This is a genomic window from Methylophaga muralis (assembly GCF_001720165.1).
Taxonomy (GTDB): domain Bacteria; phylum Pseudomonadota; class Gammaproteobacteria; order Nitrosococcales; family Methylophagaceae; genus Methylophaga; species Methylophaga muralis.
Window position 1 is genome coordinate 1 of the sequence record NZ_MCRI01000007.1, and the last position, 56,684, is coordinate 56,684.

61 protein-coding genes and 1 pseudogene (1 of these 62 running past the window's edge) are annotated in these 56,684 nt (G+C 44.8%); 27 read left to right on the forward strand and 35 right to left on the reverse strand.

All coding sequences use genetic code 11. From position 1 onward, the window contains the following. Positions 1-116: 116 nt before the first annotated feature. The 5 genes from A9E74_RS04700 to trhA form a co-directional block, all read right to left on the reverse strand. Positions 117-548, reverse strand: a complete 432-nt coding sequence (locus A9E74_RS04700; protein WP_069295500.1) for a hypothetical protein — start codon at positions 546-548, stop codon at positions 117-119. Between the two features lies 1 nt (position 549). Beyond that, a complete protein-coding gene (locus tag A9E74_RS14490) occupies positions 550-1,032 on the reverse strand; it encodes a hypothetical protein (RefSeq protein WP_218104287.1) in 483 nt (160 codons plus the stop codon). 59 nt (positions 1,033-1,091) lie between these two features. Next, a complete protein-coding gene (locus tag A9E74_RS14495) occupies positions 1,092-1,451 on the reverse strand; it encodes a diacylglycerol kinase family protein (protein WP_218104288.1) in 360 nt (119 codons plus the stop codon). 219 nt (positions 1,452-1,670) lie between these two features. After that, positions 1,671-2,030 (reverse strand): DoxX family protein, encoded by a 360-nt coding sequence (locus tag A9E74_RS04710; protein WP_069295501.1) that lies wholly within the window; start codon positions 2,028-2,030, stop codon positions 1,671-1,673. A gap of 66 nt (positions 2,031-2,096) precedes the next feature. After that, positions 2,097-2,753, reverse strand: a complete 657-nt coding sequence (trhA, locus tag A9E74_RS04715; RefSeq protein WP_069295502.1) for a PAQR family membrane homeostasis protein TrhA — start codon at positions 2,751-2,753, stop codon at positions 2,097-2,099. A gap of 311 nt (positions 2,754-3,064) precedes the next feature. Here trhA and A9E74_RS04720 point away from each other — a divergent pair, with 311 nt between their 5' ends. Beyond that, positions 3,065-3,967, forward strand: a complete 903-nt coding sequence (locus A9E74_RS04720) for a PRC-barrel domain-containing protein (RefSeq protein WP_069295503.1) — start codon at positions 3,065-3,067, stop codon at positions 3,965-3,967. A gap of 214 nt (positions 3,968-4,181) precedes the next feature. On the opposite strand, the gene A9E74_RS04725 is transcribed toward A9E74_RS04720, so the two are convergent. The 5 genes from A9E74_RS04725 to A9E74_RS04745 form a co-directional block, all read right to left on the reverse strand. Then, the gene (locus tag A9E74_RS04725; RefSeq protein WP_069295504.1) at positions 4,182-4,643 is read right to left on the reverse strand and encodes a GNAT family N-acetyltransferase; all 462 of its coding nucleotides are present in this window, start codon (positions 4,641-4,643) and stop codon (positions 4,182-4,184) included. Position 4,644: 1 nt separating this feature from the next. Continuing rightward, complete coding sequence (locus A9E74_RS04730; protein ID WP_069295505.1) at positions 4,645-5,331, reverse strand: DUF6064 family protein; 687 nt, start codon at positions 5,329-5,331, stop codon at positions 4,645-4,647. Beyond that, entirely contained in the window at positions 5,328-6,260 is a 933-nt protein-coding gene (locus A9E74_RS04735; protein WP_069295506.1) for an aldo/keto reductase, read from the reverse strand. The genes A9E74_RS04730 and A9E74_RS04735 overlap by 4 nt, the downstream gene beginning before the upstream one ends. 114 nt (positions 6,261-6,374) lie before the next feature. After that, positions 6,375-6,857 (reverse strand): hypothetical protein, encoded by a 483-nt coding sequence (locus A9E74_RS04740; protein ID WP_069295507.1) that lies wholly within the window; start codon positions 6,855-6,857, stop codon positions 6,375-6,377. A gap of 175 nt (positions 6,858-7,032) precedes the next feature. Then, positions 7,033-8,088: a succinylglutamate desuccinylase/aspartoacylase family protein gene (locus tag A9E74_RS04745; RefSeq protein WP_069295508.1), complete on the reverse strand. Its 1,056-nt coding sequence runs from the start codon at positions 8,086-8,088 to the stop codon at positions 7,033-7,035. A gap of 273 nt (positions 8,089-8,361) precedes the next feature. Between A9E74_RS04745 and A9E74_RS04750 the strand changes: the two genes are divergently transcribed. The 3 genes from A9E74_RS04750 to A9E74_RS04760 are packed head-to-tail and all read left to right on the forward strand — an operon-like array spanning position 8,362 to position 10,699. Next, entirely contained in the window at positions 8,362-8,667 is a 306-nt protein-coding gene (locus tag A9E74_RS04750; RefSeq protein ID WP_069295509.1) for an iron uptake protein, read from the forward strand. Between the two features lie 3 nt (positions 8,668-8,670). Then, entirely contained in the window at positions 8,671-10,371 is a 1,701-nt protein-coding gene (locus tag A9E74_RS04755; protein ID WP_069295510.1) for a PepSY-associated TM helix domain-containing protein, read from the forward strand. Continuing rightward, positions 10,364-10,699, forward strand: a complete 336-nt coding sequence (locus A9E74_RS04760) for a DUF3325 domain-containing protein (RefSeq protein ID WP_245652051.1) — start codon at positions 10,364-10,366, stop codon at positions 10,697-10,699. Before A9E74_RS04755 ends, A9E74_RS04760 begins: the two co-directional genes overlap by 8 nt. 9 nt (positions 10,700-10,708) lie before the next feature. Here the strand turns inward: A9E74_RS04760 and A9E74_RS04765 are convergent, their stop codons facing one another. From A9E74_RS04765 to htpG, 6 genes are all read right to left on the reverse strand, one after another. Further along, positions 10,709-11,113, reverse strand: a complete 405-nt coding sequence (locus tag A9E74_RS04765; RefSeq protein WP_069295511.1) for a phosphate-starvation-inducible PsiE family protein — start codon at positions 11,111-11,113, stop codon at positions 10,709-10,711. A gap of 113 nt (positions 11,114-11,226) precedes the next feature. Further along, on the reverse strand, positions 11,227-11,820 hold the full coding sequence (locus A9E74_RS04770) for a hypothetical protein (RefSeq protein ID WP_069295583.1): 594 nt from the start codon (positions 11,818-11,820) through the stop codon (positions 11,227-11,229). A 4-nt stretch (positions 11,821-11,824) separates the two neighbouring features. Then, complete coding sequence (locus A9E74_RS04775) at positions 11,825-13,096, reverse strand: NAD(P)/FAD-dependent oxidoreductase (protein ID WP_069295512.1); 1,272 nt, start codon at positions 13,094-13,096, stop codon at positions 11,825-11,827. 12 nt (positions 13,097-13,108) lie between these two features. After that, positions 13,109-14,005: an Hsp33 family molecular chaperone HslO gene (gene hslO / locus A9E74_RS04780; RefSeq protein ID WP_069295513.1), complete on the reverse strand. Its 897-nt coding sequence runs from the start codon at positions 14,003-14,005 to the stop codon at positions 13,109-13,111. Between the two features lie 126 nt (positions 14,006-14,131). Continuing rightward, a complete protein-coding gene (locus A9E74_RS04785; protein WP_069295514.1) occupies positions 14,132-15,163 on the reverse strand; it encodes a DUF2157 domain-containing protein in 1,032 nt (343 codons plus the stop codon). A gap of 288 nt (positions 15,164-15,451) precedes the next feature. Next, the gene (gene htpG, locus A9E74_RS04790; RefSeq protein WP_069295515.1) at positions 15,452-17,359 is read right to left on the reverse strand and encodes a molecular chaperone HtpG; all 1,908 of its coding nucleotides are present in this window, start codon (positions 17,357-17,359) and stop codon (positions 15,452-15,454) included. A 209-nt stretch (positions 17,360-17,568) separates the two neighbouring features. On the opposite strand from htpG, the gene A9E74_RS04795 reads away from it, so the two are divergent. The 8 genes and pseudogenes from A9E74_RS04795 to A9E74_RS04830 all read left to right on the forward strand — a co-directional run bounded on the left by A9E74_RS04795 (position 17,569) and on the right by A9E74_RS04830 (position 25,236). Then, positions 17,569-18,111, forward strand: coding sequence for an ATP-dependent zinc protease family protein (locus tag A9E74_RS04795; RefSeq protein ID WP_069295516.1), 543 nt, complete (start codon positions 17,569-17,571; stop codon positions 18,109-18,111). A gap of 156 nt (positions 18,112-18,267) precedes the next feature. Then, positions 18,268-19,017: an endonuclease/exonuclease/phosphatase family protein gene (locus A9E74_RS04800; RefSeq protein ID WP_069295517.1), complete on the forward strand. Its 750-nt coding sequence runs from the start codon at positions 18,268-18,270 to the stop codon at positions 19,015-19,017. Between the two features lie 69 nt (positions 19,018-19,086). Continuing rightward, positions 19,087-19,566, forward strand: a complete 480-nt coding sequence (locus A9E74_RS04805; RefSeq protein WP_069295518.1) for a lipocalin-like domain-containing protein — start codon at positions 19,087-19,089, stop codon at positions 19,564-19,566. Between the two features lie 72 nt (positions 19,567-19,638). Then, positions 19,639-20,555 (forward strand): annotated as a pseudogene (locus A9E74_RS15050) (sodium-dependent bicarbonate transport family permease). 92 nt (positions 20,556-20,647) lie between these two features. Further along, positions 20,648-21,988, forward strand: coding sequence for an amidohydrolase family protein (locus A9E74_RS04815; protein ID WP_069295519.1), 1,341 nt, complete (start codon positions 20,648-20,650; stop codon positions 21,986-21,988). A gap of 256 nt (positions 21,989-22,244) precedes the next feature. Then, positions 22,245-23,555 (forward strand): MFS transporter, encoded by a 1,311-nt coding sequence (locus tag A9E74_RS04820; RefSeq protein WP_069295520.1) that lies wholly within the window; start codon positions 22,245-22,247, stop codon positions 23,553-23,555. Between the two features lie 126 nt (positions 23,556-23,681). Further along, positions 23,682-24,596: a cation diffusion facilitator family transporter gene (locus tag A9E74_RS04825; RefSeq protein WP_069295521.1), complete on the forward strand. Its 915-nt coding sequence runs from the start codon at positions 23,682-23,684 to the stop codon at positions 24,594-24,596. Between the two features lie 91 nt (positions 24,597-24,687). After that, complete coding sequence (locus A9E74_RS04830; protein ID WP_218104289.1) at positions 24,688-25,236, forward strand: cold shock domain-containing protein; 549 nt, start codon at positions 24,688-24,690, stop codon at positions 25,234-25,236. On the opposite strand, the gene fucP is transcribed toward A9E74_RS04830, so the two are convergent. The 3 genes from fucP to A9E74_RS04845 form a co-directional block, all read right to left on the reverse strand. Further along, on the reverse strand, positions 25,233-26,510 hold the full coding sequence (fucP, locus tag A9E74_RS04835) for an L-fucose:H+ symporter permease (RefSeq protein WP_069295523.1): 1,278 nt from the start codon (positions 26,508-26,510) through the stop codon (positions 25,233-25,235). The genes A9E74_RS04830 and fucP overlap by 4 nt on opposite strands. A gap of 82 nt (positions 26,511-26,592) precedes the next feature. Continuing rightward, on the reverse strand, positions 26,593-27,054 hold the full coding sequence (locus tag A9E74_RS04840; protein WP_245652052.1) for a thioesterase domain-containing protein: 462 nt from the start codon (positions 27,052-27,054) through the stop codon (positions 26,593-26,595). Next, complete coding sequence (locus A9E74_RS04845) at positions 27,054-27,764, reverse strand: type 1 glutamine amidotransferase (protein ID WP_245652053.1); 711 nt, start codon at positions 27,762-27,764, stop codon at positions 27,054-27,056. Before A9E74_RS04845 ends, A9E74_RS04840 begins: the two co-directional genes overlap by 1 nt. A gap of 222 nt (positions 27,765-27,986) precedes the next feature. On the opposite strand from A9E74_RS04845, the gene A9E74_RS04850 reads away from it, so the two are divergent. Together A9E74_RS04850 and A9E74_RS13995 are read left to right on the forward strand one after the other, a co-directional pair. Beyond that, positions 27,987-28,523: an SgcJ/EcaC family oxidoreductase gene (locus A9E74_RS04850; RefSeq protein ID WP_069295525.1), complete on the forward strand. Its 537-nt coding sequence runs from the start codon at positions 27,987-27,989 to the stop codon at positions 28,521-28,523. A gap of 94 nt (positions 28,524-28,617) precedes the next feature. After that, positions 28,618-28,767 (forward strand): DUF3096 domain-containing protein, encoded by a 150-nt coding sequence (locus A9E74_RS13995; RefSeq protein WP_084002930.1) that lies wholly within the window; start codon positions 28,618-28,620, stop codon positions 28,765-28,767. Between the two features lie 105 nt (positions 28,768-28,872). On the opposite strand, the gene A9E74_RS04855 is transcribed toward A9E74_RS13995, so the two are convergent. Next, positions 28,873-29,196, reverse strand: a complete 324-nt coding sequence (locus A9E74_RS04855; RefSeq protein ID WP_069295526.1) for a hypothetical protein — start codon at positions 29,194-29,196, stop codon at positions 28,873-28,875. A gap of 79 nt (positions 29,197-29,275) precedes the next feature. Beyond that, entirely contained in the window at positions 29,276-29,668 is a 393-nt protein-coding gene (locus tag A9E74_RS04860; protein ID WP_069295527.1) for a gamma-glutamylcyclotransferase family protein, read from the reverse strand. 67 nt (positions 29,669-29,735) lie between these two features. On the opposite strand from A9E74_RS04860, the gene gluQRS reads away from it, so the two are divergent. From gluQRS to mnhG, 8 genes are all read left to right on the forward strand, one after another. Beyond that, positions 29,736-30,686: a tRNA glutamyl-Q(34) synthetase GluQRS gene (gene gluQRS, locus A9E74_RS04865; RefSeq protein WP_069295528.1), complete on the forward strand. Its 951-nt coding sequence runs from the start codon at positions 29,736-29,738 to the stop codon at positions 30,684-30,686. A gap of 290 nt (positions 30,687-30,976) precedes the next feature. Next, on the forward strand, positions 30,977-33,274 hold the full coding sequence (locus A9E74_RS04870) for a putative monovalent cation/H+ antiporter subunit A (protein WP_069295529.1): 2,298 nt from the start codon (positions 30,977-30,979) through the stop codon (positions 33,272-33,274). Then, positions 33,274-33,720 (forward strand): Na+/H+ antiporter subunit B, encoded by a 447-nt coding sequence (locus tag A9E74_RS04875; protein WP_245652054.1) that lies wholly within the window; start codon positions 33,274-33,276, stop codon positions 33,718-33,720. Before A9E74_RS04870 ends, A9E74_RS04875 begins: the two co-directional genes overlap by 1 nt. A gap of 34 nt (positions 33,721-33,754) precedes the next feature. Then, positions 33,755-34,102: a Na+/H+ antiporter subunit C gene (locus A9E74_RS04880; protein WP_069295530.1), complete on the forward strand. Its 348-nt coding sequence runs from the start codon at positions 33,755-33,757 to the stop codon at positions 34,100-34,102. Then, positions 34,099-35,607 (forward strand): Na+/H+ antiporter subunit D, encoded by a 1,509-nt coding sequence (locus A9E74_RS04885; RefSeq protein ID WP_069295531.1) that lies wholly within the window; start codon positions 34,099-34,101, stop codon positions 35,605-35,607. Before A9E74_RS04880 ends, A9E74_RS04885 begins: the two co-directional genes overlap by 4 nt. Continuing rightward, positions 35,604-36,077 (forward strand): Na+/H+ antiporter subunit E, encoded by a 474-nt coding sequence (locus A9E74_RS04890; protein ID WP_069295532.1) that lies wholly within the window; start codon positions 35,604-35,606, stop codon positions 36,075-36,077. Before A9E74_RS04885 ends, A9E74_RS04890 begins: the two co-directional genes overlap by 4 nt. A 10-nt stretch (positions 36,078-36,087) precedes the next feature. Next, on the forward strand, positions 36,088-36,360 hold the full coding sequence (locus A9E74_RS04895) for an MrpF/PhaF family protein (protein ID WP_136552730.1): 273 nt from the start codon (positions 36,088-36,090) through the stop codon (positions 36,358-36,360). Next, positions 36,353-36,760, forward strand: coding sequence for a monovalent cation/H(+) antiporter subunit G (mnhG, locus tag A9E74_RS04900; RefSeq protein WP_069295534.1), 408 nt, complete (start codon positions 36,353-36,355; stop codon positions 36,758-36,760). Before A9E74_RS04895 ends, mnhG begins: the two co-directional genes overlap by 8 nt. Here the strand turns inward: mnhG and A9E74_RS04905 are convergent. The 7 genes from A9E74_RS04905 to A9E74_RS04935 all read right to left on the reverse strand — a co-directional run bounded on the left by A9E74_RS04905 (position 36,751) and on the right by A9E74_RS04935 (position 43,664). Further along, positions 36,751-37,296 carry a hypothetical protein gene (locus tag A9E74_RS04905; RefSeq protein ID WP_245652055.1) on the reverse strand — a complete coding sequence of 182 codons (546 nt, stop codon included), beginning with the start codon at positions 37,294-37,296 and terminating at the stop codon, positions 36,751-36,753. The two genes, mnhG and A9E74_RS04905, sit on opposite strands and share 10 nt — an antisense overlap. Continuing rightward, complete coding sequence (locus tag A9E74_RS04910) at positions 37,293-37,658, reverse strand: lysozyme inhibitor LprI family protein (RefSeq protein ID WP_084002938.1); 366 nt, start codon at positions 37,656-37,658, stop codon at positions 37,293-37,295. Before A9E74_RS04910 ends, A9E74_RS04905 begins: the two co-directional genes overlap by 4 nt. A gap of 144 nt (positions 37,659-37,802) precedes the next feature. Further along, positions 37,803-39,371, reverse strand: coding sequence for a GGDEF domain-containing protein (locus A9E74_RS04915; protein WP_069295536.1), 1,569 nt, complete (start codon positions 39,369-39,371; stop codon positions 37,803-37,805). A 199-nt stretch (positions 39,372-39,570) separates the two neighbouring features. Next, on the reverse strand, positions 39,571-40,044 hold the full coding sequence (locus A9E74_RS14910; RefSeq protein ID WP_069295537.1) for an HAD-IC family P-type ATPase: 474 nt from the start codon (positions 40,042-40,044) through the stop codon (positions 39,571-39,573). Beyond that, a complete protein-coding gene (locus tag A9E74_RS14915) occupies positions 40,028-40,663 on the reverse strand; it encodes an HAD-IC family P-type ATPase (protein ID WP_069295538.1) in 636 nt (211 codons plus the stop codon). The genes A9E74_RS14910 and A9E74_RS14915 overlap by 17 nt, the downstream gene beginning before the upstream one ends. Beyond that, complete coding sequence (locus A9E74_RS14920) at positions 40,645-41,787, reverse strand: heavy metal translocating P-type ATPase (protein ID WP_069295539.1); 1,143 nt, start codon at positions 41,785-41,787, stop codon at positions 40,645-40,647. The genes A9E74_RS14915 and A9E74_RS14920 overlap by 19 nt, the downstream gene beginning before the upstream one ends. Before the next feature lie 71 nt (positions 41,788-41,858). Next, positions 41,859-43,664 carry an SLC13 family permease gene (locus tag A9E74_RS04935; protein WP_069295540.1) on the reverse strand — a complete coding sequence of 602 codons (1,806 nt, stop codon included), beginning with the start codon at positions 43,662-43,664 and terminating at the stop codon, positions 41,859-41,861. Positions 43,665-43,815: 151 nt separating this feature from the next. Here A9E74_RS04935 and A9E74_RS04940 point away from each other — a divergent pair, with 151 nt between their 5' ends. Then, positions 43,816-45,345, forward strand: a complete 1,530-nt coding sequence (locus A9E74_RS04940) for a bifunctional GNAT family N-acetyltransferase/carbon-nitrogen hydrolase family protein (protein WP_069295541.1) — start codon at positions 43,816-43,818, stop codon at positions 45,343-45,345. Positions 45,346-45,368: 23 nt separating this feature from the next. Here A9E74_RS04940 and ccoG read toward each other — a convergent pair whose 3' ends face one another. The 7 genes from ccoG to A9E74_RS04980 form a co-directional block, all read right to left on the reverse strand. Further along, a complete protein-coding gene (ccoG, locus tag A9E74_RS04945) occupies positions 45,369-46,793 on the reverse strand; it encodes a cytochrome c oxidase accessory protein CcoG (protein ID WP_069295542.1) in 1,425 nt (474 codons plus the stop codon). Between the two features lie 19 nt (positions 46,794-46,812). Continuing rightward, positions 46,813-48,204, reverse strand: a complete 1,392-nt coding sequence (locus tag A9E74_RS04950) for an aminotransferase-like domain-containing protein (protein WP_069295543.1) — start codon at positions 48,202-48,204, stop codon at positions 46,813-46,815. 246 nt (positions 48,205-48,450) lie between these two features. Continuing rightward, positions 48,451-51,045: an EAL domain-containing protein gene (locus A9E74_RS04955; protein WP_084002932.1), complete on the reverse strand. Its 2,595-nt coding sequence runs from the start codon at positions 51,043-51,045 to the stop codon at positions 48,451-48,453. Between the two features lie 71 nt (positions 51,046-51,116). Continuing rightward, positions 51,117-51,428, reverse strand: coding sequence for a 2'-5' RNA ligase family protein (locus A9E74_RS04960; RefSeq protein WP_069295544.1), 312 nt, complete (start codon positions 51,426-51,428; stop codon positions 51,117-51,119). Positions 51,429-51,644: 216 nt separating this feature from the next. Beyond that, positions 51,645-53,078, reverse strand: coding sequence for a diguanylate cyclase (locus tag A9E74_RS04970; protein ID WP_245652056.1), 1,434 nt, complete (start codon positions 53,076-53,078; stop codon positions 51,645-51,647). A 34-nt stretch (positions 53,079-53,112) separates the two neighbouring features. After that, on the reverse strand, positions 53,113-53,883 hold the full coding sequence (yaaA, locus tag A9E74_RS04975) for a peroxide stress protein YaaA (RefSeq protein ID WP_069295546.1): 771 nt from the start codon (positions 53,881-53,883) through the stop codon (positions 53,113-53,115). 33 nt (positions 53,884-53,916) lie between these two features. Beyond that, positions 53,917-54,282 (reverse strand): DUF4389 domain-containing protein, encoded by a 366-nt coding sequence (locus A9E74_RS04980; RefSeq protein WP_069295547.1) that lies wholly within the window; start codon positions 54,280-54,282, stop codon positions 53,917-53,919. Between the two features lie 160 nt (positions 54,283-54,442). Here A9E74_RS04980 and A9E74_RS04985 point away from each other — a divergent pair, with 160 nt between their 5' ends. The 4 genes in view from A9E74_RS04985 to A9E74_RS04995 are tightly spaced (at most 33 nt apart) and all read left to right on the forward strand, a layout consistent with a single transcriptional unit that may run on beyond the window. Further along, positions 54,443-54,970, forward strand: coding sequence for a TRAP transporter small permease subunit (locus A9E74_RS04985; protein ID WP_069295548.1), 528 nt, complete (start codon positions 54,443-54,445; stop codon positions 54,968-54,970). Then, entirely contained in the window at positions 54,970-56,274 is a 1,305-nt protein-coding gene (locus A9E74_RS04990) for a TRAP transporter large permease (protein ID WP_069295549.1), read from the forward strand. Before A9E74_RS04985 ends, A9E74_RS04990 begins: the two co-directional genes overlap by 1 nt. 33 nt (positions 56,275-56,307) lie before the next feature. Beyond that, entirely contained in the window at positions 56,308-56,625 is a 318-nt protein-coding gene (locus A9E74_RS14225; protein ID WP_141696763.1) for a collagen-binding domain-containing protein, read from the forward strand. Next, on the forward strand, positions 56,589-56,684 hold the start of the coding sequence (locus A9E74_RS04995) for a choice-of-anchor A family protein (protein ID WP_069295550.1). The gene runs 816 nt beyond the window's last position; 96 of the gene's 912 nt are visible here — the first part of the coding sequence; the start codon lies at positions 56,589-56,591; its stop codon lies off the right edge, out of view. The genes A9E74_RS14225 and A9E74_RS04995 overlap by 37 nt, the downstream gene beginning before the upstream one ends.

Sequence of the window (56,684 nt, forward strand, 5' to 3'; positions counted from 1 at the left end):
CATTACGCTGTGTAACTTGTCTTTCAATTTTTTACCTTCCATAACTTCTTTAATTATATAAACATATCAACGGTTTAGGTGGTTAGACGATAATTAGGTCTGAATTCTGTCACCTGTTAATCGGATATGCGTTTTTTTGTATGAGCGAGGTGGTCATAAAGAGAATCAAGGAGTTTTCTAAATTCTGTCGATTGATCACCTAATGCCGTTTTGTTGATAACGTCAGCCAAAACTTCATCTTTTTTTAAACATTTTTCTAAAATAGCATGTGTTGAATCAACAGAAAGCCACTTGGTCATCTTGCCGCCCAGTTCATCGATCCATTCTTTATCGGAATCTGGGGCCTCTGGAAGTTCGCCCAATTCTTTAACAACCTTGCGAAACGGTTCGATATAGGCCTCCCGTTCATTAGCAATTTCAAACAGTTGGTGATTAACGTTTTCTTGCGTTAATAACTCACCCATTGCCCGGTAAAAGTCGGCTGTTTCGATGATTAATTTTAAAATATCCAGAGCTTCAGCTTGCTCATCAGTGCGTATTATCGACATATCAAACTGTTCCTGAGGTTGATGTTGGCATGTCACCAACAATGGCTTCGATAGCATTAGGGATGACTTCAAATTCGGCGGGCGTTGTGGTTTTAAATTCACCATCAGCTTCTAATTGTTTTGGTTTAGACGTCTGAATACTGAATTTGTCAGATGATTTACGAACAATGCGGTCAGTCTTATCCAAAGCGCCTTTACGTAAACTCGGTCCGAGCAACAAAAGTTGCCACCATGGTTGCGGCTTGATAAAAAACAAATTTAGCTCACCCTCAAGCAACGTGGATCGCTGATCAACGATATTCCCACCACCATAAAACCGACCATTACCTATCGCCAGATGAATCACCTTGGTGGAGACGTGCCAGTCATCTGTTTTTATGTGTACTTTAAAGCTTTTATTCTGTTTTATCGCTCTTAAAAATGCGCCAAGATACGCAAACACACCAAAGAACTTTTTGCTATCCGAAGACAGTTCACGTGTCACATCAACACCCAAACCTACGTGCGCCACATTAATAAAAAAGTGTTTATTATTGACCTTACCTAACTGAGTTGTTCACGCCGACCATCAACGATGACCTGTGCAGCCTCTAACAGATTGGCTGGAACACCAATCGAGCGTGCAAGATCATTAGCCGTTCCCATAGGGAAAATTGCTAATGTGCGCTGACAGGTATGTAAGGCCTCCAAAGCTGAACTGATGGTTCCGTCACCACCACCGATAATCACGATTCCGTCTTTTCGTTCGTAATCTTCAATCAACGAAACCAAATGCGCTTCGCTTTCAGAATCACAAACGGATATCTCCATGCCTGAAGCTTCCAGCAATCGCACCGCATCTTCAAATGCCTCTGCTTGCCCATTTCGGCTGTTCGGATTAATGATTAACAATGCGTGCTGCAAGTATTTATTCCCTTGTGAAGATAGCTTTACTCAAGAACATTATGGGACGCTTTCAGAAAACTATAAGTACTTAATGCAAGCAAGTCGTTAACACTAATCAAGATACCTCGTGTAGTTCAGGTAGTCGTAAAATCAAGTTGGCTGGTCAATGACTCTCATATGCCGTGTTAGCAATTAAATGGCGGGACTGTGACATCCATATCACACGTAAAACTGAACTTACTTGATTAAAAATGCCAGTGAGACCATATTCCGCCATTGCCAGGCAACCCAGCCTGCAAACAGCATGAGGACTAATGCCACTCCCATCATGCCCCATTCGGCATGCAAAACATGCGTCACGATCGGCCCAATCATAAACAAGCTCAACCCCGCGGCTGCAATTGCTCGTAATGGTTTGATCAGCAATACCACAGCCCCTGATACTTCAATAAAACCGACCAGATACATAAACCACAGCGGATACCCCCAACGTTCAAAAGCCTGAAGCTCAAAATCTAAACTCGCCAACTTTGCAGCACCAGACATGAAAAAAATGATCGTTAGAATCGCACTACCGTATTTAGAAAATGCATTCATGATAAAACTCCTCGAACAGGTTATAGCTCAAAGACGAATGCAATCGCTAAGTGTTACAAAAAGTGATTAAGCGGCATACCAAAACACAGCAAAGAAATGACAAGTCGTGCCACCAAGCACAAATAAATGCCAGATAAAGTGACCATATTGCAGCTTGTGATCAGTGGCGAAAAACGCCACACCAACGGTATAAGACAAGCCACCGGCGACTAACCATAACAATCCCGCCGTGGGTAAATTTTCCATTAATGGTTTGATAGCAATTACGATCACCCATCCCATCAATAAATAAAGCACTGTTGAGAGTACAAGATGATGCTGTTTTTGAAATATTTTTAGTGAAATACCAAAAACTGCCAGCCCCCAAACGATGCCAAACAGCGTCCAGCCCCAGACACCTTTCAAAACCCCAAAGGTAAATGGCGTATAAGTCCCTGCGATTAACAGATAGATTGCAGAGTGTTCAATACGCCGAAAAACCCGCTTTGCTTTGCCCGCAGGTAATGCGTGATACAGCGTTGAGCCCAGATAAAGAATGATCATCGACGCACAAAATATGCTAACCCCGATCAAAAAGGCCGTCTCGCCATAACGTACTGCTTGTGCAATTAAAAAAGGCGTTCCAATCAATGCACCGATAAGTCCTAATCCATGACTAATGGCATTGGCAGTTTCTTCCCCGCCCGTTTGTTCTCGTTTATACGTGTTAAGAGTGTGTTGCATACGCCCTCCTCACGATATTTAACCTGACAATTTTTTTCATTATGTGCTTTTAACATTACATGATTATTTTTCGCTGATTAGTCACAACAAAACCGCTTTTTTCAAAACGCTGTGTTTATACAAAATCGATCCATGCTAACTATGCAATCTCAGAAGAGTTTAAAACTTGTCCTAACAATTCTTAGTACGACAACGCACAGACACTGTTCTGGATGAGGCGAATACTGAACTTTCGCTATGGTAACTCTGATGCTAATCCGCCGGATTGGGATGAAGATATAAAAACCCATAGTGCGATTAGGAGTACTTTTATGAATTCTATTTTTCGCAAAACATTAATAGCCAGCGCCCTTACCGCCATGTTCAGCACCATGGCCATTGCAGCCGATGATTATTCGAAAACAATCGATGGCTCAGAATCTAATACTCAGGGTGAAATGCAGCAGAATAAATCAACAAATAAGCAGCTAACAACGCCAAATCACGAAGATGAGTTTAATCAAACCATTGATGCTGATGTACCTAAAGCAGGTAATAAAGTGGATCAAGAGATGCAAAACTCTACTGACCGCCCAAATGCCGGTGAGGCAGATTTCAACGAAACGATTGATGCCGATGCACCTGGAACAGGCAATAAAGCCGATCCAAAGATGCAAAAATCAACCGATAAACCAAATGCCGGTGGTCAATCAAATACCGAGTCAGACCGTCCGTTAACCAAACATCAAAGTAACGTGACTGAGGAAGAAGAAGAGGAAGAAGAACTCGGCAATACTCAAATGGATAAAAGCAGTGATGCTGAGATGAAAGGCCAAATGGATAGAAACAATGATGTTCAGATGAATACGCAACCTCATGGCCCAACCGGTGCAGGTACTCCAGCAAACAGAGGCGGACTATATGATATGTCAGCCGATGATCTGAATGGCATGGACGTCATCACCAGTGACGGAGAAAGTGTCGGTGATGTTCAAAAAATTGTGATCAGCCCAAATAACCAAGACATTCATGCCGTGGTTTCTGTAGGCGGCTTACTTGGTATAGGTGCCAAAACCATCCTGATACCGCTTGACAGTATCACGCTTAAAGACGACGACCTACATGTCAGAGCAACTCAAGCAGAGCTTGAAGCAATGACAGATTATGGTTCAGAGGATTTTGTTGAACTAGAAGGTGATGCCGCGGTAAGCACAGCATTACGCGCTAAAAACTAATCGGTAATCAGGTTGGCTTTTTTTGTCCTCTAGCCAATTGATAATCATAATTCGCCCGGTGGGATATTTGTCTCATCGGGTGTTTTTTTGAATAACTAATAAGAGCTGAATCAAGTTTACTGCCAACTTGATTAATGAGTGTGAACAAATTTTTTAAACATATTTCCTAGCCTGCGTCTGACCTATATGCCGACTTTACTTCTGCATATCAAGCTCAGGCACTCATGTTTTCATGCTTAATCATATCTATATGAGAAATGCCATCTTCATCATACGGTTCCCCGAAAGAATAAAAGCCCAGTGACTCATAGAACTTTTGCAGATAAACCTGTGCTGAGATTTTGATGTCATTCTCTGGGTATTTTTGCTCTGTGAATTTAATGGCCTCTTCCATCAGGGCACGGCCGATATTTTGTCCCCGGAATTTTTTGAGGGTCATGACTCTGCCAATCGAAGGTTGGTTGTTTTTAATTCCCGGCTCAACGACTCTGGCATAGGCTGCCAGTTCACCATTAACCAAGGCAGATAGATGCCAGGCGTGAGGATCCAAATCATCTGTTTCCTGGTAAGGGCAGTTTTGTTCGACAACAAAAACGGATTCGCGGGCTTTGATGATTTCGTAAAGTTCGAGCGCTGTTAAAGACTCCAATCGAGACCATTTAAACTCAAGCTTCATTTTATTTTTGTTCCTGCTTGAACGAAGGATATTCAACACTCTTCCAAATTGAGCCTATGAGTACTATTGCCAATACGGCGAACAGAACACTGGCCGCAGTTGCGCCCAGCACCCACAGGGTTAAGCCCGAGATCAGCAGCCAGAGTGCTGGAATAATAGCCATAAGCCACAAACCCCAGCCTCTGAACATTATCAAACTCAGCCCCAGTGTGGTCATGGCAGTGGGATCGGCATGGATGCCAAAGACTTCAGCTTGGAGCCAGGATCCTCCGGTGATAGGTGCGATAAACGGCAAACCAATTAACCCGACAAGTGCGATGGCAATACCAATAACAGCAGGTGGTCTTTTGCGTGGCGAGTTGTCCAGGCCAACCCCAGTCATTGATATCAATAGCAACAGTATTGCTTGAGCGAGAAAGAAGTAACCAATATAGCCACCCGCCCAGTTCAGTTCGGCATAACGTTGGATAAAAAATGAAAAGCCTACAAAAGCCCAGACAGGGGCGATCAAAAGACAGGTAATGCGACTACGGTTTTTTAGTGCCAGCCAGAGAGCAATAACTCCCAACGCCAACGTCAGCAAATGCAGTGGCCAGAAGGTTTCACTCATGCGTTCGATTAGGCGGAAATAGATATCAGCAGTAAAGGGAATAAAATCCTGCAGTGCGTAGCTGGTCCAGCTGTTCATAAAGACTCGAAATATTTTGCCATCTTATGTCGGGCACTTTCCGAAGGCATGGGATTCATTCCAGCTCGCATATTTTCACGCAGATGCTCAACTTGAGAGGTAGCAGGAATAGCGCAGGTAATGGCTGGGTGACTTACGACAAACTTCAACAAAAACTCAGCCCAGGTTGTACAGCCACATTCTGCCTCTGCCCACTCTGGTAGTGCTGTATCACGACGTTTCAGGCCTTGGATCAGACTACCGCCATCAAAAGGCCGGTTAACGATCACTGCAATGCCCTTTTCTTCTGCAAGTGGTAGCAGCCGGTTTTCTACCTGACGCTGAGCAATATTGTAGGTCAGCTGAACGAAGTCGATATCCTCAGAATTCATTATCTGCTCGAACTCTTGGTGACGACGGCCATGCGAAGTGGTAATGCCAATATGTTTGATTTTGCCCTCGGCTTTCATCTCTTGTAATGCCGCTAGATGCTCGCGCCAGTCTGTCAGGTTGTGTATTTGAACTAAATCAAACTGCTCGACCTTCCATCGAGATTGTAGATCGGCCACCTGTTCACGTGCTGAACCACCAGCAGGACTCCAGACTTTTTCTGCCGAAAACAGGCTGTCGGGAATACCCAGCTTTTGCAAAGCATAGCCCATAACATCCGGCGCAGAACCATACATTGGCGAGGAATCAATCATGCCACCGCCAAGTTCGAAAAATGTCCTTACCACTTCGGTTCGGGCATCAAGCAGCTTTGGATCGGTGCCGACATTGAAGGTACGCCATGTCCCCAAGCCTATGACAGGCAACTTTTTATCACCTGAATACGTTTTCTGAAGCAGTTCGTTGCTTGCCGCAAAGATCGGCAAGGATGGCAGCAAAGTAGCCGCCAGGCCAGCACCGATCAGCTTTAGACTCTGTCGGCGAGTGAAGCGATTGTTCATGGTCAGCGCTCCTTGGGATTGTTTTAAAACAGCACCGTAGCAACAGGTATATGCAGGTGCTTAAAATTTAATCAAACCATACCAGCACAGACACTGCGCTGACAATTAAGGAAGCTAATAGGTTACAGATTCTATGGGTAGTTCGATGTGTGGTGCTGTCTCAGGCTCGGTCGCAAAAACTATTGATTCCAGTATTAAACTCAGTGACGCCTGCATTGGAACGCCCGACGCTAAAAAGATCGAACACGTCTGCTCAGTTGTAAGAGGATTAAAACCGATTCGTAGTTGACGTGCATCATCAATAGGCAGTACTTGCTCCTCATGCAACAAGGTGCGAGCACGAAATAAAAGGTTCAAATCGTTACTAAGGATCAGTAAATGAATTTTTGATTGGAGCGGTCTCTGTCTAGTCAATTCCGCCCTATCTACTCTAGTAGGTATTTTTTGCCAAATGGAGCTTTCAATAAGCCATGGCCAAATCACTAAGGCTTTCTCTTGAAGAATACTTTGTTGAAGAGTAATAACTAAAGAGGCATCAACTTCCAGCTTTTTGTTCAGATGATGTTGTAAGACCAGCAGATCAGAATCGATGCTCATAATGTTTCACCCTGTTAGTAAAAGACCATGTGAAATGAACTAAGCCATTATTTTGCCGAGTTTTAGGCGAGCGATTTAATGGATCATTGATATTCACAGACTTTACTCCTGCTCATCTCGCTGCGGCAAGCGTTGGGGATTTGCTTGTCGAGCGAGAAGGCAATTGAGAGTTTATTTAGATGTCTTGTTCTAGCCCAATCGTTACCGGTGTTTCACCTGTTTTAATTGGTGGGGTGTAGTTAATCATCATTACGATACCGCTAACTGGTGAGGTTAACTCGGCAACAATATTGCCAAAATAATCTCTGACATCACCGACGATGGTGCCCTCTTCAATGACACTGCCAATTTCAACTCGGGGGGTGAACAAACCATCGGCCGGGCTGGCAACGTATTTGAGTTTGTCGTAGATAACCGGGTTGGGGTGTGGGGTGGGTTCTCCGGGCAGCATTTCCAGAAAATACAGGGCATTTCGCGACAGCGTTAGCGTGTCTTCAACTGATTCTTCATCACGTTGGCCAAGGTGACCAATTTCAGTGGTTAGGCCCGGTTTGCCACGGGTCATGGCGGTATTCGGATAGGAAATGGAATTAGCCGGATCGCGTGGGCGTTCGCCATACATCACAATATGTTGCATGCCAATGGCTTTGGCAAATTCAAAGGTCAGATCATCCAGCTCTTTATTATCAACAAACGGTGAATAAACGTGTGGCAATAATTCCTGATTCCAGCTACCGGAGTGCATATCTATCAGAAAGTCCATGCGGCTGATAAATTCACGGGTGAAAAACTCGGCCAGTTGCTCGGTTGGTGTGCCATTTTTATCACCGGGGAACTCGCGATTGAGATTTTTATTATCTAACGGGTGTAACGCAACCCGGCGTGCATGAAAGCCGGGCAAGTTGGCCAGATGCACCAGAATCAAGGTTCCCTTTAACTGTTTGGTATCAACTTCATCACGTAAACGTTGCAACGCCAACACTGCTGGAAACTCATCCCCATGAACTCCGGCGGTCAGTAATAAAACAGGGCCTGGTTGGGTCCCATGAATGACGGTAACAGGCACTTCAAGATCATTTTCTTTGGCCATATAGGAGTTGGATTGCCCTGCTTCAGTGAGCACATTAGCTAATTCAAATGGTGCTTGAGCAAATGCAGTGCTGCTTGTTAAAAACCAGACCACCAACATCCATTGTTTTATAAAGAAATAGCTTCTCTTGTTATTTTTCATGTTTATTCAAATTTCCTAAAGTTTGAAAGTCTTTGGCTTTACAGCACAACTTAGATTTATAGCATTGTTGTCAATAGGCCCAATGGTCTTTGTCCAGCTGACATTTGTGAAATGGTGACTGGCAGTTTGTAAGTCATTTTCTATTTTGAATTAAATCACTACTCACTATACAATGTGAATCTTAATTATTATCATTTAGCATCAAACTATATTTGCACCCCGCTTTGCTCAATCCAGGTGGTGCATTTTTGTTTTATAGACAGGTCCGATTTCATGCCGAATTTTTCATCTCCCGCCTGGCCGATTGCCAGCCGAATTTTTGCCAGTCTGGTCGGTGGCTATCTGTTCACCTGGGGCTTGATTGCCATCACCATTGCCGCGTTGATTCCATTGGGTATTGAATTTCATGATGTTGAAATGGGCATGCTGATGCTGGGGCTGCTGATCTATTTAAGTTTGTTTTTGTGGGGCATGGCCACCGATAAATTAATTTGGCTGTGGCTGATTCTGTTTGGGGGTGGGGTGACAATGACCGTGCTGGCCAGTGTTTTACAACAGTCATTTTTACAAGGAATTTAAACCATGTTCAGTAGCTTTCGACAGTCTATGGCCTGGCTGCATACCTGGTTTGGCCTGACTCTGGGTTTTATTCTGATGGTGGTGTTCTTTTTTGGCAGCCTGTCAGTATTTGATCGTGAAATTGATCGCTGGTCGATTCCGGAAAGCCGCTTTGAACCACAGGTAATGCCATCATTTGATGAGATGTTGTTACCGATTCTACGTTCGGTTGAACCGGAGGTGCAGGACTACAATACCAATATGCCGCTGCTGCATGATTTGAGTCAGGGGCCAATGACACCTCGCACCGAATTACCAGCTGATGAATTCTGGGCTTACACCACACATCGTGATCCGGTTTTAATAATGGGGGTCGGCTTTCTGGTGCCGCAGCCACTCGACCCTGAAGGTCATAATCATATTCATGGCAATATCACCATTGATCCACGCACTGGTAAAGCGTTCCCCGACGATCAACTGAAGATCGGTAGCCGATTTTTTTACCCGATGCATTACAGCCTGAACTGGAACTGGAATCGAATCGGGATTTATATCGTCGGCATTGCAGCATTTATTATGATGGCGGCTCTGGTCAGTGGGGTGATTATTCATCGCAAGCGTTTCCGTGAGTTCTTCACTTTCCGCCCCAACAAACAAACCCAACGCAGTGTACTGGATTTGCACAATCTCACCGGTATGGTTGCATTGCCGTTTCATTTCTTTTTTACCTTTACTGGCTTACTGATTTTTGCCAGTTTTTACTTTTTCCCGGTAACCCACACTCAGCTTGAACCGTTACATGATTATCATGAAATGGTTGAGGCAAGTGAAACAGGTCTGCCGCACAAGCGTGCTGGTGTTCCAACTGAAATCGCGTCTGTTGATGCGATGGTGGCTAAGGCCAAACAGCGCTGGGCTGAGAAAGATATGGCTGGCGAAGTTGGCTTTTTGAAAATCACTCATGTTGATGATGCCAACAGCTTTGTCAGTATTTATCGGGCTGGCAGTGATCGGGTGGCGTTGGTGGGTGAAGGTATGCATTTCAATGCCAGCACTGGCGAGTTAATTCGTGAAGAACCGCCCCGCTCTGCAGTATCTGAAATCAATGAGTTTCTGACCGGTCTGCATTTGCAGCACTTTGAGCATTGGTTGTTGCGTTGGTTGTATGTGTTCGGTGGTTTGGTTGGAGCTATCTGTATTGCTACTGGCTTTATCTTCTTTGTAGAAAAACGTAAACGTCAGCACACATTACAAGGCAGCTCAGGCAGTCAGGTGGTCGATGCACTTGCCGTAACTACCGTGACAGGTATGTTGGTGGCCACCGTGAGCATGTTGGTCGCAAACCGTTTATTACCTGCCGAAATGGTTGGTAAAGGTTATTGGGAACAGGTGGTGTTCTGGGGAAGCTGGAGTGTGATGTTATTGCATGCTTTTTGGCGCAGTTCTGCAGTTCGCCATATGCACATTTCACCAGCATGGCGTGAACAAAGCATTTTATTTGCTGTGCTTGCTATCGCTGCCGTGATTCTCAACTGGATTACGACTGGCGATCATTTACTAAAAACAGTATTTCACTATTGGCCAGTGGCTGGTGTGGATTTGAGCTTGCTGGTGAGCAGTGCTATCGCGATTTATGCTGCTGTATACCTGAAAAAGCGTGAGAATGTGGCCGTGAATAAAGCCATTGAATTTTCAGCCCAGAAACTGGAGGCTAGCCGTGGTTGAAGTCGTTTGTTGGATAGCCGCCATTTTCACCACCATGATGGGCATGGCGAGTCTTTCTCTTAGTCTGCCAAATCACTGGCGTCAGGTGACTGGTATCGAAACCAGTCAGCCCACGCCATCCCAGCAAAATGCTTTGCGTATCTTCGGTTATCTCAGTCTGTTTGTATCGTTAGTGCTTTGTCTGGCAGCTGATCATCCAACCATGGCCGTTTTAGTATGGGTAATGCTCTTGGCATTAGCGGCCAAAGGCGTCGCCATGATTCTGACATGGCGTGAGCATTGGCTGAAGCCGTTGTTGTTGATGTTCAGCCGAACCGGGCTCAATTAAGCCATCGGCTTAATCAACGTTTTCACGATTTTTCTCAAACAGATTGGTTTTACAGTAATGAATGACAATTATTGATAAACCAAGCAAGAGAATCGCTACGGTAATGCCCAGAATCCGCCAGGTATCAATGTTTTTCATGTCCAAGATTAGATACCGTGCCAGCGCAACAATCGCGATATACAAGGGAAATTTGATGGGTAACTCACCTGACTGGTAATAAACTGCCACCATGGTGAGCACTTCAAGATAGATAAACAGCAATAATAAATCCGTCAGCAGTACGGTGCCATTTTCAAACATGAAATTGATTTCGATAACCACGGCAACCAGCGTGGCGATGGCAACAACGATCAACCCTGTATCCTGAGCAATTGCCAGACTGTGATTAACTAAATCTTTAAGCTTCTTTGCCATGAACTAACCCCAATAGATTTTGCAAAGTGGATAGTATCAGTTTTGAGAAAATGCACTTGTCTGGAATTCCAAATATTTACGTTTAATGCTGGACTAAGAGACAAGCTGTTTGGCTAGTGTCGAACCTGCCAATTTGATAATAATTGCCAACCATGGATTTCACTACCCAACTCGGTGAGCCATTGGCCAATTATCTGATTAGAGTTATGCCGGACACTATAGGCCATTGGATGATGCACAAATTCGAGATCATAATCTTGTCGATAAATCTTTGAGTCTTGATTTTGAAGGTAAATGGTTTCGAGTTTGTACTGTAGAGCATCAACTGCAGAAGCTTCAGCTTCAAGTGGCACGGCCTTTATCACCGAAATCCTCACTTGTTTGTAAACATTTTCCAGTGTCGCCGGACCCGAAAGTTGTTTACGGCCTAGTGCGGCTTTGGTGGGAGCAAACACGGCACGCAACCCAGACCAAAAACTGGTTTTTCCTTCAGCATAGTATCGCCAGTCGCCATAAGAATAACGTGCCATATTGCCATGTTTATCTTCAATGACCAGACTGGAATGCTGACCGTGGTCGAGTACAAATACAGCTCGTGGCGTTTCGGGAGTGGTTGGTGGTGTAATCCGGCCAGAACAGCCGCTTAATATCAGTGAAATACAAACCACCAATATCAGCCAACCCGTTCTGATAGAAGTTATTTTCATAACATTATTTAATTTTGCTGATTCCAAAACAACGCAGCAGACAACGTTCGTAAAAAGATTCGGGCAGGCCGCGTTTCATACGGAACAGAAAGTATTTTTCAAACGCGATTTTTGCCATTTGCACCCAGCGGCCTTTTTTCATCCAGGCCAAATTACGGGGTGGAATTTGCGGCAACGCGACAAACGCGGCACCGGTGTGACCCATATCGGCCAGACAAACGGCATTTAAACTGGCTCGGGTTTCAATTGGTCGATCTTCAATGGCAGCCTGAATATTGGCAACGGCTGCTTTGGCCATGCTTTCAATCATATAGCCGGTTTTTGGCACGCCAACCGGTAAAGCTGTCGCTTCAACTGGCGGTATGGCGACACAAACACCGACACCATAAATATTTGGGTAAGCAAGATTACGCTGGAATTCATCGACTTTCAAAAAGCCTCGTGGATTAACCAGTTCATCATCCAGATTGGCTACACAATCAACGCCTTTGAATGCTGGAATCATCATGCTGTAATCAAAAGCCAGTTGATGCGTCTTGACGGTCTCGGCATTATCATCCACCTGCTCGACCAGCATTTTGCCTTTGCTGATGGATTTGACCCGGGCATTAGTGATCCACTTGATATCATTTTTGCGAAACTCGGATTCAAACAGCCCTTTTGAATCGCCTACCCCACCTAAGCCCATATGGCCTATATAAGGTTCAGGCGTGACAAATGTCATCGGTACCCGATCCCGCACCTTAGCCTTGCGTAACGCCCGATTCATAATAAAGGCAAATTCATAGGCCGGACCAAAACAGGAAGCACCCTGCACGGCACCAACGACAATCGGCCCGGGATTTTTCAATAAATCACGCCATGCCTGATAGCTATCTTCGGCATGACCTACTGTGCAGATAGAATGGGTGTGAGCTTGTGGACCAAAACCTTCGATTTCATCAAAAGCCAATTTGGCCCCAGTGGCGATAATCAGATAGTCGTAATTGAGAATCGTGTTATCGCCCAATAAAACCTGATTTGTAGCGGGTTTGATTTTGCTGGCACCGGAATCGTAGAAATCAATATTTTTACTGGATAAAACAGAGGCCAATTCAAAGCTGATATCAGCACGTTTTCGCCAGCCCACGGCTACCCACGGATTACTGGGCACAAAGTGAAAGATTGGGGTATTAGAAACCACGCTGATATGGTGCGTTTTGTCGAGAGCTGCCCGGCATTCATATGCAGCGGGTAAACCGCCGGTACTCGCACCGATAATGACAATATGCGCCATGATTATTCCTGGTTAATGCAATGTGTCTGAATCATTCTGAATATTCAGCGGATCACTAAACAAACCTGCCACATCCACCGGATCAAACTGATAATGTGTATTACAGAACTCACAGGCCAACTCAACCATTCCGCGTTCGGCAATAATCTCTTCAGCTTCCTGTCGCCCAAGTAGCTTGATGGTGTCAGCCACTCGTTGACGTGAACAGGTACAGGCAAATTCCAATACGGTTGTGCTCAAAAGTCTCACCATTTCTTCATGAAATAAACGATATAACAACGAGACTGCATCCAGGTTCAGCAGTTCATCATTAGTAACCGTTTCGGCAAGAAAATTGATTCGATTCCAGTTTTCATCATGCTGTTCGGGATCTTGTTCGGGCAATTGTTGCAGCATTAAACCGCCGGCGGTGTGTTCATCCGTGGCTAACCAGATACGGGTTTTTAATTGCTCAGACTGAGCGAAATACATTTCCAGCATTTCAGCAATGGTTTCGCCTTGCACGCTGACGATGCCTTGATAAGGCTGTTTAGCTTCAACATTTTCAATAGTTATTGCCAGATTACCCTCGCCTAGCAATTCTTGCATAGTGGCATCATCGGCAATTTCGCCATTCCAGTTTGCCAGACCTCTTAAGGTGTGGTCACTGGTGCATTCAACCATTAATAAAGAAACCGGCCCGTTGGAACGACATTGCAATACCAAACGGCCAGACATTTTCACCGTCTCGGCCAATAACGCTGCTGCAGAGAGCATTTGTCCCAATAGAGATGCGACCGCGGGGGGATATTCGCGTTGAACCTTAACGGTCTGCCAGGTTTGTTTCAGCTGTACCCATTCACCGCGAATGGCTGCATTATCGAAAATAAAACGTTGTAAATGATCTGCCTGAATGGCGTCTTCTTGCATGATGATTCCTCATACTGCTTTTAAGCAGGAGATAATGTGGCAATTGAAATGCCAGACGATAAGCGGCATTTTAACGTATCTGTAATCAAGTGGGGTTTAAGCTTGTGAAGTTCAAGCCATAAACTTTCAGCTGCTTTTAGCAGCTAAAAATTCCCGCAGGGCTGCGGGCAAATGCGCTTGAATATTTTCACTGATTTGCTGCTCATGTTTTTGCCACAACACACCCAGATAAATCAGTCCGAGACCGATAGCCGTCAGTGCAATCGGAAACAACAGACTGTCCTTGAACACCACATTGGCCAGATGCCCAAGATAAAACGCCGAGCCCAGTGCACCAAATATCACAAATACCCGGCGGGCAATGACTACGCCGACACCAATCATTAATAAATTGATTGTGAAATAAATGAACTTCGACAGTTCACTATCCGAGTATTGGGAAGTCATGCCGCCCCAGAAGGCGATCACACCAAACAAATACAACCAGAACGCATAATCGCCCGATTTGTAGCCCCGCATATCTACCCAGAACGCAAACAGTGTAATCGCCAGACCAAAATACATCGACACCAATGCACGCAGTTCATAGTTGGCATAGCCACCCACAATCATTGCGGCGATATCCATCGACAAATACCACAACGTCACTGCAATCGGCATCAATAAAAATGGATAACGGTAGCGATAAAAAATCATTGCCCCCACAGCCAGAGTGCCCAGCTCCATAAACAGCCAATGCCACTGAATATAACGATGATAATCGCGATAAACACTATCATCAGGCCACCAGCCCATTGCCTGCTGCAAACCATAAATTGCCAAGGGTGTCAGTGCTACCACAAAGGTCGTACAAATCCCGGCAGGAATGGCCAAACCTTTTGTTTCAAAATGATTCGCCAGCTTTAGTCCAACACCGGCATAAGCCAGACTGATAAAAAAGATCCCCCAACCCCCAAAGCTTTCCCAACCCAAGGTCATAAACAAGGTCATAGCACCAATGGCAATCAAGCCACCCATGTAATAAAGCACATGGGTAAAGTCAAAACTGGGGCCGGTTGTCGGTTGAGATTTGAAGAAATCGAATAACTTATCCGCCTGTTCCTGCGTGATAAGATCTTGCTTCACTGCCAAATCAAGCTGTTTTTTTGTGATGTTCATCTGCGCTGTCCCTCGCGAAGGTTATTGTATTTATATCGAGGAGTTAGATTGTGATTTGCTGGAGTTTATTTATCAAGTGAAAGGGAATTCGAAGTAAACCAATGTGACGCTATATATGGCTCAGGAAGAGTTGAAATTGGATTGTTGGGTTTCATGCTTCAACCCAACCTACCATGGGCAAATGTGCTCTGGATCCAAGATTTTGGGGTTACGATTAACTGGTCAAGATAATAAAGAGAATAAAATTGTCCATGACTCCGGCAAATGGAGTCATGGACTGGTTTTTAATTAAGCGCGTTGCAATAGCATTGCGTTAAGTTTTTTCACGAAGCTAGCAGGATCTTCCAGTTGTCCACCTTCGGCCAGTAAAGCTTGGTCAAACAAGATGGAGGTCCAGTCACCGAATTGTTCATCGTTCTGTTCGTCTTTCAGTTTGGCGACCATTGGATGTTCCGGATTGAGTTCCAGAATCGGTTTGCTGGCTGAAACCTGTTGGCCTGCAGCTTTAAGCATACGTTCCAGATTACCGCTCATATCGTAATTGTCCGCCACCAGACAGGCTGGGGAATCGGTCAGTCGATGTGTAATGCGTACATCTTTTACTTTGTCGTCCAGCGTTTTCTTGATGCGCTCAATCAGATCTTCGAAGTTTTTCTCAACTTCTTCGTGCGCTTTTTTCTCTGCTTCGTCTTCCAGCTCACCCAGATCCAAATCGCCTTTGGCAACGGATTGCAGGTGTTTGCCATCAAAGTCCGTCAGGGAGTTGACCAGCCATTCATCGACGCGGTCGGTGAGCAACAGAACTTCAATGCCTTTCTTACGGAACACTTCCAGATGCGGGCTGTTTTTCGCAGCCGCAAAGCTCTCGGCAGTGATGTAATAGATTTTGTCCTGCTTGTCTTTCATCCGGCTGACATAGTCTTCCAATGAAACGGTTTGATCTGCATTCCCGGTTTCGGTGCTGGCAAAACGCAATAGTTTGGCCAACGCTTCTTTGTTGGCAAAATCTTCACCCGGACCTTCTTTGATGACCTGACCAAATTCTTTCCAGAATTCAGCATATTGTTCAGGCTCGTTATTGGCCATTTTGTTCAGTTCAGAGATGATTTTCTTTACTGAAGCAGCACGGATGGTATCAATGACTTTACTGCTTTGCAGAATTTCACGCGATACGTTTAATGGCAGATCGTTGGTATCAATCACCCCGCGAATAAAGCGCAGGTAACGTGGCATCAGCTGTTCGCTGTCTTCCATGATGAATACACGTTTCACATACAGCTTAATGCCATGCATGCGATCGCGATCCCACAGATCAAACGGTGCTTTAGAAGGGATATACAGCAGTGAAGTGTATTCGGTATTACCTTCGACTTTGTTGTGGCTCCAGGTCAATGGATCCTGGAAGTCATGAGCGATTTGTTTGTAGAACTCTTTGTATTGTTCTTCAGTAATGTCGTTTTTAGACAGTGTCCATAATGCAGTGGCTTTGTTGACTGTCTCGTCTTCGATGATGCTTTCATCAATTTTGCCTTCTTCGTCAGGCACTGGCTCTTTTTGCATGATGATTGGCATATTGATGTGATCCGAGTATTTACGGATGACATTACGCAGACGCCAGCTATTTAAAAATTCATCTTCACCTTCACGCAGATGCAGGGTGACTTCAGTACCGCGAGTAGCTTTTTCAATGGTTTCAATATTGAACTCGCCTTCACCAGCCGATTCCCATAACACGCCATGTTCTTTGGTGGTGCCGGCACGACGGGTTTTCAACGTGACTTTATCAGCCACGATAAATGCGGAATAGAATCCCACACCGAACTGACCGATAAGTTGTGAATCTTTGGCTTGATCGCCAGTTAACTGACCGAAAAATGCTTTGGTACCGCTGCGGGCAATCGTACCGATATTGTCGATAACTTCCTGACGGGTCATGCCAATACCGTTATCACTAATGGTGATGGTACGGGCATCTTTATCAAAGGTGACACGGATATTCAGATCACCATCTTCTTCGTATAACGCATCATCGGACAACGCTTCAAAACGCAATTTGTCAGCGGCATCGGCCGCGTTAGAAATCAGCTCACGCAGAAAAATTTCTTTGTTGCTGTACAGCGAATGAATCATCAAATTAAGAAGTTGTTTAACTTCTGTCTGGAAACCCATGGTTTCTTTATGTGCATCAACGCCCATTTCTGTATTGCCTCCATCTGGCTGTTTTAACGATAGCTCACAGATGGGGTCATGCTGATAAATATCAATAGTGTTGTGCCATAAAAAAACTATAAATCTTTAAAATCAATTGTTTGTAATAATTTCAGGTTAGATTCATCTTTGTCGTGTTAGCCTGTTCCCGGCCATGATGCCCACCCAATTCCAAAAAAATGAAAAGGATAGACAGCATGCGTAAATTAACTTTGAGCCTTTTATTGGCGTTTAGCCTGACCGCTCATGCCGAACAAAACAAACTAGATCTTGAAGAGCAATCTGTGCTCGGTCATCAGGAAATCGTTACGTTATTTCCCGGTGAAATCAAAACCAATGCACGTATTGATACTGGTGCAGCGACAAATTCCATGTATGCCATCGACACTAAAGTGTTTGAGGAAAATGGTGAAAAACAGATCCGTTTTAAATTCGTTGATCACGAAGACAATGAACATGAAATCACTCGTCCATTGATTGATACAGTCACCGTAACTCAAGCCAGTGGTGAACAAACTCGCTATGTGGTCGAAATGGGTTTGTGTGTTGGTGATTACTATGAAGAAACGCGTTTTACACTGGCTGATCGCAGCAATATGACCTTCCCAATTTTGGTAGGCCGTAACTTTTTAGAAAATTCATTACTAGTCAGTTCAGCTGAAAAAATGATCGCTTCACCAGAATGTGAAGTAAAACTGGCTAAGAAAGATCCGGAAGAACTTCCCGTTGTACAACACTGATCAGCTGTAACTTTAGTATAAGAGCCACATTAGAAAGCGCCTGCTCGTCTTTGAGCAGGCGTTTTTTTTGATTTAACGGGATAGTTTTAACCTCAATAATATTTCCTTCACAAAAGAGATGTTATGGTATGGCTTTAGCTAATTTTCAGAGATGGAATGTCAAAACAATCACTTAGAATTCTGACTTACAACCTGCATAAAGGCTTTAATACCGGCAATCGGCAGTTCATCCTGCATGAAATGCGTGAAGCATTACGCGAAGCCGATGCCGATATTATGTTGTTGCAGGAAATTCAAGGTGAACATACTGGTCATGAGCTGAAGCAGCAGCTTTGGCCTGGTCCGCATTGTGATTTTATTGCTGAAGATATCTGGCCACATTTTGCCTATGCCAAAAATGCGGTGTACAGCGTCGGCCATCACGGCAACGCCATTCTCAGCAAATATGCTTTGCAAAGCTGGGAAAATATTAATGTTTCACCCTACACCTGGGCCAGCCGCAGTTTGTTACACGGCGTCATCCATATCCCCGATACCCAACAAGAACTGCATATTGTCTGTCTGCATCTTGGCCTTACAGGAACCGAACGCAAACGTCAGTTACAAACGTTATGTGAGCGTATCGATGAGCATGTGCCGCACGGTGTACCACTTATAGTTGCCGGCGATTTTAATGACTGGAACGGCCAGGCAGAAAAACATTTCACTCAACGATTAGATTTGAAAGAAGCCTTTCGGACCTTGCATAAAACCCATGCACGAACCTGGCCTTCGTGGATGCCGATTTTCAAGATGGATCGCATTTACTACCGTGGGCTTGAGCCTACATCCTGTGAATGTCCGCCCCACTCTTCTTGGAAAATGCTTTCTGATCACGCGCCATTGATTGCTGCCTTTGAGTTTTAGAACCCGTTTATTTAACGAAACCTGCTGAAATATTTCAGCGCTCCGCTAACTTCAATAAAGGAAATGATTATGTTGAAAACATTATCCACCGTAATGCTTGCGACGTTTATGTCTACCAGCTTTGCTAACGACGAAAGCCAAATGCATGGTGCATGGAAACTGGTGTCTTATGAAGTCGAAGTGCAGGAAACGGGAGAAATGTTTCATCCTATGGGTAAGAAGCCCACTGGCTATGTGGTGTTTACCCCTGAACAACGGGTTTGGTTTGTGTTAACCGGTGAAGGTCGTAAACCAGCGAAAACCGTTGAAGATAAAGCAGCTTTGTTAGATACCATTATTTCGTACACTGGCGGATATCGAATTGAAGACAACATGTGGATTACCAGCGTGGAAGTCGCCTGGAACCCAGAATGGGTCGATACAGAACAAGCGCGTGAATTCAAAATTGATGGTGAACGTCTGCAAGTTTTCACCCCATGGCGAGTGATGCCAAATTGGCCGGAAAAAGACATGACCCGCAGTATCGTGACTTTTGAACGCTCAGAGTAGGAAATAAACTCAAATTGAATTAAAGTGCGCGGCATATAAGTTAAAGGAGTAAATATGCCTGACATCGTGGTCATGTTTTTTCTACTGGGTTTAGTGGGTGGACTGGTTAAGTCTGATCTGGCTATTCCTAAAGCAGCTTACGATGTTTTAAGTCTGTTATTGATGCTGACTATCGGCCTCAAAGGCGGCATGGCATTACATGGCAACATGGGTTGGAGTCTGCTACCTGAGCTAATGTCAGTGGCATTATTAGGCTTTTTAATCCCGCTAATTCTATTTCCGCTGTTGTGGAAAGTGGTTCGATTGAATTTGGCTGACAGTGCCAGTTTTGCTGCCCACTATGGTTCAGTCAGCGCCGGGACTTTTGCTGTGGCACTGGCCTACGCCGAAAGCAATCAAATGCTGGTTGGCGGTCAGGTAACTCTTTACTTGGTACTACTGGAATTACCCGCAATTGTTATCGGCTTGATGTTATATCGGCATTTTAGTGGAGTAAAAAATGCCGCATCAGGTGGCATGATGAGTATCTTGCACGAGTCATTAACTAACAGAGGCGTGATTCTGCTGGTTGGCGGGGTGTTAATTGGTTGGATGTACGGCCCAAGACAAGGCGCGGGGGTCACCGATTTATACACCGGAGCTTTATGGGTGTACTGGCTTTGTTTCTGCTTGAAATGGGTATTGTTGCTGCCGAAGCATTAAGTAAATTATCTCGCGATAAAATTCCAGTGGTGATATTTGCCATTGTTGCGCCGACCGTCTTGGCGTTAGCCGGATTATTTACCGGTAAATTGCTGGGGCTACCGGACGGTTCGGTATTAATCCTGGCAAGTTTAACCGCCAGTGCTTCTTATATCGCAGCACCGGTTGCAGTGCGATCAGCTATTCCACAAGCCGATATTGGCTTAGCCATGTTGGCGGCTTTGGGGCTGACTTTCCCATTTAATGTCATTGTCGGTATTCCGCTGTATCACAGCCTGATTGGTTAATCAGTGGCTTTTTATTTCTAACCAATAGGATGGAACCCTGATAGACGAACTCAGTCGCACTAATAACCTAGCCATGAAACATGGAGTTATTAATGTCTGTATTTCGTCAACTATCACTTTTTGGTTTACTCAGTTTATTGCTTATTTCTACTGTACGAGCTGAATCCAACTCCACAATCGTCATTGACTCTGCAAGGTTGTTTGATGGCGAACATGTGATTGAACAAGCGAGAATGGTGATTGAAAACGACACGATAATCGCCGTCGGCTCACAACAGGAAATCGCCCTCCCAGCTCAAGCTCGTCATCTCAGCTATGCAAATCGTTTCATCATGCCCGGCCTTATTGCCGCTCACTCACATGTTGGAACCGTGTCCGGTTTACAACATGGCGGTGACTTCTACAGTCGCGAAACTGTGATGCGTGATCTAGCCCAGTTCCAACGATATGGTGTGGTTGCCGTTAATGCATTAGGGCTTAATCGTCCGTTATTCCATGAGTTACGAAATGAAATGCGTGGCAGCCATCATCGAGGTGCTGATTTATATGGTGCTGGTGCCGGTGTAGGAGCTATTGATGGCGCGCCACCGAAAGGTCGAATGGGCTTAACGGAAGATCAGGCAGAACGTCCAGCCACTCCCGCAGCAGCACGTTTAGCTGTCAAACAAATGAATGATGCTGGAATCGATATGGTGAAAGTCTGGGTCGATGGAATGGGTGGCGATGTTCCCACTATGCCAGCCGAGATCTATCAGGCAGCTTTTGAAGAAGCCCATGCTCTGGGACTTCCATCGGCCGCTCATATTCATTATCTGGATGATGCCAAAGGTGTAGTTGCTGCAGGTGTGAATGTCGTTGCTCACGGGGTACGTGATACCGATGTAGATCAAGAATTTATCGATTTAATGTTGGCGGGAGATGTCTGGTATGTGCCCACTATCAATATTAATGAAGCTGAATATATATATGCTCAACATCCCGAATGGCTGCATGATCCATTTTTTACTGCCAGCCTGAGTCCAGAACTGCAGCAGCAATTGAGTGACGATTCCTGGCGCGAAGCAGCCCTGGCGAAAAGTGAAAAAAACCGTCAGTCGGTTAACTACAACATTAAAAACCTGACAAAACTGCACAATGCCGGAGTCAAAATTGCTTTGGGCACGGATTCCGGAGCAACGGCCTTGAGGATTCCCGGATTTGCTGAGCACCGTGAACTGGAATTGATGGTACAGGCAGGCATGTCAACAACCTCTGTTTTACAGGCCGCAACAGCTAATGCAGCAGCTATGATGCAATTACCTAATCGGGGACGCTTGGCCGCCGGTTATCAAGCTGACTTTATGGTTCTGTCCGCCGATCCGACCTTTAATATTCTTGCCAGCAGACAAATTGTTGAAGTCTGGCGTTACGGAATTCAACAAGAAAAATTCTGAAGCTGATAACTTCGGTTCAACTATTGCATAGTTTTGCTGAAGGTTGATATCACGCTACTGCAATTTATTAGGCTTGATCGCTCAGATTACGATGCAGCGCCAGTCTCTTAGGGTTGGCGTATTTCTGAACAACGCGTAATCTGGTTTCATAATGCTTTATTGTGGTGCGGCTAAACCATTGCAGGTCGTCATTTAGACTCATTCCGGAGTTATTAAACAGATAAAACTAATTGTTTGAGCATTGAAGGAGCAAGGGATGCATTCGTTAGCACTGCTAAAACCTATTCAATCAATATTATTTAGCGTGGCGCTATTGCTGCTTGGCAATGGATTGATTAGTACCCTGCTCACTTTACGTGGCACCAGTGAAGGATTTTCCAGTGCCGTAATGGGCATGATCATGTCGGCCTATTTTGTCGGATTTATCTGTGGCACCTGGGTAAGCGGTCGTTTAATCCGCCGGATGGGTCATATCCGCACTTTTGCTTTCTGCGCTTCGGTCTGCGCCACCACCACACTCTTGCACGTACTCTTTATCGATCAATGGGCCTGGATGGGCTTTCGTTTCTTTTATGGTTTGGCTTACATCACCTTAATGACAGTGATTGAAAGCTGGCTTAATAGTCAGGCTGCCAGCCATGAGCGTGGAAAGATCTTTGCGTTTTACATGGTGGTTAACTTAGGTGCGCTTGCCATTGCACAACAAATGCTCAATCTTGATTCACCGGAAGGCTTTTTGTTATTCGCTTTGGTATCCATTCTAGTCAGTTGGGCGATTCTGCCTTTGACATTGACCCGTCGTAACCAACCGAATATTGCGACAGAAAGACCTAAAAGCAGTCTAAAAAGCTTATTGAAAATTGCTCCATTAGCTGTTGCCGGAGCAGCCTTGTCCGGGTTGGCAATGGGCGCTTTCTGGTCCATGACACCGATTTATGCCACACAACTCGGTTATGACATCAGCGGCATCGCGATGATCATGAGCTTAACCATTATCGGTGGTGCTGTTTTGCAGATCCCCATTGGTCGTTATTCCGATAAACATGATCGCCCCAAAGTTATGACCTGGGTGGTCATGCTGGCTGCTGCTATATCGATAATAATGATCATCGTGCCCACCCAAAAACTACTGCTCAGTTTGTTTTTTATCTGGGGTGGCCTGGCGTTTTCCATTTATCCATTATCCGTTGCCCAATTAATCGATCAGCTGCATCCGGATGAAATCGTTTCGGGTTCCTCCGATATGCTGGTACTGCATGGTGCGGGCTGTGCGTTTGCTCCAGTGCTATCCGGTTCATTAATGACCGTACTGGGGCCGCATGGATTACCAATTTATATTGGTTTGGTATTGTTATTACTTGGTGGCTACACCATTTACCGTCGGCGTCGTGTGGTCGATCTGGTGAGTGGTCAAAATGCTCATTTTGAACCAATGGTGCAAACCAGTGCTCAAGCGTTGAATATGATGTTTGATCAACAACAACGTGATCTGTTTGATGATCCAAGTTTTTACGGGGAAGAAGAACAGAACCGTATTATCAATGCTTTGCGTCAAAGTGGTTCTTAAACTAGGTTTTTTTGTAGACATCGTCTTTAATAAACGTGATCCTTGCCAGGCAAAAAAGCGCTGCCAGCATGTACTCGATGTTTTAACTGGCAAATGCTTTTGATATCACTTGATCACGGAAACAAAATGGAAAATCGCCAGCCTCATCACCACGAAGTTGCAAACTATAATCGCGCTTTTGCTATCGGTATCAGCTTAAATGTGGTGTTTGTCATTATTGAAGCCAGCTATGGCATTTTAGCTGGTTCGATGGCGCTATTAGCGGATGCCGGACATAACTTAAGTGATGTGGTGAGTTTGATACTCGCATGGGGTGCCAGCATTCTGGCGAAAAAAGCCGCCACAGCGAAACGCACTTATGGTTTTCGCAAAGCCACTGTGATGGCGGCCCTAATAAGCTCCATCATGTTGTTTATTGCTTTAGGCGCTATCGCCTGGGAATCGATCAATAGAATGTTAAATCCCCAGCCGGTTGAAGGCATGACCGTAATTGTTGTTGCCAGCATCGGTGTAGTAATCAACACCATCACTGCGCTGTTGTTTTTTAAGGGTCAAAAACAGGATTTAAATATTCGCGGTGCCTTTCTACATATGGCTGCCGATGCGGCTGTATCGCTAGGGGTTGTAATTGCCGGATTGTTTATTCTGTTCAAAGGTTGGTTATGGATTGACCCACTCGTCAGCCTGTTGATTGTGGCGATTATTTTGGTGGGTACCTGGCGCTTATTTCGTGAATCGTTCAATTATGCAATGGACGCTGTACCGGAAAATATTGATCTGCAAAAAATTCAGCAGTATTTACTGGATTTGGAACAGGTCGACTCACTGCATGATTTACATGTCTGGCCATTAAGCACCAGTGAAACGGCATTAACCGCGCATTTAGTGGTGAAAAATAATCCATTGGACAACGCATTTTTAGCCCAACTGCAACATGATCTGCATGATCATTTTGATATTGAGCATGTAACAATTCAGCTGGAATCCATTGAGCAAGCCAGTTTATGTTTGCTCGGTAGCAACAATGAGTGTCATCGTTAAGCCATTTAATCAAAGATGATTTACCCTTCCTCACTCACAGCAACTCTGTTATGGTGCCTCACTTATCACTGACTGGCGCTAAGTAATCAAGATGCATGGAAAGTTAATTAAGTGGAAAGATGACAGAGGTTTTGGCTTTATCCTCTGCGAGCATAATCAACAGGAAGTCTTTGTACATATTTCCGCCTTTCCAAGCGGCAGCCCGCGCCCCAAAGTCGGTGAAATGCTTGGTTTTGAAATAGAAACTACGGCAGACGGTAAAACCCGAGCCATAAATATTAGCCGTGCGGCATCGTTAAAACCCAAAGCTTCGCCAGTCAAGCTTAGTAAAACACCCGGTAAAACCACCAAATCAATCAGCTTAATAATTGCAGTGATATTGGTGGTTTTAATTGCAGTAAGTGTTTCTCAAAAATTCACTTCTGCTCCAACTTCAGCTGCAACTGAGCAGATTACGCCGAGTGGTATTTCAACGGTGCCAGAAGTGACTGCGACTCAATTTAGTTGTGATGGCAGAACCCATTGCAGCGAAATGACATCTTGTGCAGAAGCTAAGTATTTTCTTAAAAACTGTCCAAACACAATGATGGATGGTGATCAGGATGGCGTACCTTGTGAAGCACAGCACTGCGTTTTCTAACACGCTCTTTTAGAGCGCACATCAAAATAGCCATAGGCAGCGACCACCAAAAAACAGGCTGCAGGAACAATATAGGAAATCGCCGTATTAAATACGTCGATCAACGCTCCCTGAAACAACGGCATAATCGCACCGCCGAGAATCGCCATCACCAGTCCAGCCGCACCAAATTTGGTATCTTCGCCCAAGCCTTTTAATGCCACTCCGTAGATAGTCGGGAACATCAGCGACAAACAGGCCGAAATAGAAACGATGGCCCAAACTCCGGAAATAGTTGGACTCAACATGGCAAATAAACATAAAGCGCTGCCAGTTAAGGCGAGTATGGTCATCAACACCGTTGGCCGGACATAGCCCATCAACCAGGTCATCGCAAAACGGGACACCAAAAACACCAGCAAACTGTATTGCAAATAAATACTGGCATCGGCTGCGGTACCGCCCATCGCCTGCTGCACATACTGAATGGTGAAGGTCCAGACGCAGACTTGTGCCGCTACATTAAAAAATTGAGCAATAACGCCAAATCGGTAATGGGTATTGGCCATCAAGCGTTTAAATATCTGTGCGAAATGTAATTCACCGATGCTCGACACCACCGCTTCACGTGGTTTTGGCACTTTGGAAAACAAAATCATCAGCCAAATCAACAACAAAGCCGCCGCCATGCTCACATAAGGCAACATCACGGCTTTAAGTTCCGCGGCTTGTACCAGCTTTAATTCTTCAACCGTCATTAACGCCCGATCAGCAGCTTCGGCAATATGCAAATTGGGCAGGATTAATGTAGCGGCTAGAAAAACGCCTAGATTAGTCCCAACCGGATTAAAGGCTTGCGCCAGATTGAGTCTGCGTGTGGCATTTTCTAATGGGCCCATCGCCATCACAAAGGGATTGGCCGAAGTTTCCAGAATCGATAATCCGGAGGCCAGAATAAATAACGCCGCGAGAAAATAATGATAATTCATTGCCAGACTGGCAGGATAAAACGCTAAGGCACCGATTACCGCCAACCCTAAACCGCATAAAACACCAGTTTTATAGGAATATCGGCGGTTAATAAAAGCGGCGGGTATTGCCAGACAAAAGTATGCCCCGTAATAAGCAAATTGCACTAAGGCAGATTGCAAGGTGCTCATGGCAAAGATTTGACTGAACACTTTGACCAATGGATCGGTCATATTCGCTGCCACACCCCAGGCAGCAAAACAGGTGATCAATAAAATAAACACCAGTCGCATTTCTGGGTAGACAAAGGGCTTTTTGACCGACATAACGTTCAGGCTCCGTACTGCTCGCAGGCTTTTTACCTGAGTGTAACAGTAATTTAATGGAACCCGAGATAGCTGAGATTATTTACTTATCGCCAAATAACGCTACAAAATCACCTGAGAATTTGCCTGCCATTTTTTGATCGCTATATAAACTGGCCACCACACTTATCCGTGCTTTGCCTTTGCGTCGTAATGTGGTGAGAAATGTCGGCCAATCCTCTTCATCTACCAATACCGCAGTGGCCGTAAACTCTTGCGTCATGGGTTTCAGATAAGCCATTTCATTGCGTTGAATCACCAAACGCGAGGCTATCCCCTCTTCCGCCAAACGGGTATGCAATAACGACCAGGCCGACAAAATAGCTAATGTCGAAGCACTGCCACCAAATACCGTTTCCTGATGATTAATATTGGGGGCTAATGGTGCAGCCAAAGTTAGCGTCTGCTGATTTATATCCAGCACTGACACCTGCATTGCAGCTGACAATGGGATATGTTGGTGCAGATACCGTTGTAATTGTTGAGTTTTGCTCATAACTGTCATTAGTTTTTAAGCTCATGTTGTGCAGTATGTAAATACTCCAGTACGGCATTCATTAACTGATTGATAGCGTGATAATTGTGTACATCAGCTGACAGAATCTCAGCCGCCGATTGTACATAGGGTGCGGGTTGTAGCTCATCAGCACAGTGTTCAACCAAAGCTTGAACAGAGTCCGGTGTTGTTTCCAGATGAAACTGCAGACCGATCACAGATTTTCCCAACTGAAAAGCCTGGTTTCGACAACCATAACTTTCGGCGATCCGTTCAGCGCCTTCGGGTAAATCAAAGGTTTCACCATGCCAGTGGAATACGCTGGCTGTTTCAGGAAACTGGAATGCCAATGCATTATTATTTGACACTGCTTGAATCGGCCACCAGCCGATTTCTTTTTCTTTATTTGGATATACTCTGCCGCCCATGGCATTGGCGATCAACTGGGCTCCTAAACAAATTCCCAGTAGCGGTTTACCAGTCGCTATAAATTGCTGAATAAACTGCTTCTCTGCTGCCAGCCAAGGAAACTGAGCTTCGTCGTTGACACTCATTGGTCCGCCCATCACTACCAGAAAATCCACAGCGTCAACTTCAGGCAAATCAGTTTGCTGGTAAAACTGTGTTGAACTTATCTGATAACCATTACTTTTTAACCAGACATCAATACTGCCCAGCCCCTCAAACGGGACATGCTGAAAATAATGTGCTTGCATCATTTATCCTGACTTATTTTACTTATCGCGTAATGATATCCGTCTAATATTTAAGCATTGTGAATTTTAATAGTCTAACAGGTGATTTTTTACCAGCAATCAGTGGGAGCATTTCCTCAGCGTGGTAAAAAGTGATACGGTAAAAACCATCCTGACCAACGAAAAATAGTCAGCGAAAGTTATTCTGCTGATGGTACAGGCCTATCATTCAATGGAGGACAGACAATGACTCAGTACGTTTCTTCACCCCAATTTAGACTGAAATTGATTTTACCACTGATTTTTGGCCTAACCCTTACGGCTTGTGCACCAGAACCTGAGGTACATGCCGCTCAAATCAGCGAAGACGAAATTCAAAACTTATTTGAACGTTGGAATCAGTCACTGCAAACCGGTGACCCGGCAGCGGTTACTGCCAATTACGCTTCTAACGCTGTGTTATTGCCAACGGTTTCCAATAAGGTTCGTACCAATCACACTGAAATTGAAGACTATTTCGTGCATTTTCTGGAACTGAGTCCTCATGGCCGCATCGACGAAAGACATATCTCAGTAAATGATGGCATCGCGATAGATACCGGGATCTATACTTTTGATGTCACTAAAGATGGTGAACAAAAGCAGGTTCAGGCGCGTTATAACTTTGTCTACGAACGTCAGAATGATGGTGAATGGCTGATCGTCAATCATCACTCATCTGCGATGCCTGAAGTCATCGTCGATGAGCCAGAGTTGTTAGAAGACATGCTGATTGAGGGATAATGAGGCGAAAATTGCTGCCTGATGTTGTTCTACAAGACATTCAGGCATACTTTGTGGGTAACAATAAAAACAACATCTACAGCGAGGAAATAAAATGACAATTGCACTCACGCCCCTGATTTCATTGATTGCCGGTATTCTGATTTTGCTGGTACCACGGTTATTAAACTATATCGTAGCCATTTATCTAATCATTATCGGTTTGGTTGGCATCTTTGGCGGTAATTTAAACTTTACCCCCTGATCCACCAGTAAAACTGGCAAAAAAGAAGGCGGTGTTCCAATAGGAACCCGCCTTTTTTATTATCAAATAATCAGATAGTCACAGTTAACCGCTTAGAAAATGAGGTTAATCATCACGTCTGCTGATAATTTCACCTTCGATGATATTGCTCTCATTTTGCGATTGCTGTTTTTGCTGTCGATGAAATTGCTGATGTTGCTGACCTGCTTCAGTTGCTTTTCGCATTTGTCTGCGTGCCCGATACAACATCAAGGGGATAAGGATCCAGCTTAACAACACTACAAACACCAGCAGTGTCAGAGTCAGCATCATCACCAGTCCTAGAATAATCCAGGCAAAAATCCGCTGCAGTAAACCTGCTGACTGCAGCTGCCTGAATTGTTGTTGCCAGGCTTGAGTTTGCTGGCGAAAAGCATCTGAACGAAACATAAAACCTCTTTTTTCAAGCTTTTAAAGCGCTTGTTTGAATAACCTAAAGCCAGTAGCAACACCTAATGGCAGAATGTACTTATGGATTGAGATAGTCACCCGAGGGGATAAGTTTCAATCCTGTTGTTGGCCGATTATAAAGATAAACCCATGCGTTAAGCTGACCACCATCGGCAAGTGTTATGTTATGCCGGCTGCGAACGTATTCGTGCGGTTCGCAAAAGCTGGCAGAACATTCTTCATAATCATCAAGTTGTGCTAACAGCAATTCTTTATTGTTAATCCGATAAACTTCACCGATAACTTGCTGCCGTGAGTCATCGCTTAAAATTACACCCGGATAATGACTGACTTGATACAAGCTGCCTTGCAATCGGCCCAACGCAATAAATTCACAATATCGATGCAGCAAATCATGACGGGCGTTGTCTTTACGTAAGGTGCCATAAACAAATAGATAGTCTTCAGTCATACTCTCAGGGCTGTGAAATAGATAAATTGCTTGTCACATTCTACGTGGTGAATTATCTCAACTAAATATGAATTCAGACTTAACAGCTCATCATTACATCGGACGCTTCGCTCCCTCGCCCACCGGACCATTGCATTTTGGTTCTCTGGTTACCGCTACTGCCAGCTTTCTGGATGCTCGTTCAAATGGTGGCAAATGGCTGGTGCGGATGGAAGATCTGGATAAACCACGAGAAGTCGTGGGTGCTGCAAAGGATATTCTCGATACCCTAGAGAGCTTTGGTTTTCATTGGGATGATGAAGTACTGTTTCAAAGCCAGCGCACTCAGCTTTATCAAAACACACTGGAGCAGTTGCAATCATTAAATCTGGCTTATACCTGCGGCTGTAGTCGAAAGGAAATTAATGCCAGTGCTGTTTTGGGAATTGACGGTCCGGTGTATCCGGGGTTTTGTCGACAGGGATTAGCTACTGGAAAACGAGCACGAACCTGGCGGCTTAGGGTTAATGATCAACCGATATCGTTTGAGGATTTGATTCAGGGTGAACAATCGCAGCTCTTATCACAGCAGGTAGGGGATTTTGTGATCCGTCGTGGGGATGGTTTATTTGCCTATCAGTTAGCAGTGGTTGTCGATGATGCTTTGCAAGGTATAACACATATTGTTCGAGGAGCCGATCTGCTGGATTCAACCCCAAGACAACTGTTTTTGCAGCAGCAACTGGGTTTCACCACTCCGGCCTATGCTCATGTTCCAATCGCGACCAATCTGCAAGGTGAAAAACTCAGCAAACAAACTCGCGCTCAACCCGTCAAGCTACGAGATAGCGGCGTTGTATTATGTCGAGTATTACGATTTCTTGGTCTGCAGCCACCGATAGAACTGGCACATGTTCCACTTGATGAATTATGGAAGTGGGCAATACAGCATTGGCAGGTGCAAAACGTACCCAAACTACGCCGACAAGTCACGTTGATTCCGACAGCAAGCGATATTGAGCGACATTTAGGTCTATGAGCGACTTTATTGCCTGCGCAATTCACTGCTATTTTTAGTTTTTGTTACCCTCGACTTTTTATTCATTCTGCAGCTGTACATTAAATAAGATACAAGTCGCATTGATACATTATTTTTCTGCTGTGTTTTTACGGCTTTTCTTGCACAGTCGGCCGCTGTCGACTATGCTCACAGGCAACTTTTCCCACTCTTAGTTGACTGAAGTCACAGCTAAAGAATGACAAATTCACGTTTTTTATAATGGAATTGTCAGCTCGGTTGTGAGCTGAATTCAGGAGATATTGGATACGATGTTATTTGCCGTTTTATCAGGCTTTATTTTGGCAATGTTTACGCCGCTGCTGCAGCCTGTTGCCCAGAATAAAACTGGCTGGATTTTGGCGATATTGCCCCTATCCTTGACGCTGTACTTTGCCAGCTTTGTCCCTGCGGTAAGTCAGGGTGAGGTTATCTATCAAGAGTGGCAATGGTTGCCTGGGATGGACATCAATCTGAGCTTTATGCTCGATGGCCTGTCACTGTTGTTTGCTCTGCTGATAAGTTTTATCGGCGTTTTCATTTTTATCTACGCTGGCAGCTATCTACAAGGGCACAAATCAACAGCCCGCTTTTTTGTCATTATGTTGGCCTTTATGGCGTCAATGCTGGGGTTGGTGCTTTCCGATAATCTGATCAGCCTGTTTGTGTTCTGGGAATTAACCAGCATTACCTCGTATCTGCTGATTGGCTTTGATCACGAAGACGAATCAGCACGCCGTTCAGCATTACAAGGTTTGTTTGTTACCGTCGGCGGTGGTTTGGCTCTGATGGCCGGGCTGATTATGCTGGCCACTGTCGGTGGCAGTTATCAGCTTTCAGAGATATTAACAGCGTCTGACAGCGTGTTGGAAAGTTCGCTGGCCGTTGGCATGATTATCTGTATTTTACTGGGTACATTTACCAAGTCTGCACAATTCCCCTTTCATTTCTGGTTGCCCAATGCGATGGCGGCACCTACACCGGTATCGGCATATCTGCATTCAGCAACGATGGTCAAAGCCGGGATTTATTTAATGGCACGGCTGAACCCGGCCTTTACCGAACATGCATTGTGGACAGTTTCACTCAGCCTGTTTGGGGCTATCACTATGTTTGTCGGGGCTTACCTGGCCTACAGCGCGACCGATATCAAGAAAGTTTTGGCTTATTCCACGGTAATGGCGCTGGGCACGTTAACCATGTTGCTCGGTATAGGCACCGAATATGCTTTGATTGCTTTTACCTGTTTCCTGCTGGCCCACTCGTTATACAAGGCAGCACTGTTTATGCTGGCAGGCGCGATTGATCACGAGATTGGCACCAAAGATTTAACCTTGATGGGCGGTTTACGAAGCAAAATGCCACGCACTGCAGTGATTACCGCTATCGCTGCATTATCGCTTGCCGGGATGCCGCCATTATTTGGTTTTATCGCCAAAGAAGCGATGTTTGAGGCGGTAATTGGCAATGATAGCTATCAGGCATTGATACTCATTTTAGCCCTGGCTGCAGCAATGCTGGTAATGGCTATCGCCGCAGTAGTTGCTATCAAACCTTTTTATGGGGAATTACGTTCTACCCCGAAAAAACCTCATGAAGCGCCTTTGGCAATGTTGATTGGACCGGCGATTCTGGCGGTATTGTCGCTTATGTTTGGTTTGCTGCCGTGGGTTCCCCAAAACTCCATTCTGAGCGCGACCGTCAATGCGGTGTCAGTGACTCCAGCAAGTTTTTCATTGGCCTTATGGCATGGTTTTAATCTGCCATTGCTGTTGTCGGTTATTGCCTTAATTGGCGGTATTTTATTGTTTGTGTTTTGGCAAAAAACACGGCCAGCCATTGGGCATTTAACAACACAAGCCAGTCGTTTCGGACCGGAAGCTGGCTATTTCAGCATGATGAATGGCATCACCTATATCGCCAGTTGGCAAACCAGGCTACTGCAAAATGGCAAGCTGGGTAATTACATGATTGTGATGATCCTGACCACAGTCATTCTGGTCGGTTACACCTTGTTGAGTCAGTATGGGTTGAACGTGTATCTCAATGTAGAAGGCATCGCTTTTTACGAATTTTTCATTGTGTTATTGATGCTGCTCGCAACCATATATGCCATTTCAACCCGTTCACGCTTAGGAGCAGTAGCCAGTATGGGTGTGCTTGGCTTTACCGTGGCTTTAGTGTTTATACATTTCAGTGCCCCGGATTTAGGTATTACTCAGGTGTTGGTAGAAACGCTTACCGTAATTTTGCTGGTATTGGTGCTATTCAAATTGCCGGGCTTCTCCCGATATTCAAGTCGCTACGAAGTAATTCGTGATGCCAGCGTGGCGGTGTTGATGGGCGTGTTAATGACCTTACTGACACTGGCTGCAATCGACGTACAGTTTTTTGAAACCATTTCAGGATTCTTTGTTGAATCCAGTTACCCGCTGGCTAAAGGTCGCAATATCGTCAATGTGATTCTGGTCGATTTTCGGGCACTGGATACGCTAGGTGAAATATTTGTGCTGGCGATTGCGGCGCTGGGGGTTTTCTCGATGCTCAAACTGCGTGCTGAGGAAAAATAATGGACGATAACAAACCCAAAATAATGACTTTTAATACACTGATCCTGCATACGGCGGCGTTATTTTTATTGCCATTGCAGTTAATTTTTTCAGTGTTTTTATTATTACGCGGCCATGATGAACCAGGTGGTGGCTTTATTGCCGGACTGGTCGCTTCAGGGGCATTTGTGTTGTATCTGTTTGCCCATGGTGTGGCATCAACCCGTGAAATTATGCGGGTGGAACCACGCGATTTGCTGGCATTAGGTTTGTTGTTGGGTTTAGCCGCGATGTTTCCGGGCATGCTCAATGGCGAAGCTTTTCTTACTGCGCAATGGTGGGAATTTTCACTTGGTGATACCCAAGTCAAATTATCGACTGTGTTGATCTTCGATATCGGCGTTTATTTTGCGGTATTGGGGACGATTCTGACTATCGTGATGTCACTGACGGAGTCTGAAGAGTGAACAATAAACTGAATTTTCAACAGGAGGTTTCAGCATGGAATCGCTGATGGCCTATGTGATCGGCATTCTGTTTGCTGCGGCGATTTATATGATGCTGCGGCGTTCAATTGTAAAACTGGTTATTGGTTTAATCATTCTTAGCAATGCTGCCAACTTATTGATTTTTGCCGTTTCCGGTATGACCCGTGGCGCCCCGCCATTAATACCCGAAGGTGCAGCAGCACCGCTGGGAATCATTGCCGATCCTTTGCCTCAGGCATTGATCTTGACCGCCATTGTTATTGCCTTTGGGGTATTGGCCTTTGCCGTGGTTTTAATTCACCGCGCCTATGAAGTGGTAGGCAATGATGATCTGGACCAAATGAAGGACACTGACACTTGAGCCCGGAAGTAGTATTACCAATAATTATCCCGTTATTTGCCGGAGCGCTGACATTAGCCTTTTGGCGCTCAACGTTTTATCAACGTTGGATCAGTCTATTTGCAACTTTCGCTTTGCTTGGCGCAGGTGTCTGGTTATTAGAAAGTACCCGTGAAGCGGGCTTTGTGGTGATGCAGATGGGCGGTTGGGCAGCCCCGTTTGGCATCACTATCGTGGCTGATTTACTTAGCGCCATTATGATCGTGTTAACCGGCATTATCGGTGTGGCAATCGCCATTTATTCAATGGCCGACACACCGGATAAACATCAAAAGTTCGGCTATTTCCCGTTAATGCATTTGCTGCTGGCCGGTGTTTCCGGTTCATTTTTGGCGGGTGATATTTTCAATCTGTTTGTCTGGTTTGAGGTGATGTTGCTGGCCTCCTTCGCCCTGTTGACCTTGGGCGGTGAACGATCCCAGATGGAAGGGGCAATTAAATACGTCACACTGAATCTGTTTTCATCTGCGATATTCCTCTCCGCCATCGGTTTGTTATACGGCATGGTAGGCACGCTCAACATGGCGGATATTGGTGACAAACTGAGCCAGGTTGAACATACCGGCATGGTCAATGTTTTGGCGATGATGTTTTTGATTTCGTTTGGTATTAAAGCCGCCGCATTCCCGTTATTTTTCTGGTTGCCTGCGTCATATCACACGCCTTTAGTTGGGGTATCAGCCTTATTTGCTGGCCTGCTGACCAAGGTCGGTGTATATGCTTTATATCGAATTTTTACCCTGATATTTATTGGTGATACCGAATTTACCCATACTATTTTGTTATGGATTGCCGTACTCACCATGTTAACCGGTGTTTTGGGCGCGGCAGCCCAATTCGAATTCCGCCGTATTCTGTCGTTTCATATTGTCAGCCAGATTGGCTATATGTTGCTTGGACTGGCGTTATTCACCCCGTTAGCCATTATCGGCGGGGTGTTTTACATCATGCATCACATTATTGTGAAGACCAATCTGTTCCTGATAAGTGGTGTGGTGTATCGACTGCTAGGCAGTTATGACTTGAAAAAGCTGGGCGGGGTTTATAAACATCGTCCAGGACTGGCCATTTTATTTCTGGTCCCTGCCCTGTCGCTTGCCGGGCTACCACCTTTATCAGGTTTTTTCGCCAAGTTTCTGGTGATCCGTGCTGGCCTGGAAGTGGAAGCCTGGGTGGCAACAGCTATTGCCTTACTGGTCGGCCTGCTGACTTTATATTCAATGATTAAAATCTGGGCGGAAGTGTTCTGGAAAAAACTTCCGGAAGGTATTGATGACTCACGATTGACGGGCAAGAAAACCGACAAACAGCTTTGGGTGATGTTGATACCGGTGGTCGGCTTAACTGTATGCACGTTGTATATTGGCCTTAACGGTGAGCCCATTTATCAATTAGCCAGTGAGGCAGCCGATCAGTTGCTCAATCCTGCAGGTTACATTGAAGCGGTGTTAGGAGAGAGACCATGATTGGTTTTTTCTTAAATATTGTATTAGCTCTTTGCTGGGTGGCGTTGACGGGGAGTTTTGGCGGTCTGAATTTTATCTTCGGTTTTGCGTTGGGCTACATAGTGCTCGCCATCGTACAACATCAGTTACCTTCAATGAGTGGCTATGCTCAACGACTGCCACTGTTATTACGTTTTTCCGGTTTCTTTATCAAAGAACTGGTCAAAGCTAACTACAAAGTCGGTTTTGATATTTTGACTCCACCCTGGCATATGCAGCCAGGCGTAATCGCTTTTCCACTGGAAGCTAAATCGGATTTTGAAATCACCATGGTGGCAAACTTTATTTCATTAACTCCGGGGACATTAACGCTGGATATTTCGGATGATCGTCGTGTGCTGTTTATTCATGCGATGTTTTTGCAAGATGAAAAAGCGTTGTTAACCGAACTCCATGAAGTCGAACGGCGTTTGCTGGAAATTTTGCGCTGAGGAGCCTTATGTGAATACGTTTGTGATTAATCTCGTTTATCTGATGTTATCTACTGCATTGCTACTCAGCTTCGTCAGAATGGCCAAAGGCCCTTCGTTGCCTGATCGTGTTGTGGCACTGGAGCTTATTGCTTCTATCGTCGCCGGTATTGTCGGTGTGCATGCCATTGATACCGGTGTCAGTAGTTTTCTTGATGTGGCCATCGTTTTGGCGTTAACAGCATTTTTGGCGGCCATTGGTTTTGCTCGCTTTCTGGAACGTGGAGGCCCACGTGATGACTGATTTATTTGTCGGTTTTTTTCTGATTTTTGGTGCAGCGTTAATGCTGCTCGCCGCTATCGGTATTATCCGTTTGCCTGACTTACCGACACGGATGCATGCCACTACAAAATCAGGCGCTTTGGGAACAAGCTTGATTATGATTGGTGTGGCAGTTTATTTTGCCGACATTACTGTTGTTACCAGGGTGATTGCCATTATTGCGTTTATTATTCTCACCGCACCGGTAGCGGCACATGTAATTGGACGGGCGGGATATTTTGTTGGTGTGCCGTTATGGGAAGGCACGGTAAAAGACGATCTGCAAAAAAACTATGATCCTGAGACCCATTCACTGAGCAGCGGTTTGGAAAAGCCGGCTCCAAGCAAAAAATCGGCAAAACCAAATAAACGTCAAAAATAACTTTCTTCTGCTGGATATAACTGCATGACACCACTGCGGCCTTTAGCATCGCCAAGCAGCCAGATTTGTTCAAAAGGATGCGCCTGAGGTAGGACAATCTGCTGCCGATGCTTCTCAAAATCGCTTTGTTGCCATAATGAATTCATATTGCGTAACACCAGCCATACTCTCTGAGTATGGTAGTTTTTCTGTGCTTTACTACTGAGCACAGCATTGAGCGCTGCAATTAAACGACTATTGACGGGTAATTGGGTCAGGCGATGTAAAGCCGCCAGCATTTTTTCATCTGCTTCTCTGCCAAGAATCAGCTTAGCCTCAGCTTCACTGCCATAAATATGCGCGATTTCCAAATCCAGTTTGCTGTCATTGAGATAACAGGAAACATCCGGTTTGCGAGGCAGGTTATGCCAGATATGCCGCATCGGCGTGCCAAACTGCTTTTCATAAAGTCGCATAAACAGTTTTGCCGCTTCATGCTCTAAATGTATTTTTTCCTGGGTACTGTTGTGCAGCGGAATGATTTCAGAATCGCTCACTTGGTATCTATTTTCGGCTCAGGTAACAGTGGTGGCGTGCTATCCATGTATGTCAGATAACTGTGCCAGATTTGATGGGTGCGTAATTGTGTCATGCGAATAGAACAACCCAGGCCCATGATGCTGCGTATGGTGCCGTCACGCCAAATATCGTAAATTGAGCTACATTGGTCCAAACGATAGACCAGCCAGCTTTGCTGGGCCTTTTCAATAGATTCCACGATTAATTCATTCTCTTTGTATCGGGCCAGGGCTTCTGCAAGGTAATGCTGTAACTCCACCTCATGCTGCTCCAGTTGCTCTGCCAGGCAAACACCTATTTCATAGGTATTGTCGGCATCCGGACATTTATCATCAGCCATCAGTTGGCTCGACACAAATAACAGAAAAAAACCAATTGCTCTCATAACCATTCCCAAAGACACGTTTTACAAGGGTTAAAGTTAACTATTTGTTTTATAAAGTTCCGTCTGTCATTGAAACAACTTTATAAAACGTCATAACAGTTAAGCTTGTAGTTCTTCTTGAATACAAATATTACGGCCTTGTTTTTTTGCCTTGAACATGGCGGTATCGGCGCGTTTAAACACATCTTCGGTATTATCGCCTTTATGAAAAGTGGCGATACCTGCGGAAACGCTAATCGGCACAGGTTTGCCATCGTATAAAAAACGGGTACTGCCAATTTCTTCGCGAATTTTATTGGCCAAAACCATAGTTTCAGTTAACGCGGTACCCGGAAAAATCCCGACAAATTCCTCACCACCAAAACGGGCAACAAAATCAATTTCACGAGTCGAAGTCGATAAAATCTCAGCAATACGAATTAATATCTTATCTCCTGCCAAATGCCCGAGGCTGTCATTAATTTGTTTGAAACTATCGATATCCCACACCACTAAACTCAATGGTTGTTTGTAACGCTGCCAACGAATGTATTCGGTTTCTAACGCATCCATCAGCGCCTGCCGATTGCCAATACCGGTTAACGGATCTTTGCGCACCATTTCATGTGCTTTGCGAATACCATCTTGCAAAGATTTGGTTTCATTTTCCAGTTCCTGTAAACGGTCAGTCAGTTTTTTGATTTCCAGTTGTGATTGTAAATAGCGACTCTGGTCGATGTTTCGATATTCATCTACAGCGCCAGATAATGCGGACAATCTCTCCCGAATTATTGATTTGAGTTCTCTGGGTTCGCTGGTGACATCAATCTGCTTACGAATATCATCCAAACCAGCATCAACACGTTCACCGATCATCTGACGCTGGTTAAATGCTTCTGCATCATCTTTTACGGTAATCCGAAGCAGATCGTCCAGCTCATTAATGCGCTCACTTAAGGTAGAGAGAAAAGCTCGGTATTCGAGCTGTTGCAGCTGTGCCTGAGCACCCAATGAATTAATCAAATTCACTAGTGCATCAATGACTTGCGGTAAGTTCTTTTTATTGGTTTGAGACTGCAGTTGGTCGCGTATTGCCCGCAGCTGTTCATTGAACATCTCTGGTAATTGCAGGTTATCAATAAGACCACATAACAACTGTGATACTTCAGTATTTAGTTTGCTCAACCCCAGTTTCTGCAAAATGCCTGAACGAGGTTTGTCAGTATTAACCAGAGGGACTAACTTATTGGAAAACATGTCTTCCAGTAAATTTATAAACTCAGGTAACAACTCACGGGCTTGTTCATTGGAAGCATCTTTCAATTGGATCAGCAAATTGTCTACACCCGGCTGTGAATCAGCCGGAATGCTCAGCGATAACAGAAGATGGCGTAATAACTCGGAAGCATCCGTTCCCTGCGGCCTTTCATCCATTATGCTGATATATTGCTGAATTTTTTCCAGAATATCGCTGATCCGCTCAGCATCTTTTTTACTGCGTAATTCCTGTCGAAGCGAATGTAAGTGTTTGTCTAAAGCGGGATCAATACCTTCTGAAACCAATGCAAGCCGTCCAAGACTGCGTTCCAGAATTTGTATGTAGACGGTTTGATTCTCGTCGCGTGCAAGCAGCTCAAGATACTTTTGCTTCCATTGCTCAAGTTTATTTTCCAGTTCTTCTGCCGCCATTGTTGAACCTTTTAAGGCAATTAGACTTACTTCTACTATGGATACTACAACAGCTACGAAGGAATCTGAACTCAAAAATTAAGTGTGGTGTGATACAAATCCAAAATGCTTAATCAAAGATTTTGTAATGTGAAATAGTCTAATTTCGAGAACATTAATAAACCTCAATTAGTACAACGTGTTATCGAACATTCAATATTTAGTGAATATGTTTTACACGCTGCAACCTTAGGGCATTTAACACGACAGAGATAGAGCTAAATGCCATTGCTGCGCCAGCCAGCCAGGGTGCCAACAAACCTGCGGCCGCAATTGGAATGCCCAGAGAGTTGTAAGCAAAAGCCCAAAACAGATTCTGCCGGATATTGCGAACCGTCAGATGACTTAACTGAATGGCATCAACTACGGCATTCAAATCGGCTCGCATTAACGCTATATCCGCCGTTTCAATAGCCACATCGCTGCCACTGCCCATAGCAACTCCAATATCCGCCTCTGCTAAAGCTGGAGCATCATTAATACCATCACCCACCATTGCCACTACCTGGCCTTGCTGGCGTAACTCGCGGATCTTATCGGCTTTGTGTTCGGGCAACACCTCGGCAATGACCTTATCAATGCCTAACTCATTGGCGATTGCCTGGGCAGTAATATGATTATCTCCAGTCAACATAATGACTTGCAGCCCACGTTTTTTTTAATGCGCTAACGGCTGATTTTGCTGTATCTCGAATCGTATCAGCTACCGCCAGCAGACCAATGACCTTTTGATCGACTGCAATCAATATGGCCGTTTTGCCCTGCTGTTCCAGGCTTTGTTGCTGCGCTAACCAGTCACCAACTTCAATCTGATAATCTTGCATCAATTTTTTGGTGCCAATCACAATCTGAGAGCTTTTTCCTGCTAATTCGGTACTTGCCACCACGCCATGACCACTGAGTGATTGAAAATTCTCAATATCGGTTATTGGGTTGTCGGATTGCTGCAGTCCGTTAACGATGGCTTGGGCCAGTGGATGCTCTGATTTGGCTTCAATTGCACTAACCACACTGGCAATAAAGGATTGATCAACATTCTCTGCCACCACAAAATCGGTTAACGCTGGTTTACCTTGAGTCAACGTACCAGTCTTATCAAACACCACCGTGGTCAGTGACTGTGTCAGTTCAAGCGTATCAGCCTGTTTAAACAATATGCCCGCCTCTGCAGCCCGACCTGAACCCGCCATGATAGAGGTAGGCGTGGCCAAACCCAGTGCACAGGGACAGGCAATCACCAATACGGCCACCATGGTTTCCAATGCTTTTCCAATATCACCAGGCTAAACCAGAACCACCAAAGTATAAAAGTAATGATGGCAATCCCCACTACGACTGGCACAAAAATGCCCGAGACTTTATCTGCCAGACGTTGAATAGGCGCTTTTGAACCTTGAGCCTGCTCTACGACCCGGACAATTCGAGCTAATGCAGCCTCTTCACCCAGGTGAGTTGCACGAACCCGCAGAAAACCATTTTGATTAAAGGTAGCGCCGACGACTTTATCGTTCAGGCTTTTTTCTACCGGCATGCTTTCGCCGGTCAGCATGGATTCATCGACAGCTGATTGTCCCTCAACGATCACACCATCAACCGGGATCTGTTGGCCAGGTTTAATCTGCACAATATCGCCGTGTTGCAGGTCTTTGACTGAAACTAATTGGGTTTTACCATCAGCAGATTCACGTAATGCTTGCTGAGGCTGCAGCTTTAACAGTTTTTTGATTGCATCAGAGGTATGGCCTTTGGCGCGTGCTTCAAACCATTTTCCCAGCAGAATCAAGGTAATCAATACCGCGCTGGTTTCAAAATACAGGCCATCATGTGCGGCCATCGCGCCAAATTTAAAGGTCAGCCATACACTGTAGAAATAGGCAGCTGAAGTGCCCAATGCCACCAGCACATCCATATTGGCACTACGATTTTTTAAAGCAAAATAACTACCGCGATAAAACTGCCAGCCAATAATAAACTGCACTGGCGTGGCTAATGCCATTTGAAACCAGGCATTCATCAACAAATCTGGAACCGGTATACCGCTGGTCCAGTTGAAATGGCCGACCATGCTGTAAAGCAATGGCAACGACAATATCGCTGCAGCGATAAACTTATAAAACTGCTTTTGCTGTAATTGCTGGTTGGTATCTGTTTGAGGCTGTTCGATATCAATCAAAACCGCGGCATAACCGGCTTTTTCGACCACTTTTACTAGACTTGCTGCATCCAGATTGTCACCGCGAAGTGTGGCTTTTTCATTAGCATAGTTCACCTGAACCGATTTAACAGATGGTGTTTTTTTTAATGCTTTTTCAATGGTGTTGGCACAGGCGGCGCAGCGCATTCCACTAAGTTGCAGTTGAACAATTTGCTGAGCCATTTTATGTCCTGTTTATTAATTTCAGTGAGCCACTCATCTATAGATTGGGGCACAACTGTTCAACCACAAGCTTACAAAGGCCATACCCACAAAATTACTGGTAAGGCTGTCAAAATCACCAAAATGGATAAAGGCAAACCCAGTTTCCAATAATCATTAAAGCTATAACCACCCGGCTCCATCACCAAGGTATTCGATTGATGGGCAATCGGTGTGAGAAACGCACATGAAGCGCCAATGGCCACTGCCATCAGTAACGGATCAGCCGAAACATCCATGCCATTGGCAACACTGATCGCAATCGGAGCCGCCAATATAGCCGCGGCAGCATTGTTGATGATGTTAGACAATAACATTGTCGCGATCATCAGAATCACCACCGTCATCGCAGGAGGCGCAGACTCTGCCATATTGAGCAGCAAATTAGCGATTAATTCCGAACCGCCGGTCGCCTCCAATGCCTGACCTACCGGCAACATTGCAGCCAACAACACAATCACCGGTAAATCGAGACTTTTATACAGTTTAGCCACGGGCAATAAACCAGCAAAAAACATTGCCACTACACCGGTGACCATCGCCGTTGCCGTAGAAACTGCATCAAACATAATAAGGGCAATAACGGCGATAAAGATCGCTGAAGCGATAGCAACCTTTCTCGGTTGTCCCAGCTGTAAGCCTCTGGAAGCCAGCGGCAAACACCCCAATTCCACCATCACCGATTTAAGCACATCGTCACTGCCTTGCATCAACAGAATGTCACCCGCGACAAAACGAATTTTATGTAATCGTTGTTTGAGCTGATGTCCGCGGCGTGCCACAGCAAGAATATTGATTCCATAACGCTGGCGAATCGACAAGCTGCTTAAGGTATTGCCAACCAAAATCGAGTCATGGGCCAGAATGGCCTCAACAACATCCAAATCCTGAGGTTTTTTCGGTTTTTCTGCTTCGTCATCCTGTTCAGTTTGTTGATCGGTTTTATCTCCAGCCAGCTTTAACTTCGTGACATCGGTCAGCGCTTTCAAACTATCAGAATCGGCTTCAATCAACAGCACATCACCTTGCTGCAAAACCTTATACATTGATGGTGTGTTGAAACGTTCGTCACCACGCAGCAACGCGACCACCGTAATATCAGCTTCATCTTCGACAGCTGCAACCAGATCCATCAAGCTACGGCCCTTATAGTCGGATTCTTCAGGCACACTTAACTCAGTGAGATAACTGCTGATTTCAAATAACTCATCGTCACTGTTTGAAGCTTGACGCTGCGGGGTAAGAAAACGTCCTAAAAACACCAGAAAAAGCACACCAACCACGGTAACCGCTATGCCAACCGGTAAAAAGTCAAACATGCCAAATGCCGGCGAATCGGTTTGAGTCCGGTAGCTGGCAATAATAATATTCGGTGGAGTCCCGATTAACGTTAAACAACCACCAAGTAACGAACCAAAGGCTAATGGCATCAGAAACATTGATGGCGAATGACCGCTCTGCCGAGACATCCAGATTGCCACAGGCATTAATAAGGCTAAGGCGCCAACGTTATTCATAAAGCCTGAACAAATCGCCACAGTCACCGTCAACGCAGCCATTTGCAAAGTAGGACTATCTCCGGCTTTGGTCAGTTGTCGAGCAATAGCATCAACTACCCCGGCATTGACCAGTGCTTGCCCGATAATTAATACCGCCGCTACGGTTATCACTGCTGGATGACCCAACCCCGAAAATACCTCATCAGCGGGAATTAAACCGGTTAACGCAACCGTTAATAATGCAAGTACAGCGACGATGTCATAACGCAATTTATCCCAGATAAACAAACCAAGCGTTGCCGCCAGCACAGCAAAAATAATCATTTGATCAGTGGTCATAACATCCCTTTTTTGGCTGGCAATATAGCAGTTTGTCCATAGTGAAGCTTTAGTCAGGGTTAATCTGCAGAATTAAAGTCTTATGCCCTGATCATGCCGGTCGGCTTCTGCTAGACTCAATACAATATTTCTGATTAACAACGGAGCAAGTATGGCCCACGAAGAGCTGCATCTGAATTTACGTAATCTCACTCTGGAGGATTACGACCAGCTCAAAAATCTGATGGACACGGTCTATGAAGATATTGGTGGTGCCTGGCCAAAACCGACTATTGAAGCTTTGATTAATCAGTTTCAGGACGGACAGATTTGCATCGAAGACTCGGGCGAGTTGATTGCCGTGGCGCTAACAGTCATGGTCAGTTATGAACGATTCAGCAACCCGCACACCTACGATGATTTGATTCTAAGTAACGATAAAATCTGGCATAACCCGCATGGTGACTCTTTGTATGGGCTGGATGTATTCATTCATCCGGAATATCGCGGTTACCGTTTAGGTCGTCGTTTGTATGAAGCCCGCAAAGAATTGTGTCGATCAATGAATCTGCGTGCCATTTTGGCCGGTGGTCGTATCCCCAACTACCATAAATATGCTGATAAGTTTTCACCGGCTGAATACATTGATCAAGTTTCACGTAAAGAAATTTATGATCCCATTCTGACTTTCCAGCTCTCAAATGATTTTCAGGTAATGCGGCTGATGCACAAATATCTGCCGGAAGACGAGAAATCATTGGGCCATGCTACATTGCTGGATTGGAACAATATTCTTTACACGCCACCATCTTCGGTATTGAACGTGCGGAAAACCCAGGTTCGACTTGGTGCTGTTCAATGGCAGATGCGTGAATTTACTTCCGTTGAAGAAGTGCTCAAACAAGTTGAGTATTTTGTTGATGCCTTGTCAGATTACAAAAGTGATTTTGCTTTATTTCCAGAATTCTTTAATGCACCGTTAATGGGATTGACCGATCAGGTTGATCAGACTCGAGCCATTCGATTCTTAGCCAGCTATACCCAACAATTCCGTGATGCCATGTCCGATATGGCAGTCAGTTACAACATCAATATCATCACCGGTTCAATGCCGTTATTGGAAAACGACCGAGTCTATAATGTCTCGTATCTGTGCCATCGTGATGGCCGTGTCGAAGAACAACGCAAAATCCATATTACCCCGCATGAACGACGTGACTGGGTCATTGAAGGTGGTAACAAGTTTCAGGTGTTTGAAACCGATGCCGGCCGCGTTGCCATCATGATTTGTTATGACATTGAATTTCCAGAATTGGGACGTATTGCTGCCGATCAGGAAGTGGATATTATTTTTGTTCCGTTCTGGACCGATACCAAAAACAGTTATCTACGGGTACGCCATTGTGCACAGGCACGAGCGATTGAAAACGAATGTTATGTTGCCATCACCGGCAGTGTTGGTAACCTGCCAAAAGTAGAAAACCTCGATGTGCAATATGCTCAATCCTCGGTGTTTTCACCTTCAGATTTTGCCTTCCCACATGATGCGATCATGGCCGAGACCACACCCAACAGTGAAATGATCATGTTTTCAGATCTGGATTTAGACAAACTCAAACTGGTGCGTAGTGAAGGTGCGGTCACCAATCTGAAAGATCGCCGGGCTGATCTCTACGAGCTGTTCATCAAAAATACTGACTAGCTTTTGTTCATCTCGCACCCAAGTTATTTCTTGGGTGCGATAAAGATGGTTTGATAGGTAATTTCCGACTCAGGCCCGTCAATCACATCAACATTGAATATAAGTGGGCTGATACCTGCTTGCAGCTTATCTTCAGGCACTTTAACCAATGCGGTGATGGTTAGTACTTTAGCCGGTTCAATAACATAGCTTTCATGAATACCATGCAGGTTCGCCCCGTCCAGACCTTCAATCCGATATTGCACTTCGATCGGCACATTTTCTTTATTAAGTAACTTCAGCGTATAACGATTTTGAATTGAGCCATCACTCAAGCGTACAAATAGCGGCTGACGATCCGGACTGACGCTGAAATCCGTTGCAGACAGTGATAAAAAGCCATAAACAATACCTGCCAGAGAGGCCAACAGGATCAGCGTGTAGATAATCACTCGAGGACGTTTATACAGCGCTTGCGGTTTGCTATGACCTTGCAACTCAGCGTATGAAGCGTAACGAATCAAGCCGCGCGGCTCATTAATTTTATCCATTACCGAATCACAGGCATCAATGCACAAACCACAAGTGATACAACCTTCCTGTTGGCCTTTACGGATATCAATACCGGTCGGGCAGACATTGACGCAAAGTTTGCAATCAATACAACTGCCTTTACTCGGATCGGTCTGACCTTTTTTAAGTTTACCGCGAGGCTCACCACGCTCGGCATCATAGGCCGGCAAAATCGTATTCTGGTCATACATAACACCTTGCAATCGTGCATACGGACATAGCCAGAAACACACCTGCTCACGCATAAACCCGGCAAATACATAGGTAAACGTAGTAAAGATTGCCATCGCTATCCACACTGCGATATGTGCCTGGAGCGTAAATACATCACCCCACAATTCAAATGCATCGGTGAACCAGGCAGAAAATGTCAGCCCGGTCAGTAAGGCAATCGCCATCCACAGACTATGTTTAGTGAATTTTTTCAAAACTTTACCGATCGACCAGGGCGCTTGTTTGAAACGTAATTGTTTTTGGGGCGTGTCACCCTCAAATTTGGTTTCGATCCAGGTATAGATATCGGTCCATACCGTCTGGAAACAAAAGTAACCACAAAATACCCGTCCAGCCACACTGGTTACTGCCGCCAGCAGAATGGCGAAAAACAATAAGGTGAGCGACAGCATCCAGATATCCTGCGGGAAGATAGTCAGTTCAAAAAAATGAAACTGACGATTGGGGATATCCAGCAAGACTGCTTGGTCGCCATTCCAGCGAATGTATGGCACCAGAAAATAGATCAGCCATACAGACATGCCAAACCATTTCAGGTTACGAAAACGGCCAGACATCCGTTTGGCGACAATTTTCTCGCCACCGGCATTCACATCCCAGTCGGCCATTTCTTCGTAGATATCGCCATTTTTTTCCATAAAGTGAATAGGTTGTTCAATCATGATTTTTCTCACTTCCCGGTTAGATGATGTGATGAGAGGTAGTGGCAGGCTGAATCAATAAGCCACGTAAAATGCTTAACGCCTGAGAGAGCGTTGCATGATCAGGGGTCAACCCGAGTGATAATCGAACTGCCTGACGCTGCCGATCACTAAAACCAAAACTGTTACAGGCCACCACGGAAACACCCAATACCGTCGCTTGTTCGGCAAATGCATTGGCCTGCCAGCAACTGGGTAATTGCAGCCAGATATGGTGGCCTGCTTCGTTACTGGAAAAATCCATTCCGGCCAATAGTTGTTTGGCAATCTGCTGGCGCTGCTGGTTTTCTTCGCGGATGGCTTCAGAGAAACGATTTATCCGGCCATCATGAATCCAGCGTGACACTAAAGCAGCCATCAACGGTGAAGCCATGACACTGATGGCTCGTAAAACATTGGCCAATCCAAGTGCATGAGAATTGCTCGGGGCAATGACATAGGCGAGGCGTAATGCAGGAGTAATACATTTGGATAAAGTGCGTATATACCAGGTGCGATCTGCCGCTAAATCAAATAGTGCTGTTTCAGGGTTTTCCAGCAATGGTGAATACGGATCATCTTCGATAATAATAATGTCGTATTCATGAGCAATAGCGATAATTTGCTGGCGTCTGGTTAACGACATGCTGGCCGTAGTCGGGTTATCCATTGTCGGTACCAGATAAATCGCTTTGATTGGATATTGTCGGCATGCTTGTTCAAAAGCATCAGGCAACACCCCTTCTTCATCCATGCTTAACGGTTGTAAAGACAGCTGAAGTTGTTCTGCCGCCGACTTCAAGCCGGGATAAACAAATTCACCACAGGCAATAATATCGCCAGCTTGAGCCATAGATTGCAGAATGGCATACAACGCGGCTTGAGCGCCCCCGGTAATCAAGGTGCGTTCTGTGGTCACGTTGTTGATTGATTGTGCCAACCAGCCAGCAGCAGCACTTCGGTCATGCGGGTTACCGGCACTGTCCTGATAATGCAATTGCAATATGCGATCAGCCCCTGAAATAAGCTGGGCAATGCCTTGTGGAATATGCTGCTGTAAACCGGCAGACTCGGGTTGAGGGGGATTATTCATGCTCAAATCGAGTAATGGTCGAGCAGTTGAAATATGTGAAATGAGTTTGCTTTCGACATGATGTCGCACAAAACTGCCACGTCCGGTAGTGGCATCAATTAAGCCTCGACGTCTTGCTTCATTAAAAGCACGGGTGACGGTGGTTAAATCAACATTCAACGCTTCCGCCACGGCACGTTGCGGCGGCAAACGATCGCCAGCTTTAACATAACCGGAATAGATATCGGCTTCCAATGCTTCCACAATGCCAAGATATTTGGTTTTGGCATCCGTTTCGATTCGAGCTTTCCACGAGCGCATAGGTAAATCCCTATTAACATTTAGCCTACACGCTAGGCACTTTCCCAGACAAAAACAAACTTATTTGCATACAAAATTATTAAGTGTATGGATATAAATTCATTTAGTTATAAATTGTATGGCTTTAATGCCCATTTGAGCGATTAAGCTTGTTAAAGGCCATACAATTTTTTACAACAAACTGGCTGGGATACCAGGCTGTTGATACAGAGTTGCGCAACAACCAGTAACTCTAAAAATAGAGATTTAGAGGTTTTTGTGTGACAAACGGACTTTGGAGATAATCTTTTGCCATTGGTCCACTGGAGCAGGTTTACCAAAATAATAGCCTTGATAAACATGGCAACCAAATTTTTCCAGTAAAGCTGCCTGCTCTGCGGTTTCCACCCCTTCAGCGATCACGGCTAAATCCAGACTTTGTCCCAGAGCAATAATAGTACTGACAATCGCTTCATCGTTTACGTCGGTCAATACATCATGGACAAACGACTGGTCTATTTTCAGTTTATTTAATGGCAGAAGCTTTAAGTAGCTCAGCGAAGCGTAACCGGTACCAAAATCATCCAAGGCAAAGCGCAAGCCACGCTGACGTAGTGCATTCATCCGCTCGATAGTGTGATCAATATCCTCAATCAATAAGCTCTCGGTGATTTCAAGTTCTAAATGATTGGGATTGACGCCCAGCTCTATTAAACAGCTGTCGATATGATCGATAAATTGCAAATGGCGGAATTGTCTGGGGCTGATATTGACTGAGAGTGTCAGGTTTTCCATACCTGGGATAGTCGACCAGTCTGCGAGGATCTGACAGGCTTTTCTTAACACCCAGGCCCCCAGCGGGATTATCAAACCGCTGGACTCTGCTATCGGAATAAAGTCAGCCGGTGAAATAAAACCCTCCACCGGATCATTCCAGCGTAATAAGGCTTCCATCCCGACATATTGTTGGTCGCTACTGATTTGTGGTTGTACATACAATTCGAGTTGCTGAAGGGAAATAGCTTCCCTCAATTTGCGTTCCAATTCACTTCGCCGCTTAACTTCTTTCTGCATGGTCGGATCAAAAAATTTCAGACTGTTTCGACCTGAAGCTTTAGCTCGATATAACGCCATGTCGGCATCTTGCAGTAAGCGTTCAACATCACCTTCTGCATCAGAAAATAAAGCGATACCAACACTTGCCGAGGCAATGTATTGAGTCTGATCCAAACTAAATGGCAAAACAAAATCCTGCAGGATCTCTTCAGCAAACTGATGAGCGATAACTTCGACCTCATGCCGGAGTATGCCCATATTGGGTTTGACGATGACAAACTCGTCAGAGCCAAGTCTGGCAGCTAAATCCTGAGGTGCGAGCCGTGATTGAAGCCGTTTAGAAACCGCCTGCAGTAATAAGTCCCCGGCATGATGCCCCAAGGTATCGTTTAAAGTTTTAAAGGCATCCAAATCGACAATCAGCAAAGCACCTTCCCGGTGATTTTGATTGTCTTCTACCAGAGCGTCCTCCAGAAACTCCATTAATAAGCGACGATTGGCAAGGCCAGTCAATGAGTCGTATAAAGCCAGTTTCCGTAGCTGTTTCTGGATCAACAGGTAATCGGTAATATCGGTAGAGATACCGCATAAGGCGTAGACAGTGCCATCTTCCTGTCGCAAGGGTAGTTTGACAGACAGAAAGGTTTGCGGATTTTCCGATCCGAGCACGGTATTGATTTCTTCTTCAACAATCCGCTCGCCTTTTTCAATAACTCTCAGGTCATGTTGACGTAGCGTTTTACAGGTTTCTTTATCAAACAATATGGCGTCGGTTTGACCCAAAATGTCTTTTTCTTCCAAGCCAATCAGCTTGCATACATTCTGGTTGACGTATTGGTAATTTAATTGAAGATCTTTGATATAAATGTGCGCATCAACGCTATCCAGGATGACGCTCAGATTCTGTTGAGACTGCCGTAAAGAAATCGTTTTTTCATGGACGCGCCGCCGCATCAATAAGGAAAATACCACGGCACTTACAAAGCCCAAAAGTAACGCTATTAATAACCACCATAATTCTTTTGGAATAACGGTTTTGACTGCCGGGCTGTTCCATTTTTGTAAAACCGAAAAATACGGCGAATTGGCTTCTTTTTGCCATTTTTGCAAGTAGTTATCCAGTGTCTCCAATACGTCGCCATGTTGGCCTTTGGGCGTAGCAAAATATAAACGACTTGGCTGAAAAATAATGGGGGTCGCTCTTAAGTTCAGTTCGGCAGCTTTAAGCTCGCTGATAAAATTATTGGCAGTAACGGCATCAGCAATACCATTCATTAAGGCTGCAAAAGCAGCTTGCTGTGTATCGACCAGCACAAAGGTGACATCAATATTAAAACTTTCAGCAAGTTGATTAAGATAATCGTATTGAATCGAGCCTTTCAGTAACGCCAAACGCTTTCCATCCAGTTCCAGCAAGCTAGTCAGGTTACTTTCACGACTAACATAGATCTGTGACCAACTGAGCAATGCCGGGGTAGTATGAAAGTCATATAAATCTGTACGGGCTATCGTCGTGGCGACATCCGGTAATAAATCAATCTCACCATTAGCGAGCAGTTGCAGACAGTCACTCCAATAACAAGGTACTACAATCAACTGCCAGTTTTCTTGATCCGCAATTATCTGCAGAATATCTCCCAAAATGCCACTCACTTCCCCATCAGAATTATTCAACAGTTTAGGTGGATTTTCGTATACCCCAACTCGTAAAGTCGTTGGTTCAGCCAGCACTTTTCCGCTGCTTAATAATGCTAATAACAGCACTGTTAACGAGCTTAAATTGAGTAGTCTGGCTTTGGGAATCATTGATTGCGACAGTCGTCATCAGAGAATTACAGTTATAACAGATTTACCCCGTTCTCATTTGCAAATATCGACTATCCGTTATCAGTAATAGGCCAATGCATCATCGGAAAATATTGAGGGCCTTGATCGGTTGATACCGATTTCATTAATACCAGCTCTTGAGCTCTAAAACGTACTGGAGCGATAGGTATCGAGACGGCTTCACGAGCTTTACGCGCCAGAGTGATATGTGGCTGATAAGGTCTTAAATCTACGTCAATTTGAGCGTCGCTGGCGATCTGTTGCAGATTGTTCACCAGATTAAATAACTCGGCACCTGGTGCTCGGCTTGTCAGACAGTAGATCTTTGGTTCTGCCCAGTAAGATAGATGATCAAATTGCATATGTATTAACGGGCAACTTAATGATTCGGTGTTGGTTAATAAAGCGTTGATTTGTTGTTGATTGAGTTGACGAGAAATAACAGCGTTTGGTGTAAGTTGGCCGTAGTTTGTAACTTCAGAGATTGATCTTCAGGCAGACGTTTCATGATGTGTTGAATTTGCATACGCGAATTCAAATCTGGCGACAAGGCAAAAAAATACCGGCCTGGGGTTAACTCAATGTTTTGTTGTAGATTCATCTAAATCAGAGTCCGCCATTACAATCTGATTACGACCATTATTCTTAGCAAGATACAATGCGTCGTCAGCACGTTTAATCGTATCACCGATAGTTTCACCTTGCCTATACTCACTTAGACCAAAACTGGCCGTAATTTGGCGATCCACCGAGAAACCCATCGTTTGCACTTGAAGTCGCAAGTGTTCAGCCAACTGAAAAGCACCATTTTTCGAGGTTTGCGAACAAAGGATTAAAAACTCCTCGCCCCCCCAGCGGCCTACTAAATCATTTTCACGCACCATCGACTGGAGTAATACGGCAAATTCTTTGATCACGTTATCGCCCACATCATGACCATACGTATCATTTATGTCTTTAAAAAAATCCAAATCTAACAAGATTAGCGAAAAAGTCTGTAGCGTTTGACTGGCAAGATCCATTTCAACATTGAAGCGTTGATGTAAGGCATAACGATTGGCGAGGCCGGTTAGGTGATCATATTGTGAAATGTGTTCAAGCCGCGTATTCAGTTGCCGTAACTTACGATTATGGTGATGAATTTTAGTATAGCGATAAATCAATACCATCATTATCAGCACTACGGCACTAAATAAGAGCCAGAATAAAGCCTTATCATCAGGTTGCTTGTAGTCTAATGATAACCAGTTTTTCAATACTCGCTGACGTTCCAGATCCGTAGTGTCCGCAATAACCTTGTTAAAAATTTCGAGCAATTGTGGTTCCCGGACGCTTACTCCTACGGACATCGCATATTGTATATCCAGTACGCCACTGATTTTCAGGTGTGATATACCCCAACGTAACATTTGGAAATTAATCGTCGGCACGGTATCAATGAACCCATAAACTTGCCCAGTTTCGACCAGTTTGAGACCCTCTCTTGACGACGTGACTGCCTCTATTTTGATATCGGGGTAACGATCACGCAGCATTTCAATGCCGGCATAGCCCTCCACCATCACAAAATCGCGATCCAGAACCTGTTCAAATTTCACTACAAATTCATGATCGGGCTGAGTAGCAATCGCCAATGGATAAAAAATATAAGGTGTGGTGACATTTAACCAATCACGACGACTTGGCACATCCATGGCGCTGGAGAGAATATCGCACTCTCCATTTCTTATTAATTGCAAAGACTGTTGCCAACTGTTGCTGTGAACCAGTTCAATTGGTGTAGTGATTTTATCGGACCATAAAGCATAAAAATCCGACATGATGCCAGTAAATTCATGATTTTCATCAATACCTTCATAAGGCAACCAGTCAGGATCAGTACACAGTTTAATGAATTGTTTTTCAGCGAGAAAGTCTTGCTCAGCTTGACTTAACAGCACTTCAGCGCTAACAGAGTGTGTCGCCAAAAATCCCACTAATATTAGCGTGCGGAAGAAAGTTCGATTTACCATCCTTGGTTTCATTGCCGTTGTCAGCCCGACTTAATCAATCATGATCCCGGATAAACACCCAATCATTTTTTTGACTCATTTCTTCACTATATCGATAGCCTTCCGAGTCAAATTGTTTGAGTTTTTCCGGTGAGTTAATTTGCTGATCAATAATGTAACGGCTCATCAGTCCACGTGCTTTTTTAGCGTAAAAACTGATCATTTTATACTGACCGTTTTTCCAGTCTTTGAAGACCGGCGTGATAATGGTCGCTTTAAGTTTTTTGGCATTTACGGCTTTGAAGTATTCATTTGAAGCCAGATTGATCAACACGCCATCACTTAAAGCGGATTCGGCTTCCAGCGCAGTTTGAATTTGATCTCCCCAGAAACTATATAGATCTCTACCTGCAGCATTCTGAAACGGTGTGCCCATCTCTAGTCGGTAGGGCTGCATCAAATCTAATGGTCTTAAAACACCATATAAACCAGATAAAATGCGTAAATGTTGCTGAGCAAACTCCAGTCCTTTTTCATCGAGTGTTTCAGCATCCAGACCGGTATAGACATCGCCTTTAAATGCGAGGATAGCCTGTTTAGCATTTTCTTCGGTAAAAGGCGTTTGCCATTGCTGGAAGCGTGCCATATTGAGTCCGGCAAGCTTGTCACTGATCTTCATCAGATTCGCTATTTCCTGGCTCGACAACTTTTTCAATTGGTTTATCAGTTGCTGCGATTGCTCCAGAAACCGGGGTTCCGTATGTTTATCAGTATGCGAAGCTGTTTCAAAATCGAGCGTCTTCGCTGGGGAAATGACAGTCAGCATAAGAGAGTTATTATTCCTTATTGGTTATGCATATTAGGGTTTTGGTGAAGTCGGATCATCTTTGTCAGTGATGTCTTCATAGTCGGCAATATAATCGTCATTGTCATACACAGCTTCAACCTCTACATCGTCATATAAAGGGTTGAACGGAAACGGTTTTCGTTCGTCATTATAGGTCAGGAATAACACGATTTGCTGAATAAAACGGTTAAGGTCCTTGGAAAAATTACGAATGGATGGGTTCGGACTGCCACTGAATAAGGCAAAGACAAATTGCACAATAACCACTATCGCCAGTACCGTCATGGTCAGATACAACACAAAACCATAAAGCAGCATATAAAGTAGCCGTATCAATTGCGCTTTTTCACTGCTGTATTTCAGACTTGTATTATCCATGTCATCACTCCTCATTACTTTGGTCGGTCATATCACTTTAACACTTCCTTTAATGGTTGCGGATAACTGAACAGTAAATTTCATTTTGTGGTGAATTACTGGAGCAATGGAGCGCTTTGTGGGAAACTTCGACGTTTATTTATATTGATGACCGAACACCATGGGCCGATTTTTTACTTCGTTGGAAACATCGATAAACCGTTTCACTGAATACACTGGCAAGCTCAGCAGCTGGTTGGTATTACTGCTTGTTCTACTCACCTGTTATGACGTAATGATGCGTTATTTGTTCCAACAAGGCTCAGTGGGCTTACAGGAGCTGGAATGGCATCTATTCGCATTGCTCTTTTTACTCGGTAGTGCTTATACCCTGAAACACGATGGACACGTGCGGGTAGATATCCTTTATCGTAGTCATCGGCTCTCTGATAAACATCGTGCATGGATTGATGTGATCGGCATTGTGTTATTTCTAATGCCTTTTTGTGTGCTGATTCTGATCAGCAGCTGGCCATTTGCTTATAACGCCTATTTATATCAGGAGGGCTCCCCCGATCCCGGTGGTCTGCCCTATCGCTTTATTCTCAAATCAGCCTTGTTATTGGGATTCATTTTGTTAATGATTCAGGCCGTTGCTGAATTAATTCGTAATATCCGCATCATTCGCCATAAGCAGGAACAACAATAATGGAATACATGGCGTTGTTGATGTTTGGCTTGTTAATCCTGCTACTGCTCACCGGCTATCCGGTGGCCTTTGTTTTAGGTGCTATCTCATTATTATTTGGCAGCATTTATTTAGGTTTTGATTTCTTCCAGCTATTGCCGTTTCGCATCTGGGGCATCATGACCAACTTCACCTTGTTGGCGGTGCCGCTGTTTGTATTTATGGGCGTGGTACTAGAAAAATCCGGTGTCGCAGAACAGCTACTCGATACCATGGGACGAGTTTTTGGCCGTATTCGCGGAGGGCTGGCGATATCTGTTGTTATGGTAGGTGCTTTATTAGCTGCAACCACCGGGGTGGTAGGTGCATCAGTAGTCACCATGACGGTGATTGCTTTACCGTCGATGCTGAAACGTGGCTATGCGCCATCATTAGCCAGTGGCACCATTGCTGCTTCCGGTACCTTAGGGCAAATCATTCCACCCAGCATTATTTTGATTTTATTGGGTGATGTTATTGGGGTGCCGGTGGGTGAATTATTTATCGGTGCCGTAGTACCGGGCATGATGCTGATTGTGGCTTACATACTATATATAGGTTATGTGGCATGGCGTCATCCACATTTAGCCCCGGCGGTACAAGATGATAACTCTGAACTTGCTGCATTGTGGATTAGTGTTTTAAAAAGCCTGCTGCCACCATTGCTGCTTATCATCGCGGTATTGGGTTCTATTTTTTATGGTATCGCCTCACCCACTGAGTCTGCTGCTGTTGGTGCATTGGGTGCATTGATTCTGGCTGCTCTACATCGGCGTTTGACGATGCCTAACCTGCGTGATGCCATGCAAAAAACCGCACGGCTGACCAGCATGGTGTTTTTGATCTTTATCGGTGCTACCGCGTTTGGTTTGGTATTTGTCGGTATGGGTGGTGACGGGCTGATTCTGGATATTTTTTCTGGTCTGCCCGGCGGCAAATGGACGTTTCTGATTTTCAGCATGCTGCTGATTTTTGTATTGGGCTTTTTTCTCGACTTTATCGAAATTTGTTTTATCGTCGTACCCATCATCGCACCGGTAGCAATTCACTTAGGCATTGATCCATTATGGTTTGCCTTGTTGATTGCAATTAATCTGCAAACGTCATTTCTCACGCCGCCCTTTGGCTTTTCGTTGTTCTATCTTAAAGCCAGTGCGCCGCCCACCTTAAAACTAATGGATATCTATAAAGGCATCACGCCTTTTGTAGCGATTCAACTGGTAGTGCTGGGATTGATCATAAGCTTCCCGATATTGACAATGTGGCTACCCAATCTGATGGCCTAATTTAAATATTTCTGCCTGTATGAAAATCATTTAGTGACACTGTACCAACGTACAGTTGTTATTTATGTTGGCTCTCAATATTATTCAGTAAAATTTCATGACTTAAATAAAGGAATAAATCAAGTGCATGTATCTAAATTTACGCTGATCGGTCTCTTTTTTATCAGCATCAATCAGTTTGCTCAAGCCGGTCCAGTCGATGCAACCTCGCTACTTAACCAATACAATCTCATCACCTCTGGCAATGTCACAAGCACCTCAGAAGTTGAAGGCAATGCGCTTATTGGTGGCAATGTCCAAGGCGCATGTACAACATGCATCAAACTTCGAATGCTGAGGTTCCAGCGTTGACCGTAGGCGGGAATGTAAATGGCAACGTTATAACTAAAGGCAAGGGTTTGAATGTTGGC

Excerpts from the sequence above, each read along its gene's own strand:
- A9E74_RS04725 (WP_069295504.1), bottom strand. The coding sequence starts at position 4,643 with ATGAAGCTTGAGTTTAAATGGTCTCGATTGGAGTCTTTAACAGCGCTC.
- A9E74_RS04765 (WP_069295511.1), bottom strand. The coding sequence starts at position 11,113 with ATGGCAAAGAAGCTTAAAGATTTAGTTAATCACAGTCTGGCAATTGCT.
- gluQRS (WP_069295528.1), top strand. The coding sequence starts at position 29,736 with ATGAATTCAGACTTAACAGCTCATCATTACATCGGACGCTTCGCTCCC.
- A9E74_RS04840 (WP_245652052.1), bottom strand. The coding sequence starts at position 27,054 with ATGACAGTTATGAGCAAAACTCAACAATTACAACGGTATCTGCACCAA.
- A9E74_RS04820 (WP_069295520.1), top strand. The coding sequence starts at position 22,245 with ATGCATTCGTTAGCACTGCTAAAACCTATTCAATCAATATTATTTAGC.
- A9E74_RS04940 (WP_069295541.1), top strand. The coding sequence starts at position 43,816 with ATGGCCCACGAAGAGCTGCATCTGAATTTACGTAATCTCACTCTGGAG.
- A9E74_RS04845 (WP_245652053.1), bottom strand. The coding sequence starts at position 27,764 with ATGATGCAAGCACATTATTTTCAGCATGTCCCGTTTGAGGGGCTGGGC.
- A9E74_RS04745 (WP_069295508.1), bottom strand. The coding sequence starts at position 8,088 with ATGAAAAATAACAAGAGAAGCTATTTCTTTATAAAACAATGGATGTTG.
- ccoG (WP_069295542.1), bottom strand. The coding sequence starts at position 46,793 with ATGATTGAACAACCTATTCACTTTATGGAAAAAAATGGCGATATCTAC.
- A9E74_RS14910 (WP_069295537.1), bottom strand. The coding sequence starts at position 40,044 with ATGTTGACTGGAGATAATCATATTACTGCCCAGGCAATCGCCAATGAG.
- A9E74_RS04985 (WP_069295548.1), top strand. The coding sequence starts at position 54,443 with ATGGGCCGATTTTTTACTTCGTTGGAAACATCGATAAACCGTTTCACT.
- A9E74_RS04800 (WP_069295517.1), top strand. The coding sequence starts at position 18,268 with ATGTCAAAACAATCACTTAGAATTCTGACTTACAACCTGCATAAAGGC.
- htpG (WP_069295515.1), bottom strand. The coding sequence starts at position 17,359 with ATGGGCGTTGATGCACATAAAGAAACCATGGGTTTCCAGACAGAAGTT.
- A9E74_RS04870 (WP_069295529.1), top strand. The coding sequence starts at position 30,977 with ATGTTATTTGCCGTTTTATCAGGCTTTATTTTGGCAATGTTTACGCCG.
- A9E74_RS04730 (WP_069295505.1), bottom strand. The coding sequence starts at position 5,331 with ATGAACAGCTGGACCAGCTACGCACTGCAGGATTTTATTCCCTTTACT.
- A9E74_RS04830 (WP_218104289.1), top strand. The coding sequence starts at position 24,688 with ATGCATGGAAAGTTAATTAAGTGGAAAGATGACAGAGGTTTTGGCTTT.
- A9E74_RS04775 (WP_069295512.1), bottom strand. The coding sequence starts at position 13,096 with ATGGCGCATATTGTCATTATCGGTGCGAGTACCGGCGGTTTACCCGCT.
- yaaA (WP_069295546.1), bottom strand. The coding sequence starts at position 53,883 with ATGCTGACTGTCATTTCCCCAGCGAAGACGCTCGATTTTGAAACAGCT.
- A9E74_RS04970 (WP_245652056.1), bottom strand. The coding sequence starts at position 53,078 with ATGGTAAATCGAACTTTCTTCCGCACGCTAATATTAGTGGGATTTTTG.
- A9E74_RS04700 (WP_069295500.1), bottom strand. The coding sequence starts at position 548 with ATGTCGATAATACGCACTGATGAGCAAGCTGAAGCTCTGGATATTTTA.
- A9E74_RS14915 (WP_069295538.1), bottom strand. The coding sequence starts at position 40,663 with ATGGTGGCCGTATTGGTGATTGCCTGTCCCTGTGCACTGGGTTTGGCC.
- A9E74_RS04770 (WP_069295583.1), bottom strand. The coding sequence starts at position 11,820 with ATGAAAATAACTTCTATCAGAACGGGTTGGCTGATATTGGTGGTTTGT.
- A9E74_RS04855 (WP_069295526.1), bottom strand. The coding sequence starts at position 29,196 with ATGTTTCGTTCAGATGCTTTTCGCCAGCAAACTCAAGCCTGGCAACAA.
- A9E74_RS14920 (WP_069295539.1), bottom strand. The coding sequence starts at position 41,787 with ATGGCTCAGCAAATTGTTCAACTGCAACTTAGTGGAATGCGCTGCGCC.
- mnhG (WP_069295534.1), top strand. The coding sequence starts at position 36,353 with ATGACTGATTTATTTGTCGGTTTTTTTCTGATTTTTGGTGCAGCGTTA.
- A9E74_RS04875 (WP_245652054.1), top strand. The coding sequence starts at position 33,274 with ATGGACGATAACAAACCCAAAATAATGACTTTTAATACACTGATCCTG.
- A9E74_RS04860 (WP_069295527.1), bottom strand. The coding sequence starts at position 29,668 with ATGACTGAAGACTATCTATTTGTTTATGGCACCTTACGTAAAGACAAC.
- A9E74_RS04935 (WP_069295540.1), bottom strand. The coding sequence starts at position 43,664 with ATGACCACTGATCAAATGATTATTTTTGCTGTGCTGGCGGCAACGCTT.
- A9E74_RS04740 (WP_069295507.1), bottom strand. The coding sequence starts at position 6,857 with ATGAGCATCGATTCTGATCTGCTGGTCTTACAACATCATCTGAACAAA.
- A9E74_RS04960 (WP_069295544.1), bottom strand. The coding sequence starts at position 51,428 with ATGCAATTTGATCATCTATCTTACTGGGCAGAACCAAAGATCTACTGT.
- A9E74_RS04805 (WP_069295518.1), top strand. The coding sequence starts at position 19,087 with ATGTTGAAAACATTATCCACCGTAATGCTTGCGACGTTTATGTCTACC.
- A9E74_RS13995 (WP_084002930.1), top strand. The coding sequence starts at position 28,618 with ATGACAATTGCACTCACGCCCCTGATTTCATTGATTGCCGGTATTCTG.
- A9E74_RS04915 (WP_069295536.1), bottom strand. The coding sequence starts at position 39,371 with ATGGCGGCAGAAGAACTGGAAAATAAACTTGAGCAATGGAAGCAAAAG.
- A9E74_RS04990 (WP_069295549.1), top strand. The coding sequence starts at position 54,970 with ATGGAATACATGGCGTTGTTGATGTTTGGCTTGTTAATCCTGCTACTG.
- A9E74_RS04910 (WP_084002938.1), bottom strand. The coding sequence starts at position 37,658 with ATGGCTGATGATAAATGTCCGGATGCCGACAATACCTATGAAATAGGT.
- A9E74_RS04755 (WP_069295510.1), top strand. The coding sequence starts at position 8,671 with ATGTTCAGTAGCTTTCGACAGTCTATGGCCTGGCTGCATACCTGGTTT.
- A9E74_RS04955 (WP_084002932.1), bottom strand. The coding sequence starts at position 51,045 with ATGATTCCCAAAGCCAGACTACTCAATTTAAGCTCGTTAACAGTGCTG.
- A9E74_RS04735 (WP_069295506.1), bottom strand. The coding sequence starts at position 6,260 with ATGAACAATCGCTTCACTCGCCGACAGAGTCTAAAGCTGATCGGTGCT.
- A9E74_RS04890 (WP_069295532.1), top strand. The coding sequence starts at position 35,604 with ATGATTGGTTTTTTCTTAAATATTGTATTAGCTCTTTGCTGGGTGGCG.
- A9E74_RS04850 (WP_069295525.1), top strand. The coding sequence starts at position 27,987 with ATGACTCAGTACGTTTCTTCACCCCAATTTAGACTGAAATTGATTTTA.
- hslO (WP_069295513.1), bottom strand. The coding sequence starts at position 14,005 with ATGCAAGAAGACGCCATTCAGGCAGATCATTTACAACGTTTTATTTTC.
- A9E74_RS04825 (WP_069295521.1), top strand. The coding sequence starts at position 23,682 with ATGGAAAATCGCCAGCCTCATCACCACGAAGTTGCAAACTATAATCGC.
- A9E74_RS04880 (WP_069295530.1), top strand. The coding sequence starts at position 33,755 with ATGGAATCGCTGATGGCCTATGTGATCGGCATTCTGTTTGCTGCGGCG.
- A9E74_RS04720 (WP_069295503.1), top strand. The coding sequence starts at position 3,065 with ATGAATTCTATTTTTCGCAAAACATTAATAGCCAGCGCCCTTACCGCC.
- A9E74_RS04710 (WP_069295501.1), bottom strand. The coding sequence starts at position 2,030 with ATGAATGCATTTTCTAAATACGGTAGTGCGATTCTAACGATCATTTTT.
- A9E74_RS04785 (WP_069295514.1), bottom strand. The coding sequence starts at position 15,163 with ATGAACATCACAAAAAAACAGCTTGATTTGGCAGTGAAGCAAGATCTT.
- A9E74_RS04980 (WP_069295547.1), bottom strand. The coding sequence starts at position 54,282 with ATGGATAATACAAGTCTGAAATACAGCAGTGAAAAAGCGCAATTGATA.
- A9E74_RS04750 (WP_069295509.1), top strand. The coding sequence starts at position 8,362 with ATGCCGAATTTTTCATCTCCCGCCTGGCCGATTGCCAGCCGAATTTTT.
- A9E74_RS04815 (WP_069295519.1), top strand. The coding sequence starts at position 20,648 with ATGTCTGTATTTCGTCAACTATCACTTTTTGGTTTACTCAGTTTATTG.
- A9E74_RS04950 (WP_069295543.1), bottom strand. The coding sequence starts at position 48,204 with ATGCGCTCGTGGAAAGCTCGAATCGAAACGGATGCCAAAACCAAATAT.
- A9E74_RS04795 (WP_069295516.1), top strand. The coding sequence starts at position 17,569 with ATGCGTAAATTAACTTTGAGCCTTTTATTGGCGTTTAGCCTGACCGCT.
- trhA (WP_069295502.1), bottom strand. The coding sequence starts at position 2,753 with ATGCAACACACTCTTAACACGTATAAACGAGAACAAACGGGCGGGGAA.
- fucP (WP_069295523.1), bottom strand. The coding sequence starts at position 26,510 with ATGTCGGTCAAAAAGCCCTTTGTCTACCCAGAAATGCGACTGGTGTTT.